Origin of the sequence: Curtobacterium sp. AG1037, from assembly GCF_003349855.1 — a bacterium.
GTDB classification, from domain to species: domain Bacteria; phylum Actinomycetota; class Actinomycetes; order Actinomycetales; family Microbacteriaceae; genus Curtobacterium; species Curtobacterium citreum.
Map to the genome: position 1 here is coordinate 57,672 of NZ_QQAO01000010.1, position 56,560 is coordinate 114,231.

57 protein-coding genes (2 of these 57 only partly in view) are annotated in these 56,560 nt (G+C 72.4%); 37 read left to right on the forward strand and 20 right to left on the reverse strand.

The features are described 5' to 3' along the window. The 21 genes from fliD to DEU32_RS13840 all read left to right on the forward strand — a co-directional run. On the forward strand, positions 1–959 hold the 3' portion of the coding sequence (gene fliD, locus DEU32_RS13745) for a flagellar filament capping protein FliD (RefSeq protein WP_114851051.1). The gene continues 445 nt to the left of window position 1, outside the view; the window shows 959 of its 1,404 coding nt (coding positions 446–1,404); the start codon falls outside the window, past its left edge; the stop codon is at positions 957–959. An 11-nt stretch (positions 960–970) separates the two neighbouring features. After that, positions 971–1,447 (forward strand): flagellar export chaperone FliS, encoded by a 477-nt coding sequence (gene fliS, locus DEU32_RS13750; RefSeq protein ID WP_083519831.1) that lies wholly within the window; start codon positions 971–973, stop codon positions 1,445–1,447. Beyond that, complete coding sequence (locus DEU32_RS13755) at positions 1,437–1,754, forward strand: hypothetical protein (protein ID WP_147281477.1); 318 nt, start codon at positions 1,437–1,439, stop codon at positions 1,752–1,754. Before fliS ends, DEU32_RS13755 begins: the two co-directional genes overlap by 11 nt. Positions 1,755–1,937: 183 nt before the next feature. Beyond that, complete coding sequence (locus tag DEU32_RS13760; protein WP_058741146.1) at positions 1,938–2,282, forward strand: flagellar basal body protein; 345 nt, start codon at positions 1,938–1,940, stop codon at positions 2,280–2,282. Beyond that, entirely contained in the window at positions 2,279–2,674 is a 396-nt protein-coding gene (locus DEU32_RS13765) for a flagellar basal body rod protein FlgC (RefSeq protein WP_058741145.1), read from the forward strand. Before DEU32_RS13760 ends, DEU32_RS13765 begins: the two co-directional genes overlap by 4 nt. Then, positions 2,674–3,021, forward strand: coding sequence for a flagellar hook-basal body complex protein FliE (gene fliE / locus DEU32_RS13770; RefSeq protein ID WP_180225233.1), 348 nt, complete (start codon positions 2,674–2,676; stop codon positions 3,019–3,021). The genes DEU32_RS13765 and fliE overlap by 1 nt, the downstream gene beginning before the upstream one ends. Then, positions 3,021–4,682 carry a flagellar basal-body MS-ring/collar protein FliF gene (fliF, locus tag DEU32_RS13775; protein ID WP_114851053.1) on the forward strand — a complete coding sequence of 554 codons (1,662 nt, stop codon included), beginning with the start codon at positions 3,021–3,023 and terminating at the stop codon, positions 4,680–4,682. Before fliE ends, fliF begins: the two co-directional genes overlap by 1 nt. Continuing rightward, positions 4,679–5,761 carry a flagellar motor switch protein FliG gene (gene fliG / locus DEU32_RS13780; RefSeq protein ID WP_257222115.1) on the forward strand — a complete coding sequence of 361 codons (1,083 nt, stop codon included), beginning with the start codon at positions 4,679–4,681 and terminating at the stop codon, positions 5,759–5,761. Before fliF ends, fliG begins: the two co-directional genes overlap by 4 nt. After that, complete coding sequence (locus DEU32_RS13785; protein ID WP_114851054.1) at positions 5,754–6,416, forward strand: hypothetical protein; 663 nt, start codon at positions 5,754–5,756, stop codon at positions 6,414–6,416. Before fliG ends, DEU32_RS13785 begins: the two co-directional genes overlap by 8 nt. Next, complete coding sequence (locus tag DEU32_RS13790; RefSeq protein WP_114851055.1) at positions 6,413–7,744, forward strand: FliI/YscN family ATPase; 1,332 nt, start codon at positions 6,413–6,415, stop codon at positions 7,742–7,744. Before DEU32_RS13785 ends, DEU32_RS13790 begins: the two co-directional genes overlap by 4 nt. Further along, a complete protein-coding gene (locus DEU32_RS13795) occupies positions 7,744–8,175 on the forward strand; it encodes a flagellar export protein FliJ (RefSeq protein ID WP_114851056.1) in 432 nt (143 codons plus the stop codon). The genes DEU32_RS13790 and DEU32_RS13795 overlap by 1 nt, the downstream gene beginning before the upstream one ends. Then, positions 8,172–8,891: a C40 family peptidase gene (locus DEU32_RS13800; RefSeq protein WP_114851057.1), complete on the forward strand. Its 720-nt coding sequence runs from the start codon at positions 8,172–8,174 to the stop codon at positions 8,889–8,891. Before DEU32_RS13795 ends, DEU32_RS13800 begins: the two co-directional genes overlap by 4 nt. Then, complete coding sequence (locus tag DEU32_RS13805; protein ID WP_114851058.1) at positions 8,888–10,303, forward strand: flagellar hook-length control protein FliK; 1,416 nt, start codon at positions 8,888–8,890, stop codon at positions 10,301–10,303. The genes DEU32_RS13800 and DEU32_RS13805 overlap by 4 nt, the downstream gene beginning before the upstream one ends. 12 nt (positions 10,304–10,315) lie before the next feature. Next, a complete protein-coding gene (locus tag DEU32_RS13810; protein ID WP_114851059.1) occupies positions 10,316–10,747 on the forward strand; it encodes a flagellar hook assembly protein FlgD in 432 nt (143 codons plus the stop codon). 62 nt (positions 10,748–10,809) lie between these two features. Further along, on the forward strand, positions 10,810–11,985 hold the full coding sequence (locus DEU32_RS13815) for a flagellar hook protein FlgE (protein WP_114851060.1): 1,176 nt from the start codon (positions 10,810–10,812) through the stop codon (positions 11,983–11,985). 472 nt (positions 11,986–12,457) lie between these two features. Next, positions 12,458–12,631 (forward strand): hypothetical protein, encoded by a 174-nt coding sequence (locus tag DEU32_RS17260; RefSeq protein WP_181819300.1) that lies wholly within the window; start codon positions 12,458–12,460, stop codon positions 12,629–12,631. A gap of 685 nt (positions 12,632–13,316) precedes the next feature. Continuing rightward, positions 13,317–14,003 (forward strand): GntR family transcriptional regulator, encoded by a 687-nt coding sequence (locus DEU32_RS13820; RefSeq protein ID WP_254631529.1) that lies wholly within the window; start codon positions 13,317–13,319, stop codon positions 14,001–14,003. Then, positions 14,000–15,025, forward strand: coding sequence for an ADP-ribosylglycohydrolase family protein (locus tag DEU32_RS13825; RefSeq protein ID WP_254631530.1), 1,026 nt, complete (start codon positions 14,000–14,002; stop codon positions 15,023–15,025). Before DEU32_RS13820 ends, DEU32_RS13825 begins: the two co-directional genes overlap by 4 nt. An 88-nt stretch (positions 15,026–15,113) precedes the next feature. Then, positions 15,114–16,586: a cytosine permease gene (locus tag DEU32_RS13830; protein WP_114851062.1), complete on the forward strand. Its 1,473-nt coding sequence runs from the start codon at positions 15,114–15,116 to the stop codon at positions 16,584–16,586. Continuing rightward, complete coding sequence (locus DEU32_RS13835; RefSeq protein ID WP_114851063.1) at positions 16,586–17,518, forward strand: PfkB family carbohydrate kinase; 933 nt, start codon at positions 16,586–16,588, stop codon at positions 17,516–17,518. The genes DEU32_RS13830 and DEU32_RS13835 overlap by 1 nt, the downstream gene beginning before the upstream one ends. Before the next feature lie 93 nt (positions 17,519–17,611). Continuing rightward, positions 17,612–17,965 carry a hypothetical protein gene (locus DEU32_RS13840; protein WP_147281478.1) on the forward strand — a complete coding sequence of 118 codons (354 nt, stop codon included), beginning with the start codon at positions 17,612–17,614 and terminating at the stop codon, positions 17,963–17,965. A gap of 57 nt (positions 17,966–18,022) precedes the next feature. On the opposite strand, the gene DEU32_RS13845 is transcribed toward DEU32_RS13840, so the two are convergent. Then, positions 18,023–18,568, reverse strand: coding sequence for a hypothetical protein (locus tag DEU32_RS13845; RefSeq protein WP_181819301.1), 546 nt, complete (start codon positions 18,566–18,568; stop codon positions 18,023–18,025). Here DEU32_RS13845 and DEU32_RS17265 point away from each other — a divergent pair. Beyond that, positions 18,567–19,145, forward strand: a complete 579-nt coding sequence (locus DEU32_RS17265; RefSeq protein ID WP_181819302.1) for an antitoxin VbhA family protein — start codon at positions 18,567–18,569, stop codon at positions 19,143–19,145. The two genes, DEU32_RS13845 and DEU32_RS17265, sit on opposite strands and share 2 nt — an antisense overlap. Positions 19,146–19,376: 231 nt before the next feature. Here DEU32_RS17265 and DEU32_RS13855 read toward each other — a convergent pair whose 3' ends face one another. The 4 genes from DEU32_RS13855 to DEU32_RS13870 form a co-directional block, all read right to left on the reverse strand. After that, positions 19,377–20,402: an LLM class flavin-dependent oxidoreductase gene (locus DEU32_RS13855; protein ID WP_114851066.1), complete on the reverse strand. Its 1,026-nt coding sequence runs from the start codon at positions 20,400–20,402 to the stop codon at positions 19,377–19,379. 127 nt (positions 20,403–20,529) lie between these two features. After that, positions 20,530–23,631, reverse strand: coding sequence for a glycoside hydrolase family 38 C-terminal domain-containing protein (locus DEU32_RS13860; protein WP_114851067.1), 3,102 nt, complete (start codon positions 23,629–23,631; stop codon positions 20,530–20,532). 60 nt (positions 23,632–23,691) lie between these two features. Next, positions 23,692–25,032 (reverse strand): 6-phospho-beta-glucosidase, encoded by a 1,341-nt coding sequence (locus DEU32_RS13865; protein WP_114851068.1) that lies wholly within the window; start codon positions 25,030–25,032, stop codon positions 23,692–23,694. Beyond that, on the reverse strand, positions 25,029–25,784 hold the full coding sequence (locus DEU32_RS13870; RefSeq protein ID WP_058741775.1) for a DeoR/GlpR family DNA-binding transcription regulator: 756 nt from the start codon (positions 25,782–25,784) through the stop codon (positions 25,029–25,031). Before DEU32_RS13870 ends, DEU32_RS13865 begins: the two co-directional genes overlap by 4 nt. Before the next feature lie 120 nt (positions 25,785–25,904). Between DEU32_RS13870 and DEU32_RS13875 the strand changes: the two genes are divergently transcribed. The 5 genes from DEU32_RS13875 (at position 25,905) to DEU32_RS13895 (ending at position 30,844) form a co-directional block, all read left to right on the forward strand. Continuing rightward, complete coding sequence (locus DEU32_RS13875; protein WP_114851069.1) at positions 25,905–26,909, forward strand: carbohydrate kinase family protein; 1,005 nt, start codon at positions 25,905–25,907, stop codon at positions 26,907–26,909. A 50-nt stretch (positions 26,910–26,959) separates the two neighbouring features. Next, positions 26,960–28,225 carry an ABC transporter substrate-binding protein gene (locus DEU32_RS13880; RefSeq protein ID WP_114851070.1) on the forward strand — a complete coding sequence of 422 codons (1,266 nt, stop codon included), beginning with the start codon at positions 26,960–26,962 and terminating at the stop codon, positions 28,223–28,225. After that, entirely contained in the window at positions 28,222–29,178 is a 957-nt protein-coding gene (locus DEU32_RS13885) for a carbohydrate ABC transporter permease (RefSeq protein ID WP_229666709.1), read from the forward strand. The genes DEU32_RS13880 and DEU32_RS13885 overlap by 4 nt, the downstream gene beginning before the upstream one ends. Next, positions 29,175–30,065 (forward strand): carbohydrate ABC transporter permease, encoded by an 891-nt coding sequence (locus DEU32_RS13890; protein WP_229666707.1) that lies wholly within the window; start codon positions 29,175–29,177, stop codon positions 30,063–30,065. The genes DEU32_RS13885 and DEU32_RS13890 overlap by 4 nt, the downstream gene beginning before the upstream one ends. Before the next feature lie 137 nt (positions 30,066–30,202). Then, complete coding sequence (locus tag DEU32_RS13895) at positions 30,203–30,844, forward strand: hypothetical protein (protein ID WP_114851071.1); 642 nt, start codon at positions 30,203–30,205, stop codon at positions 30,842–30,844. Positions 30,845–30,952: 108 nt separating this feature from the next. Here the strand turns inward: DEU32_RS13895 and DEU32_RS13900 are convergent, their stop codons facing one another. Then, positions 30,953–31,801, reverse strand: a complete 849-nt coding sequence (locus tag DEU32_RS13900) for a formate/nitrite transporter family protein (protein WP_114851072.1) — start codon at positions 31,799–31,801, stop codon at positions 30,953–30,955. A gap of 501 nt (positions 31,802–32,302) precedes the next feature. Between DEU32_RS13900 and DEU32_RS13905 the strand changes: the two genes are divergently transcribed. The 5 genes from DEU32_RS13905 (at position 32,303) to DEU32_RS13925 (ending at position 39,060) form a co-directional block, all read left to right on the forward strand. Further along, complete coding sequence (locus DEU32_RS13905; RefSeq protein ID WP_114851073.1) at positions 32,303–33,667, forward strand: glycosyltransferase; 1,365 nt, start codon at positions 32,303–32,305, stop codon at positions 33,665–33,667. A gap of 5 nt (positions 33,668–33,672) precedes the next feature. Then, positions 33,673–35,622, forward strand: a complete 1,950-nt coding sequence (locus DEU32_RS13910; RefSeq protein WP_147281479.1) for a right-handed parallel beta-helix repeat-containing protein — start codon at positions 33,673–33,675, stop codon at positions 35,620–35,622. 3 nt (positions 35,623–35,625) lie between these two features. Further along, positions 35,626–36,756 (forward strand): nitrous oxide reductase family maturation protein NosD, encoded by a 1,131-nt coding sequence (locus tag DEU32_RS13915; RefSeq protein WP_114851075.1) that lies wholly within the window; start codon positions 35,626–35,628, stop codon positions 36,754–36,756. Between the two features lie 134 nt (positions 36,757–36,890). Further along, complete coding sequence (locus DEU32_RS13920) at positions 36,891–38,321, forward strand: UDP-glucose/GDP-mannose dehydrogenase family protein (RefSeq protein ID WP_114851076.1); 1,431 nt, start codon at positions 36,891–36,893, stop codon at positions 38,319–38,321. A 286-nt stretch (positions 38,322–38,607) separates the two neighbouring features. Beyond that, the gene (locus DEU32_RS13925) at positions 38,608–39,060 is read left to right on the forward strand and encodes a hypothetical protein (RefSeq protein ID WP_147281480.1); all 453 of its coding nucleotides are present in this window, start codon (positions 38,608–38,610) and stop codon (positions 39,058–39,060) included. Between the two features lie 42 nt (positions 39,061–39,102). Here the strand turns inward: DEU32_RS13925 and DEU32_RS13930 are convergent, their stop codons facing one another. Both DEU32_RS13930 and DEU32_RS13935 read right to left on the reverse strand, forming a co-directional pair. Continuing rightward, complete coding sequence (locus DEU32_RS13930; protein WP_114851078.1) at positions 39,103–39,786, reverse strand: DUF1345 domain-containing protein; 684 nt, start codon at positions 39,784–39,786, stop codon at positions 39,103–39,105. A 90-nt stretch (positions 39,787–39,876) separates the two neighbouring features. Next, positions 39,877–40,566, reverse strand: coding sequence for a tetratricopeptide repeat protein (locus DEU32_RS13935; RefSeq protein WP_114851079.1), 690 nt, complete (start codon positions 40,564–40,566; stop codon positions 39,877–39,879). A gap of 131 nt (positions 40,567–40,697) precedes the next feature. On the opposite strand from DEU32_RS13935, the gene DEU32_RS13940 reads away from it, so the two are divergent. After that, positions 40,698–41,147 carry a hypothetical protein gene (locus DEU32_RS13940; RefSeq protein WP_114851080.1) on the forward strand — a complete coding sequence of 150 codons (450 nt, stop codon included), beginning with the start codon at positions 40,698–40,700 and terminating at the stop codon, positions 41,145–41,147. Between the two features lie 66 nt (positions 41,148–41,213). Here the strand turns inward: DEU32_RS13940 and DEU32_RS13945 are convergent, their stop codons facing one another. Then, positions 41,214–42,095 (reverse strand): NAD-dependent epimerase/dehydratase family protein, encoded by an 882-nt coding sequence (locus DEU32_RS13945; protein ID WP_114851081.1) that lies wholly within the window; start codon positions 42,093–42,095, stop codon positions 41,214–41,216. Positions 42,096–42,236: 141 nt separating this feature from the next. Between DEU32_RS13945 and DEU32_RS13950 the strand changes: the two genes are divergently transcribed. After that, the gene (locus DEU32_RS13950) at positions 42,237–42,815 is read left to right on the forward strand and encodes a TetR/AcrR family transcriptional regulator (protein WP_114851082.1); all 579 of its coding nucleotides are present in this window, start codon (positions 42,237–42,239) and stop codon (positions 42,813–42,815) included. 143 nt (positions 42,816–42,958) lie between these two features. On the opposite strand, the gene DEU32_RS13955 is transcribed toward DEU32_RS13950, so the two are convergent. After that, complete coding sequence (locus tag DEU32_RS13955; RefSeq protein WP_114851083.1) at positions 42,959–43,726, reverse strand: inositol monophosphatase family protein; 768 nt, start codon at positions 43,724–43,726, stop codon at positions 42,959–42,961. Continuing rightward, entirely contained in the window at positions 43,723–44,397 is a 675-nt protein-coding gene (locus DEU32_RS13960) for an NUDIX domain-containing protein (protein WP_058741997.1), read from the reverse strand. The genes DEU32_RS13955 and DEU32_RS13960 overlap by 4 nt, the downstream gene beginning before the upstream one ends. 97 nt (positions 44,398–44,494) lie before the next feature. Between DEU32_RS13960 and DEU32_RS13965 the strand changes: the two genes are divergently transcribed. Continuing rightward, on the forward strand, positions 44,495–45,052 hold the full coding sequence (locus tag DEU32_RS13965) for a DUF6611 family protein (protein WP_114851084.1): 558 nt from the start codon (positions 44,495–44,497) through the stop codon (positions 45,050–45,052). A 160-nt stretch (positions 45,053–45,212) separates the two neighbouring features. Here the strand turns inward: DEU32_RS13965 and DEU32_RS13970 are convergent, their stop codons facing one another. The 6 genes from DEU32_RS13970 to DEU32_RS13990 all read right to left on the reverse strand — a co-directional run bounded on the left by DEU32_RS13970 (position 45,213) and on the right by DEU32_RS13990 (position 50,374). Further along, the gene (locus DEU32_RS13970; RefSeq protein WP_181819303.1) at positions 45,213–45,842 is read right to left on the reverse strand and encodes a TetR family transcriptional regulator; all 630 of its coding nucleotides are present in this window, start codon (positions 45,840–45,842) and stop codon (positions 45,213–45,215) included. 99 nt (positions 45,843–45,941) lie between these two features. Beyond that, positions 45,942–46,538, reverse strand: a complete 597-nt coding sequence (gene aroQ, locus DEU32_RS17270; protein ID WP_175326510.1) for a gamma subclass chorismate mutase AroQ — start codon at positions 46,536–46,538, stop codon at positions 45,942–45,944. After that, positions 46,535–46,780 (reverse strand): hypothetical protein, encoded by a 246-nt coding sequence (locus tag DEU32_RS17275; protein ID WP_181819304.1) that lies wholly within the window; start codon positions 46,778–46,780, stop codon positions 46,535–46,537. Before DEU32_RS17275 ends, aroQ begins: the two co-directional genes overlap by 4 nt. Before the next feature lie 225 nt (positions 46,781–47,005). Continuing rightward, positions 47,006–47,953, reverse strand: a complete 948-nt coding sequence (locus DEU32_RS13980) for an acetamidase/formamidase family protein (RefSeq protein ID WP_114851087.1) — start codon at positions 47,951–47,953, stop codon at positions 47,006–47,008. Further along, positions 47,950–49,341: an APC family permease gene (locus tag DEU32_RS13985; protein WP_114851088.1), complete on the reverse strand. Its 1,392-nt coding sequence runs from the start codon at positions 49,339–49,341 to the stop codon at positions 47,950–47,952. The genes DEU32_RS13980 and DEU32_RS13985 overlap by 4 nt, the downstream gene beginning before the upstream one ends. A 100-nt stretch (positions 49,342–49,441) precedes the next feature. Then, a complete protein-coding gene (locus DEU32_RS13990; protein ID WP_254631532.1) occupies positions 49,442–50,374 on the reverse strand; it encodes a proline iminopeptidase-family hydrolase in 933 nt (310 codons plus the stop codon). Between the two features lie 86 nt (positions 50,375–50,460). On the opposite strand from DEU32_RS13990, the gene DEU32_RS13995 reads away from it, so the two are divergent. After that, positions 50,461–51,195 (forward strand): FadR/GntR family transcriptional regulator, encoded by a 735-nt coding sequence (locus tag DEU32_RS13995; protein WP_114851090.1) that lies wholly within the window; start codon positions 50,461–50,463, stop codon positions 51,193–51,195. Positions 51,196–51,205: 10 nt separating this feature from the next. Then, the gene (locus tag DEU32_RS14000) at positions 51,206–52,576 is read left to right on the forward strand and encodes a hypothetical protein (RefSeq protein WP_114851091.1); all 1,371 of its coding nucleotides are present in this window, start codon (positions 51,206–51,208) and stop codon (positions 52,574–52,576) included. A gap of 22 nt (positions 52,577–52,598) precedes the next feature. Here DEU32_RS14000 and DEU32_RS14005 read toward each other — a convergent pair whose 3' ends face one another. From DEU32_RS14005 to DEU32_RS14015, 3 genes are all read right to left on the reverse strand, one after another. Beyond that, a complete protein-coding gene (locus DEU32_RS14005) occupies positions 52,599–54,179 on the reverse strand; it encodes a Na+/H+ antiporter (RefSeq protein ID WP_114851092.1) in 1,581 nt (526 codons plus the stop codon). Between the two features lie 193 nt (positions 54,180–54,372). After that, positions 54,373–55,953 carry a UDP-N-acetylglucosamine 1-carboxyvinyltransferase gene (locus DEU32_RS14010; protein WP_258554881.1) on the reverse strand — a complete coding sequence of 527 codons (1,581 nt, stop codon included), beginning with the start codon at positions 55,951–55,953 and terminating at the stop codon, positions 54,373–54,375. A gap of 92 nt (positions 55,954–56,045) precedes the next feature. Then, a protein-coding gene (locus tag DEU32_RS14015; protein WP_114851093.1) for a hypothetical protein crosses the window boundary here: on the reverse strand, positions 56,046–56,560 show its end. Its footprint extends 565 nt past the window's final position; only the last 515 of its 1,080 coding nucleotides appear in the window; its start codon lies beyond the right edge, outside the window; its stop codon occupies positions 56,046–56,048.

The following is a 56,560-nucleotide window of genomic DNA, read 5'->3' on the forward strand; positions in this document are numbered from 1 at the left end:
ACGACGCCGTCACCGCGATCAACGGCGCCGCCGCGGGCGTCACCGCGACGAAGGTCGCCGCGGGGACCGCGACCGACGGCACGAAGCTGTTCCGCCTCCAGCTCACCGCGACGAAGACCGGGGCCGCCTCGGCGTTCCAGGTCTACCGGGGCACGGGAGACCAGGTCACCGCGGGGACCGCGACGAACGTCCTGACCCAGACCGGCGCCGCGGTGGTCACCGCCGCGAAGGACGCGAGCGTCACGCTGTGGGCCGGGACCGACGCCGCGCAGACCGTGACGAGCGCCACGAACACCTTCACCGACCTGCTCCCCGGCGTCGACGTCACGGTGTCGGCGCCCTCGAGCGACCCGGTCACCGTCACGATCGGCCAGGACACCTCGAAGGCCCAGGCCGTCGCGTCCGGACTGGTCGACGCGCTCAACGCGATCACCGCGTACTACGGCACGAACACCGCCGTCACGAGCACCACGAGCCCGACGACGGGTACGACGTCGACCACCGCCGGCGTGCTCACCGGCGACGCCACCACCCGCGACGTCGTGCAGCGGCTGACCTCGACGATGTCGACCCCCGTGAACGGGAAGTCGCCCTCGTCGATCGGCATCGTCATCACGAAGGACGGCGACTTCACCTTCGACGCCGCGGCGTTCCAGAAGGCCCTCGCCGACGACCCGGATGGCACGCAGGCCGTGCTGTCCGGCGTCGCCACGAACGTCGGTGCTGCCGCGACGGCCGCATCCGACAAGTACACCGGGTCGATCACGACGTCGATCACCGGGCAGCAGTCCGTCGCCACGGACCTCAGCGCCCAGATCGACAGCTGGACCGACCGCCTGACGCAGCGTCGGGCCACCCTGCAGGCGCAGTACGCGGCGCTCGAGACGAGCCTGAGCAACCTGCAGTCCCAGTCCTCCTTCATCGCCAGCCACCTCGCGACCCTGTCGTCGTCGAGCTGACGGGAGCCACCATGAACGCCTTCGACCTGCAGTCCGCCGCCTTCCGCCAGTCCGCGCAGCCGCGGACGGTCACCGACCAGCGCCGGGCCCAGTACACGAACGAGGCCGTCCTCTCCGCGACGCCGGCGCAGCTCGTCACGATGCTGTACGACCGGCTGATGCTCGACCTGCACCGCGCCGAGGCAGCGCAGACCGGTGCTGACTGGGACGCCGCCCGCGAGCAGCTCCTGCACGCGCAGGCGATCGTCGGCGAGCTGTCGTCGACGCTGCGCATCGACGTGTGGGACGGCGGCGAGGGCCTGCTCGCGATCTACAACTACGCGTCGACCTCGCTCATCACCGCGAACGTGCACCGCGACGTGCAGGCCACCCGCGACTGCATCCGGATCCTCGAGCCGCTCCGGCAGTCGTGGCACGAGGCCGCCGCCGCCCTGCCCGCGACCCGTCCGCTGCCGGGTGCGACCGGGGGAGCGCTCGGTGTCGCCTGAGCCGAGCGGCGAGGATGACCCCGACCTCGGGCCCGGCGCCGACCTCGCGGCGTGGGGTGCGGTGCTCGACGCGCTCGAACGCGACCTGACCGTGGCGGGCGGCCCCGCGTGGTCGGAGCCGACCGGGCTGGGACCGGTGCCGCGGGAGCTGGTGGGGCGTGCCTCCCGGCTGTTGGCGGCGCAGCGCGACCGGACGGCGACGCTCGAGGCGGAGCGGCGACAGGTGCTGGAGCACCTCGGAGCGCTCCGCGCGGTCTCGGCGACGCGGGAGCCGCGCGGGTCGGTGTACCTCGACGCGTCCGCCTGACGCGGGTCGGGCCGCCACCCACCCACGCCCGCCACCCCCGTTCGGGGCGACGACTAACGAGCCGGGGCTGCACGCCGACAGCGGTCGTCGAGCACGGATCGCTCACCAGTTCGGCCACGGATCGGCCACCCGCCAACCGGCGACGTCCCTCGGGACGCCGCTGCCGAAGGGGACGGTCGACCAGTGTTCGATTCCGTGACGAGCGCCGCGCTGCAGAGCGCGCTCGACGGCCTGTCGCTCCGACAGCGCACCATCGCGAACAACATCGCGAACATCAACACGCCGAACTACCACGCCGAGAAGGTGCAGTTCGAGGACGCGCTCGCGCAGTCGATCGTGCACGGCGACGGCCACACCGCGGCGACGACGGCGCGGAGCCTCGAGCCGACGAACACCAACGGCAACAACGTCAACCTCGACCAGGAGACGCTCTCCAACGTCGACACCGTGCTCCGGTACCAGTTCGCCACGCAGGCGATGAACAGCGAACTGACGAGCGTGCGCGCGGCGATGCGGACGAGCTCGTGACGACCTTCGACGCGATCGGCATCGCGAGCACCGGCCTCACCGTGCACCGGAAGTGGCTCGACGCGATCTCGGACAACATCGCCAACGTCAACACCGTCCGCTCGATGGACGACTCCGCCTTCCAGGCCCGGTACGTCGAGGTGCAGGAGGGTGCGGGGACCTCCGGCGCCTACGTCAAGGGCGCCGCGTTCGGCAGCGCCGCCGGCCGGGTCACCTACGACCCGGAGAACCCCCTCGCGAACGCGCAGGGCTACGTCCGGATGCCGGACATCGACCTCGGGACGCAGATGGCGGACCTCATCATGGCCCAGCGCGGCTACCAGGCGAACGCCGCGGTGGTCGACCGGGCGAAGACCGCCTACGAGGCGGCACTGCAGATCGGGAAGAACTGATGCCCATCGACGCCGTGAACGGTGTGACCACGAACGCGATGACCCGCGCGTTCCCGAGCACGTCCGACGTGACCGGGACCGGCGGCCTCGGCGGTGCCGACGCCACCACCGGGACGACCGGCGCCGGCGACGGCTTCGCCGGCAGCCTGACGAACGCCGTCGACGGTCTGCAGCAGCTGCAGAGCACCTCGAAGACGCTCGCGCTCAAGGCCGTCACGGGCAACCTCGACGACATCCACGACGCCACCATCGCCGCCACCCGTGCGCAGGTGACGCTCGAGCTCGTCGCCGCCGTGCGGAACAAGGGCGTCGACGCGTTCAACGAGATCATGCGGATGCAGGCCTGATGCCCGCCGCCGTCCAGGACACGTGGGCCCGGCTCGTCGCCTACGTCAAGGGGTTCTCCGCCGCGCAGCGGACCATCGCGATCATCGGCATCGCGGCGGTCGTGCTCGGTGGCATCGCGCTCGCGAGCTGGCTCGGGAAGGCGACCTACGCGCCGCTGTTCACCGGCCTCGCCGCGAAGGACGCGAGCTCGATCACCGACCAGCTGACCACCGACGGGGTGCCGTTCCAGCTCAGCGACGGTGGGGCGACGATCCTCGTGCCGCAGGCGCAGGTCTACTCGGAGCGGCTCAAGGCCGCGTCGAACGGGCTGCCGTCGTCGAACGAGGGCGGCTACTCGCTGCTCGACAAGATGGGCGTGACGAGCTCGGAGTTCCAGCAGGACGTCACCTACAAGCGCGCCATCGAGGGTGAGCTCGCGAAGACGATCTCGTCGATGGACGGCGTGCAGACCGCGACCGTGCAGCTCGCCATCCCGGAGAAGACCGTGTTCACCTCCGAAGAGAAGGACCCCACCGCGTCCGTCTTCGTCGCGACGGAGAACGGCAAGCAGCTCACCACCGAGCAGGTGCAGTCGATCGTGCACCTGACGAGCGCCGCCGTCGAGGGCATGCAGCCGACCGACGTCTCGGTCGTCGACTCGAAGGGCCAGACCCTGTCGGCCGTCGGCACCGGCACAACCGGCAGCGGGCAGGACCAGGCGGCGGACTACGACGCCACCACGAGCAAGAAGATCCAGGACCTGCTCGACACGACCCTCGGGGCCGGGAACGCGAGCGTCGTCGTCTCCGCGACGATGAACGAGCAGTCCGGCACCCGCACGTCCGAGAGCTTCGCCACCCCGACCTCCGGGCCGGTCGCGCTCAACGAGTCGAGCACCAAGGAGCAGTACGGCGCGGGCGCCGCCGGGGCAGCGGGGGCGACCGGCGTCCTCGGCCCGGACAACGTCGCCGTCCCGAACGGCGCCGCGTCGAACGGCACCGGTGGCTACACGAACGAGTCCGCGACGAAGAACAACGCCGTCGACCACACCACCGAGACGACCCAGATCCCGGCAGGGGGCGTGCAGCGGCAGACCATCTCCGTCGCGCTGAACGCCCGCGCCGACGCCGTGAAGAACGCGAACCTGCAGAGCGTCAACGACCTCGTCGCCGCGGCGGCCGGGGTGGACAACGTCCGCGGCGACCAGGTCCGCGTCGCGGTGATGGACTTCGACCGCTCCGCCGCCCAGGACGCGCAGAAGGCGCTCGAGGCGCAGCAGCAGGCCGACCAGCAGGCGTCGATGTGGTCCGCGATCCGCACCGCCGGCATCGTCGTCGCCGTGCTCGCCGCCGCGATCGTCCTGGCGATCGTCCTCGCCCGCCGCGGCCGTCGCCAGGAGCGCGAGGCGGTCGACGTCGGCGAGCTCGACGCCTTCGCCGGCGAGACGTTCGAGCTGCCGCTCGCGCTCGACGACGCCGAGCGGAGCGGCCTGGCCGCCGGGGACGCCCCGACGGTCGCGCTCCCGACCCTGCCGCACGACGACGCCCCGACCGAGGTCCTCACGACCGACGAGATCAGCGCCGAGCGCCGCCGCCAGGACATCTCCGCCCTGGCCGAGCGCGATCCGAAGCGCACCGCCGAGCTCCTCCGCGGGCTCCTGGACGACCGGTCCCCGGTGTGAGCGGCGTCGTGCCGGTCGCCGCTGGGAGTGCCGCCGCCGGGAACACCCCGGCGGGCGGCGGGACCGCCGCCGAGCGTCCCCTCACCGGCGCGCAGAAGGTCGCCCTCATCCTCATGCAGATGGAGACCGAGCGCGCCGCCGAGGTGATGAAGCAGTTCACCGAGCTCGAGGCCGAGGAGATCTCGGCCGAGATCGTCCGGATGCGCCGCGTCGACGACACCGTGGTCGACCGGACGATGAGCGAGTTCCACCGGATGACCCAGCGCGGCCACGTGCAGAAGCGCGGCGGCAAGGACGCGGCGCTCGGGCTGCTCGAGGCGTCCTTCGGCTCCGAGCGCGCCGCCGGCGTGATGGACCGCCTGGCGTCGAACCTGGCCGGGCAGTCGTTCGAGTTCCTCGACGACGCCGAGCCCGGGCAGGTCGTCAGCCTGCTCGAGGGCGAGCTCCCGCAGACGATCGCCCTCGTGCTCGCGCACCTCAAGCCCGCGCAGGCGAGTGCCGTCCTGGCCGGGGTCGACGAGCGCGTGCGGACCGACGTCGCCCAGGCCTTCGCCACGATGGGCAGCGCCACGCCCGAGGCGGTCGGCATCGTCGCCGGGGTGCTCCGGCAGCGCGCCGGTGCCGTCGTCTCCCCGCGCGAGAGCGTCGAGGTCGTCGGCGGCATCGCCCCGCTCGTCGACATCATCAACCGCTCGGACGTCGCCACCGAGAAGGCCGTGCTCGAGGGGCTCGAGGCGCGTGACCCGGAGCTCGCCGAGGACATCCGCTCCCGCATGCTGACCTTCACCGACATCGTGAAGCTCGAGTCCCGGGACATCCAGCAGGTGCTCCGCGGCATCGACTCGAAGCTCCTTGCGACCGCCATGAAGGGCGCTCCGGGCCCGGTCGTCGAGACCATCCGTGCGAACGTCTCCGAGCGCAACCGCCAGCTCCTCGACGACGAACTGCAGTCGATGGGGCCGGTCCGCGTGTCCCAGGTCGAGGAGGCGCGCGCCGAGGTCGTCCGCTCCGTGCGCGAGCTCGAGGCGCAGGGCGTCATCACCGTGCACCGCACCGAGGAGGACGAGCTCGTTGACTGACCCCGTCCTGCAGCGCGTCGCGTACCCGGTGCTCGACGGCACCGTCGCGCGGGACCGCGCCGCGGCCGCCGACGTCCGTGGGCACGCCGCCGGCTACGCGGCCGGGCTGCGCGCCGCCCAGGCGGAGACCGCGGCGCTGCACGCGCGCCTCGAGACCGAGCACGCCGCGCGCGTCGCGGCCCTGCAGGCGGAGACCGCCCGCCGGGTGCAGGTCCTCGACGCCGCCACGAACGCGCTCCTGGCACAGGTGGCGCCCGTCCTGGCGGACGCGGAGGACTCGCTCGTCGACGCGGCCCTGGACCTGGCGGAGGCCGTCGTCGGGTACGCGGTGCGCGCCTCCCGGCAGACGGTCGGTGACCACACGGCGGCGGACGCCGACGGGGCGGGAGCCGGCCTGGAGGACCGTGGCGCGGACGGTGCGGAGGCGACGGTCCGGCGGGCGCTCGCGCTGGTCGACCGCACGGTCGCCCTGGCGGTCCGGACCAGCCCCGCGGACGCGACGCGCGTCGCCGGACTCGACCTGCCGGTCCCGGTCGTCGCCGACCTGTCGCTCCGCGACGGGGACGCGGTCGTCGACCTGCCGGACGGCCTGCTCGACGCCCGCCTGGACGCCGCGCTCGGTCGTGCCCGCGAGGCCCTGGAGACGGCACGGTGACCGCGACGCTGCTCCGCCCCCGTGGCCTCGACGATGCCCGTGCGGCCGCGGGGCCGCAGCGCGTCGGCGTCGTGACGAGCGCCGTCGGACTCGGCCTGACCGTCGCGGGACTCGACGCGCGCATCGGCGACGTCGTGACCGTCGGCGCGGACGGCGGACCGCAGACCGCCGTCGAGGTCGTCGCGACCGACAACACCGGCGTGCGCTGCATGCCGCTCGGCCGGCTCACCGGCATCACCGCCGGCACCCCCGCACGGCCGACCGGCCGTCCGGTGCTCGTGCCGACGGGCGTCGGGCTGTTCGGCCGCGTGCTCGACGGGCTCGGCCGTCCGATCGACGGCCGCGGACGCCTGGACTCGGACGGCGCCGTCCCGATCGACCACCCGACGCCGGACGCCATGGCCCGCACGCGCATCGACGCGCCGATGCAGCTCGGCGTCCGCGTCCTGGACACCCTGACGACCGTCGGGCGCGGGCAGCGCATGGGCCTGTTCGCCGGGTCCGGTGTCGGCAAGTCGTCGCTGCTGTCGATGATCGCGCGCGGGAGCGACGCGGCCGTCAACGTCATCGCGCTCGTGGGGGAGCGCGGCCGCGAGGTGCGGGAGTTCCTCGAGGACGACCTCGGTCCGGAGGGCCTGGCGCGCTCGGTGGTCGTCGTGTCGACCTCGGACGAGCCGGCGCTCATGCGACTCCGTGCGGCCTTCGTCGCCACCCGGATCGCGGAGTCGTTCCGGGACGCCGGGGCCGACGTCGTGCTCATGATGGACTCGCTCACCCGCGTCGCGATGGCGCAGCGCGAGATCGGCCTGTCGGTCGGCGAACCCCCGGCCACCCGGGGCTACCCGCCGTCGACGTTCTCCGTGCTCGCCGGACTGCTCGAACGCGCCGGGACGGACCGCGTCGGCAGCATCACCGGGCTCTACACGGTCCTGGTCGACGGCGACGACCACAACGAGCCGATCGCGGACAGCGCGCGCAGCATCCTCGACGGGCACGTCGTGCTCGACCGGAAGCTCGCCGTGACCGGGCACTTCCCGTCCGTCGACGCGCTCGGCTCGGTGTCCCGCGTGGCCTCGAAGGTCACGACGCCCGAGCAGCGTGCCGCGGCGACCGTCCTCCGGAAGGTGATGGCCGCCCGGCAGGGGGCGCAGGACCTGCTCGACGTCGGCGCGTACCAGCGCGGGACGAACCCGCTCGTCGACGCCGCGGTCGACCACCGCGGCGCGATCGAGGCGTTCCTGCAGCAGGGCATGGACGAGCGCGCCGACGCCGCGTCCTCGTGGCACGCGCTCGAGACGCTCGTCGCACGGCTGGGGGTGACCGGCTGATGGCGAAGCGCTTCCCCCTCGCCGGGCTGCTCCGGCTCCGGCACGCGCAGCAGGACCGCGCCGCCGCCGTGCTCGCCGCCGCGAACGACCGGGTGCGCGACGCCGCGGACGCCCGGATCGCCGCCCGGCGGAACCTGGCCGACAGCGAGGCGTCCCAGCCGATCACGGACGCGGCGACCCTCAGCGCGGTCGCCGCCGCCCGGGCGTCGACGCGCGGGATGCTCGAGGAGCTCGAGGCCGTCGCACGGTCCCGCCGCGAGGACGCCGACGCCGCGCAGGCCGAGCACACCGCTGCACGCCGGGCCGCGCTCGGGCTCGAGAAGCTCGAGGCGCAGCACGCGCGCCAGCAGGCGGCCGAGGAACTCCGGGCGGAACAGCACGCCCTCGACGAGATCGCGGCTCGACGCCGCACGGAAGGTGGTGCCCGATGAGCGTGGACGCCGTGCTCTCCCGCATCGACGAGATCCGCACACGCATCGACGCCCTGCGCAGCGGGGTGACCGGCGGGACGACGACGACCACGACCGGGTCCTCCGGCGCCGCGTCCTCGACGACGTTCGCGGACGCGCTCTCCTCGGCGGCCGACGACCCGCTGTCCGCGTCGACCTCCGCGGCGAGCGCTGCCACCGCAGCGCCCGCGACCTCCGTCGACGCCGGCAAGGGCACGCTCGCCACCGGCAGCGGCGCGACCGGGGCGGACGTCGTCGCGGACGCGAAGAAGTACCTCGGTGTGCCGTACGTGTTCGGCGGCACCACCCGCTCCGGGATGGACTGCTCCGGTCTCGTGCAGACGGTGTTCAAGGACCTCGGCGTCACGATGCCCCGCGTCGTGCCGGACCAGGCGGACATGGGTGTGCCGGTCGCGTCCCTGGCCGACGCGAAGCCCGGGGACCTCATCGTGCCGAAGGGCGAGCAGCACATCGTCATCTACCTCGGCGACGGCAAGGTCCTGCACGCTCCGCGCCCGGGCAAGGACGTCCGCATCGTCGACAACTGGTACAAGGACTCCGACATCGCCACCATCCGCCGGATCGTCCCGTCCGAGACGCCCGCGACCCCGGTCGTGTCCGCGGGCGCTGCGGCGTCGAGCGCGACGGACCTGCAGACCGCGGCGCTCCTGTCGATGATGCGCGGGAGTGCCGCATGAGCCCGGTGTCCACCGTCCCCACGCCGGCCGTCCGGTCGGCGCCGACGCCACCCGCGTCCGCGCCGGGCCCGGGCCAGGCGTCGGGTTCGGCCGAGCCCTTCGGCGCCGCGATGGCCGCGGTCGCGGGCTCGGCGCACCAGGCCGCGCCCCGGGACGGTCGTGAGCCCGAGCACACCGCGACCGAGCACGCCGGAACCGACCACGACGGCGCCGGTACCACGACGACCGGCGAGCTGGTCGCTGCGAGCGACGCCGCCGCGGCGCTCCCGGTCGCACTCGTGGCCGCGCTCCCGGTGCCCGTGCCGTCGATCGCGCCCGCGGGACCCGCCACTACCACTGCCACGGCGCCGGGGACGCCGGCCTCGACCACTTCGGCGAACGAGACGGCGGCGGGGCCCGTGGCCGCGACCGCGACGCCCGTCGTCGCGGCGTCGACGATCGTGCCCACCGCGGCTCCGCTCACCACGGCCCCGACCACCCCGGCTCCGACCAGCGGTACACCGGCGCAGGCCCCGGTCCGCGACAACCCGGCGGTGTCGATCGACCCGGGCACGACGCCCACGCCCACGCCCACGCCTGCGACGGCAGCGGCACCGGTAGCAGCCCGGGCGCCGCTCGCGCACGGGGAGCCGGCGGCGACGAGCAGCCCGGCCACCACGGGCACCCCGTCAACCCCGTCCACCACGGCTGTGGCGCCCGCCGCGCCCGCAGTGCCGGTGACCCCCGTGACGGCGACGGCGACGGCGTCCGCGCCGGCGCCGGCGACCGCGGACACCGCGGCTGCGCTCGCGACCGCACCTGCCGTACCCGTGACCCGCCCCGCGCAGCCGTCCCGCGGGACCGGCCACGCACCGGAGGCGACGCGGACCGAGCAGGGTGATCCGATCCTCCAGGCCGTCTCCGCACCCCGCGGTGGTGAGCCGGCCGTCACCGTCCCGACCCCGCCGGCGGCCCCGACCGCCGGACCCACGCCGACCACGGGCGCCCCGGCCACGAGTGCCCCGCTCGCCCAGCAGCTCGCCCGCCCGGTGTTCGCGCTCGCGCACGTCGGCACCGGCGAGCACGTCGTCACCGTCCAGGTCGTGCCCGACACGCTCGGACCGGTCACGGTCCGCGCCCACGTCACGCCGCACGGCATGCACGTCGAGCTGTTCGCGGCGTCCGAGGCGGGCCGCGACGCGGTCCGCCAGGTCCTGCCGGACCTGCGCCGCGACGCCGCGGGCGCCGGCGTCGCGACGACGCTCGACCTGTCGTCGCAGAACCACCCCGGCGCGCAGCCCGGTCGCGACGACCGTCCGGCTCCGTCGCCGCTGCGGTCCGACCCCGGCCTGGAGGCGCGCCCCGCGCCCGCCCCGCAGCCCACCCCCCGTCCGTCCACCGTCCGCGCCGTCGGACTCGACGTCCTCGCCTGAAAGGCCACGACCATGCCCCTCTCCGGCATCACCGGTTCCGTCGACACCGCGGCGCAGGCCGCGGCCCTCGCGGCGAACAGCACCACGAAGAAGTCGCAGACCATGGACTCCGAGGTGTTCATGCAGCTCCTCGTGACGCAGCTGCGGAACCAGGACCCGTCGTCCCCGATGGACACGAACCAGATGATCAGCCAGCAGACGCAGCTCGCGATGATGGAGCAGGTCACCAACCAGACCACGACGGCGAACGAGAACTTCTCGCTGCAGATGCGCATCGCCGCCGCGAACCTCGTCGGGAAGCAGGTCAGCTACACCGACGCCGCCTCCGGGTCCGCCGTCACGGGGACCGCCACCGCCGTGTCGTACGCCTCGAGCGTGCTGACCGTGACCGTGAACGGGAAGGAGGTCGACCTCGACGTGATCTCCGGTATCACGACCGCCTGACGCGGTCCCTCTCTTCTCCTTCGTTCTTCGCTCTTCGCTCTTCGTTCTGAAAGGGACACCTCATGCTCCGCTCGCTCTACTCCGGGATCTCCGGCCTCCGCTCCCACCAGGAGATGCTCGACGTCACGGGCAACAACATCGCGAACGTCAACACCGTCGGCTTCAAGTCGTCGTCCACCGTCTTCCAGGACACCCTGTCGCAGATGACCCAGGGCGCCGGGGGACCGCAGACCGGCATCGGCGGGACGAACCCCGCGCAGATCGGTCTCGGCGTCCAGGTCGCCGGGGTCTCGACGAACTTCGCACAGGGCTCCGCGCAGGCCACCGGCAAGGCCACAGACCTGATGATCTCCGGCGACGGCTTCTTCGTCACGCGCCTCGGCAACGACACCGTGTACTCCCGCGCCGGCGCGTTCGACTTCGACGCCGACGGTCGCCTGGTGTCCGCCGACGGCAAGATCGTGCAGGGCTACCCCGCGACGAACGGCGTCGTGAACCAGGGCGGACAGCTCGGGGACATCGTCCTGCCGCTCGACGCCGCCGCACCGGCCACGCGCACCACGACCGCTTCCGTCACCGGCAACCTGCCGTCGGAGACCGCCGTGGGCGGGACGCGCGTACGCGAGTCGACGGTGTTCGACGCGTCCGGCACCAAGCAGACCCTCACCCTGACGTACACGCGGACCGCCACCGGGTGGTCCGTCGCCGGCACCGACGGCCAGGGCGGCACCGGGACCGGCACGCTGACCTTCGGTGCGGACGGCAAGCTCACCGCCGGTGGCTCGCTGACCGTCGGCGGGATCGCCGTGGACATGACGCAGCTCAGCGGCTTCGCGACGCTCGACACGTCCTCGATCGCGTCGCAGAACGGCAAGGCCGCCGGCACCCTGCAGGGCTACTCGATCGCGAAGGACGGCACCGTCGTCGGCACCTTCTCGAACGGCGCATCGCTGGCGATCGGCCGCATCGCGCTCGCGACCTTCGCGAACCCGGCCGGCCTCGAGAAGACCGGGGCGTCGGGCTACCGCGCCACCGCGAACTCGGGGCAGGCGACCGTCGGTGCGCCGGGCGACCCCGGGGTCGGGCAGCTGGCGTCGGGCACGCTCGAGATGTCGAACGTCGACCTGTCGCAGGAGTTCACGAACCTGATCGTCGCGCAGCGCGGGTTCCAGGCGAACGCGCGCATCATCACGACGAGCGACGAGGTGCTGCAGGAGCTGACGAACCTGAAGCGGTAGGGGCGGCGGCGGCGGCGGTCGGCGGGCGGCGGGCGGTCCGGCGGCCGCCGGGCGCCGTCAGGTGCGGGGCGCGGGGGATCATCCGGGATCGGGCCCAGGCGCTCCGCGATTCCGTACCGGCCGTGCGATCACGGCCGGTCGTCGTGCGGCGACTGCGGATCAGTACGCCGGTACGGACACGCTCACCGACCCGGTGACGCAGCTGCAGACCACGTTCTGTCACCCGCCGGGGGAGGAGGAGGACGAGTCCGTGGTGCACGAGCACCGGCGGGGCTCCGTGCCGATGCCGCTCGACGTCACCGCGACCGATGCCCTCGGCACCGGGCTGACCGCTCCCGGCCCACCAGGATGCGTTGCTGATCCGCTGGTGGCACGCGCTGCCCCGGTAGAACGGCTTCGAGTCATCGCGGCCGGACAACGGCTGTGCAACGGACGCCGTCCAGAGGTGCGACGAGCGAGAGCAGGCTTCCGCTTGGAGAGCCCCGTACTCCTGATCCGGTCGATCACGGCGTGCGTCCTCGGCGACGCGTGCCTGGTGCTCGGCGGCGGCGGCGGCTTCGCTGGTGCGTCCCTCGTCGTCTGCGTCGTGGTGATGCTGGTGGGTGTCGTGACGTTCGCGGACTGGTTGCGGAGAGGTCGCGCCTGAGTGGAAAGCCGGGGCTCCGTCAGCCGGCTCTCCGCGGCGGGACTCGACGTGGCGCTCGTGACCAGCTCGGTCTCGCGGTGACCTGCTTCCACCGGAACTGCGTCAACGGCCAGGCGTGGCGCCCGAGCGACACCTCGTCGGACCAGACGATCGGGTGACTGGAAGTACGCAAGCACCGGCGACAGCTCCGGCGGCGCACACACCGCCGTGCCGCGCCCGTCCTCCTCGAGCGAGCCGATCGAACGACGACGACCCATGACCGCGCCAGGAGGAAGCGGCTCCGACGTCCACATACCGAGCCCTCGGTGAGACCATCGCCGGACCAGCCATCTGAGACAGGAGCCGTCGTGGCGAGAAGAGGCGGGCAGGCGGTGCCCGCTGAAGGACCGGCTGTCGGACACCGGTACCGGCGCTCCTGTAGCCGCCGCCGACGCTACCCACTTCGCACTCGGAGCCGCTTCGGCCCTGTCTCGCAACCGACGAGCACGACGCGAGGGCTACCAAACTCCCGCGCGACGGCCAACGCCGACCTCACCCGCCGCCTCTCCGATCGTCCGCAACACCTGGCGGGTGGTGTGTTGACGAGTTGCGACCGCCATCGTCCGCGAGCATCAAATCGTAGTGGTTGTTGAACAGGTCTTGTACATGTACTCTTTCGGCCATGCCTGTCTCATCGAAGCGACGCTTGGTCGCTGACGCCCTCCGTGACGCGATCGCCACGGGACGGTACCGCGCCGGTGAACGTCTGCCGGGTGAGCACGACCTCGCTGCTCGCTATGAAGTGAGCCGCGGCACCGTTCGCGCCGCTCTCGCAGACCTGGCTGACGATGAGTACATCTCGACTCACGGGGGCGTCGGGTCGGTCGTGACATTCGACGGGGCGACGCTCGATCCACGCGGCGGATGGGCCCGCTCGATCGCTGCCTCGGGCACCGAGGTAACGACTCGTATCCTGCGGATCGCGCGCCTGGACAGTCCGGACCTGCAAGCTGAGCTCGACGCGGCCACTCCCGTGTTCGTCGCGGTGGACCGCATCCGTGCCGTCACCGGCGAGCGGCCCGTATCGCTCGAGCGGAGCATCCTGCCGCACGTGGGACGTCTTGCGTCCGCGATCATCGAAGGCCTCGTCGACGACTCGCTCACCGCCACCATCGCCGAAGCCGGCCTCATCCCTTCCAGCGCCGAGCAGTGGATCGACGTCGTGCCGCTCGACACGAACGATGCCCGCCTGCTCGAGCGCGCCGACGGCACACCCTTTCTTCGAAGCCGCCGCGTCTCGCGCACCGCCGAAGGCGTGTTCGTCGAGCGCGTCGACAGTCTGCTCGACCCAGATCGCTTCCGACTGCACATGCGTTTCGGAACAGCGCCGTGACCACACTCTCGACCCGACAGGACTCCGTGACTCACCAGACCGCTGCTCTTGCCGCGATGACCGGCCTCGCGATCGGCGACGCCCTCGGCATGCCGACCCAATCCATGTCACTCGCGCAGATCCGCGCTGACCACGGGAGGATCACCGGCTTCGTCGACGCCGGACCGCACCAGCGAATCGCTGCCGGCATGCCCGCGGGCACGATCACCGACGACACCGAACAGGCTGTGCTCGTCGCCGAGTTGCTCCTCGAAGGCAGAGGGCGACTCCACCCGACCCGCTTCGCCGAAGCACTCATCGCGTGGGAACGTGCGATGGAGGCAAAAGGCTCGCTCGATCTACTGGGGCCGAGTACCAAAACTGCCGTGCAGAGGATCCTCGACGGTGTCCCGGCGTCCGAAGCCGGATCGACCGGCACCACCAACGGCGCCGCGATGCGCATCACCCCGGTCGGGATCGCCGTGCCGTCAGTCGACCTCGTCCGCTTGGTCGACGCCGTGCAGAACGCCTCACGTGTGACCCACGACACTGGGCTCGGTATAGCGGGCGCAAGCGCGATCGCCGCCGGTGTGAGCGCCGGAATCGACGGCGCCACCCGAGCCGAAGCGCTCGACGCCGCGATCGCTGCCGCAACGATCGGCACCCATCGCGGCCACTGGATCGCTGGTGCCGACATCGCGGCCCGGACGACGTGGGCAATCGAGTATCTACCGACCGTGCCGCCGGCCGATCGCATCGAAGCCGTCTCACAACTCATCGGCACGAGTGTCGCCAGCCAGGAATCCGTCGTCGCAGCGCTCGCCCTCGTATCGCTCGACGAAGACCCCTGGGAGACGCTGTGCACGGCGGCATCGATCGGCGGCGACACCGACACGATCGCTGCGATGGCGGGTGCCGTCCTCGGAGCGGTACACGGACCTGACGCCTGGCCTTCCGATGCGGTGGACGCCGTCACCACCGTCAATCACCTGAGACTCGATCCGCTGGTCGACGGGCTTCTCGCGCTCCGTCAATCGGCCTGACCTGACCGGAGGGTGGCGGTTCTCCGTGGCCGCCGCCGTCCGATCATCCCTTTCGTGCAGCACCCTTCCAATGATGTAAGAGGACCCCATGGCCCAAGACACCACCACGCTCTCCAGTGGCACCCTGACCACGATCGAGCAACGCGGCATCGAACCCGTCCCCCACGATGAACGCAACGGCGCACCAGGCGCCCTCTTCTGGGTTTGGTTCGCGGCGAACATCTCGATCCTCGGCCTACCCCTCGGCGCGACCCTCGTAGCGTTCCAGCGCCTCAACATCTGGCAGGCGCTGCTCGTCGCGGTGATCGGCGCCGCCGGCTCCTTCGCGGTCGTTGGCGTCATCTCGATCGCCGGCCGCCGAGGTGGCGCGCCCGGGCTGACCCTGAGCAGGGCGGTGTTCGGTGTCCGCGGCAACATCGGACCGACCGCCGTGTCGCTGCTGTCCCGCCTCGGGTGGGAGACCGTGAACACCACCACAGCGGCCTTCGTGCTCCTGTCGCTCTTCACGATCCTGTTCGGTACCAACGGAGACGCCAAAGCGAACCCGGTGCTGACCATCGTCGCAATCCTCGTGTTCGTCGCCGCGACCGTGCTCGTCTCCGGCCTCGGGCACGCGTTCATCGTCGCCGTGCAGAAGTGGGCGACCTGGGTGTTCGGCGCCCTCAACGTCTTCGTCGCTGTCTTCCTGATCGTCCGCGTCAACTGGGACGTCGTCGGCTCCCAGCCCGCGGGCCCCGTCGCCGCGCTGGTGATCGGTGTCGGCACCATCGCCGCGGGCACCGGCATCGGATGGGCAACCGCAGGCGCGGACATCGCCCGCTACACCCGCACGTCGGTGAAGGCCGGCGCACTCATCAGCGCGAGCGCGGCCGGAGCCGGGATTCCACTGGTCGTTCTGGTCGGCCTCGGCGCCCTCGTCTCCGCAGGCGATCCGACCCTAGCGCAGGCCGGTGACCCGGTTGCAGCAATCCGTGATCTGCTGCCGAGCTGGATGGCGATTCCGTACCTCATCGCTGCGTTCGGCGGGCTGCTGCTGTCGAACCACCTCTCCGTCTACTCGGCGAGCCTCACGACGCTCACACTCGGCGTCAAGGTGCCCCGGGTCTGGGCCGTCGGAGTCGACGTGGTCGTCACAACGCTCGGAGCGATGTACTTCATGCTCGTCGCGGACGGCTTCTACGCGCCGTTCATCACGTTCATCTCCGTGCTCGCCGTCCCGATCACCGCCTGGCTCGGCGTGTTCACCGCCGACATGCTCCGCCGCCGCTGGTACGACCCGACGGCACTCCTCGACCTGCGCCCCGGCGGCCGCTACTGGTACCGCGGCGGCGTCGCGTGGGGAGCCCTCGGCGCCTGGGTCGTCGCGATCGTCGTCGGCTTCCTCTTCACCTCGATCCAGGTCGGCAGCGCGCACCCGATCTACGTCGGTGCGCTGTCAGACAGCTGGATCGGCGCGAACGGCCTCGGCTGGGTCGTCACCTTCGTCGTCGCGGCGGCAGCGTACCTGCTCACCGGCGGAGCACGCGGTCAGGTCGTCGCTCCGACGGAGGCCCGGTCCTGATGGGGCGGCTCGTCTCCGTCGGCAACGTCATAGTCGACATCGTCCTGCGCGTCGACGCCGTCCCGGAACCGGGAGGGGACGTCATCGCCTCGGCGTCGTCGATCACCGCCGGCGGTGGCCTCAACACCATGGTCGCCGCCGCCCGCGACGGTCTGTCGGTGGTCTTCGCGGGCCAGTACGGCACGGGACCGTTCGGCGACGTCGTCCGCGCAGCTCTCGAGGAGTCCGGCGTCGACGTCGTCCAGCCCGGGCTCGAGGACGTCGACAGCGGCTACTGCGTCGCACTGGTGGACGCATCGACCGAGCGCACGTTCGTCACGAGCGTCGGAGCAGAGGGTCGCCTCACCCGAGCGGACCTCGACCGGGTCGAGCTCCGCTCTGAAGACACGGTGTTCGTATCCGGCTACGGGCTCGCTCACACCACCAACGGTCCAGCCATCGCCGACTGGCTGAGCACCGTCCCCGACGACGTGCGCGTCGTTCTTGATCCCTCCCCGCTGGTCGACACGCTGTCGCACACGGTGCTGGACCCCGTGATGACGAGAGCCGACGTTGTCAGCGCCAACGCGCGCGAGGCACGGCTGATGGCGCCGACCAAGGCCGAGCTATCCGGGGCAGTCGCCGCGATCGCCGGGCGTGCACGCGGCGTCGCGCTGGCCCGAGACGGTGCAGCAGGTTGCTGGGTCGCCGAGCCCGGGCACAGCCCAGTCCTGGTTCCAGGCTTCACCGTCGATGCGGTGGACTCGAACGGTGCAGGTGACGCTCACGGCGGCGTGCTCATCGCAGCCCTGACTCGCGGGGATCCATTGACTGCTGCGGTTCGACGCGCCAACGCCGCCGCCGCCCTCGCAGTGACACAACACGGACCAGCAACAGCACCGACCAGCACCCAGATCGACGCATTGCTCGCGGCCCCGATCACAGTCCACTGAGCAAAGCGTCCGCGATCCGCAGCAACCGCATCCAGCAGGACGAAGCCCCCGGCCGGAGTGAGCAGTCGGGGGCTTCGTGGTCGGTACCGGTAGATGGTCGGCACCGACGATGCGGCCCACAGCGATCGTCATCGGCTACTGAGACGCCATGGGCAATCCCGGGACACTGAGCGGTTCGATCGAGACGCCTTGGACGAGTCAGCAGCCCACTTGCTCGTGGCGTCGCTGTTCTCTGCTGCGGCTGCGCTCACGCTGTTCCTCGGGATGAACTTCATGTCCGACCCGCAGACCGGCGCCGTTCACGGATTCTTCGCCGCGATGGCCGTCGCCTTCGCCAGCTACGTGCTGCTGCTCTTCCTGAGTGCCGGACCGCGCCTGGACACGGCCTACGTCACCCTCCACTCCGTCCGCAACGAGTTGAACGGGACCCACCGAAGCCGTCGCTGACGTCTCCGTCATCGATCGGCTACCGAGATGTGCAGGGTCCAGTCGCGAGTGATGACCTCAATCTGGCCAGAGCGCGGTGACCTGTTCAGCCGCTTGGAGCATGTCTGCCGCGGGGAGGGCGACGCGCTGTTCGGGGAGGCCGAGCGATGGCCACTGCACGACGAGCTCGAGCGGTCCTGTCGGTGGAAGGGGGTGCAGCCAGAGTTCGTCGGTGTACCGGTACGACGACGCGCCCCCACCGCCCCCGCCACCGTGCCGCATCAACACGGCTCCGGTGCCTTCACTGTCGCGGCCGAACGGGTAGCCGTCGGTGACGTGCTGCCCGTCAGCAAGGACCGCTCCGTACCGGAGTCGCGCTCGGCGGTCCTCGTCCGAGGCGTAGAAGTGGTCCTCGTGAACCAGCTGCTGGAACGCTCGCACGCTCAGATCACCGCGGCGGAGTTGCCGACCGACCTGGAACATGACCCCGTCGGAGAAGACACGAGCCGCTTCGACGACGACCATCGCGTTCGCACTCGATCCCCACCGCAGCCCGTACCCGAGCACACCCGGCAGCTCATCCTCCGATGGCCCGTGCCGTGGATCCCGAGGAGGCTCGTCCATGGGTGCAGCATCGAGCGGGTCCGGTTCGTCGGCGAAGAACATCACCCGCTCACCGCACCACGACGAACTGGAAACAACCAGTGACGACGGTCGCGGTGCCGCACCGTCGGCGCTCGGCGGCGGCCGCACGAGCGACGCTCGCTGCATCTTCTGGAGGGGTGCGATGAACGACGATCGACGGCCGCTGAGCCGTGACGCACTCGAGCAGGCCATGGCGATGATCGAGAAGGGTCAGCAGCTCGCCGGGCACTTCCCCGACGCCGAGGCGCTGGGGCGGGCGCGTGGCATCCTCGACGGCTCGCTGACGTACGAAGAAGCGGCGGCGCAGCTCGAAGCGAAGTACGGCTTCCCCGTGCTCCGACCGCGACGGTCTACGCGGCTGAGCCCCGATGAGCACGACCGGCGGCGACAGATCGTCGATGAAGCACGGGTGTCCACCGCTCTCGAAGGAGGTCGTGCGTCCGATGCGGTGCACGAGCTGCAGGACCGGTGGGCTGCCGGTGAGACCACGTGGGAGCAGATGCACGCCGAGGTGCGGCGGCTCCACCCGTCGACGGCGGACCCGCCTGAGACGTAGTCGGATTGCTCCGTCGGTCGGGTTGTGATGCCGCGTCCGGCAGGAGACGGGAGGCGCGGTGCGGGTGACCACCGCGCCTCCGGTACCGACGTGGTCGAGATCGGCCCGCTCTGTGGGCCATTGCGCCGACCGGCGGGGTCGCGTGGGAACCCGGTGCCGTGACACGTCCGGTGACCGTCGAACGCCGACGGTGACCCACCGGTCGGCGCGGGCAGGCCGGACCTCGGGGTGTCAGACGCGGGGCGTGGGGGACCAGCCGAGCTCGGGGCCCAGGCGCTCCGCGATGTCCGTCACGATCTGCGTGTAGTCGTCCGGTGCGAACGAGAACGGCAGGGCGAAGGCGACCTCCGTCGCGACCTGGTACCCGGCGTCCGCGCGCAGACGGTCCGCGATCTCGGTGGACGTCCCGACCAGGTCGGCGGCGAACAGCATGCCCGCCGGCCCCTGCGGGACGCCGACCCGGTCCGCGCGGGACGCGGCGTAGGCCCGGTACCGCGCGACCTGCTCGGGCGTCGCGGTGTCCGTCGGCACGACGACGAGTCCCTGCGAGACCCGCGCCTGCTCGGGCGCGGGATGTGCGTCGAGGTAGGCCTCGACCTGGGCGCGCTGGTTCGCGGCGAAGTCCGTGCCGACCTCGCTCCGGGTGACGCTCGACGTGAGCAGGTGGAACCCGTTCCGCGCGGCCCAGACCGCCGAGCGCGTGCTCCCGGTGCCGTACCAGAGCCGGTCGACCAGGCCCGGGCTGTGCGGTTGGACCGTGGAGGCGAACTCCTCGATGCCCCGGCGTCCGACGGGCCCGGTGACCGGGTCGCCCCGGACGAGGTCGCGGAAGCGCAGCAGCCGTCCTTCGCCGAGGTCCTCGTGCTCGGCGGTGTCGGGGTGGATCGCCTCGCGGTACAGGTCGTAGTGCATCGGCGTCCCGGACGAGAAGCCCGGCTGCAGCCGCCCGCCGAGCAGCACGTCGACCGTGGCCAGGTCCTCGGCCAGGCGGAACGGGTTCTCCGCACCGATCGGCGTGACCGCGGTGCCGAGTGCGATGCGGGAGGTCCGCTGCGACGCGGCCGCCATGACCGCGACCGGAGACGAGATGCCGTGCTGCAGGTGGCGGTGGCGGAGCCAGGCGCTGTCGAAGCCGAGCGCCTCGGCGCGCTCGATCGTGCGGAGGGTGTCCTCGTGTCCCGCTCCCGGTGCCGCGGGGTCGAAGGACCCGATGGTCAGGAAGCCGAGTCGTGCCAGGGGTCGTCCGTGGTCAGGCATGCTCCGATGGTGGCACGGCACGCGATCGGAGGCACGGTGCCGGTGAGCCGATCGGCCCACCCGCACCGTGCCTCCAGTCCGTCGACGCAGCCCCGCCGCGGCTCCCGCCGCCGCGGCTCCTCCAGCCTCAGGCGCCGCGCGGTCGGATGCGCAGGGTCATCACCTGGAACGGCCGCAGCCCGAGCGCGACCGTCCCACCCGACCACGCGAAGCGCCGCGCGGTCAGCGCGGGGTCCGCGAGCGGACGCTCGCGCAGGTCCACCTGCTCGACGGACACCGCGTCGACCCGCAGGTCGAGCTCCGTGTCGGAGCGGGCGCCGAGCGCCTCGTACAGCCGGACCACGACGTCGCCGGAGCGGTCGTCTGCGAGCTTCACCGACTCGACGCGGACCCCGGGCGACGACGACACGACCGGTGCCGCCACGGACGCGCCCGTGCCGTCGGCAGCGGTGTCGCCCGCCGCGGGGACCACCCGCAGCGGCAGGTTCTCGTCGTACCCGCTCGCGACGACCGCCGCGACGTCCGCGCCCGGGTGCACCGTGTAGGCGAACGTGTGGTGCCCGAGGTCCTGCTCGGGGTCGGGGGACTGCGCCCCGCGCACCAGGCTGAGACGGACCTCGGTCTCGACCTCGCCGTGTACGCCGACGCGCCGGGTGACGTCGTGGCCGTACGTGCCGGCGTTCGTGACGCCGATGCCGTAGCCGGGCTCCTCGACGTGCACCCAGCGGTGGGCCACCACCTCGAAGCGGGCGTCGTCCCACGAGGTGTTGGTGTGGGTCGGTCGGCGCAGGTGCCCGAACTGGATCTCGGCGCTGTGGTGCTGCGCGTGCACGACGAAGGGCAGCGACGCCTTGAGGAGCTTCTCGCGCTCCCGCCACTCCAGGTCGACCCCGAGGTGGACCCGGACGTCGTCGGCGTGCACGGCGATCGTCTGCACGAGTTCAGAGGACCCGAACACCCGGCGCACCCGGACGACGGCGCGCAGGTCGCCGTCGGTGGTGAGCTCGACGGACTCGGCGGCGCGCAGCTCCACGACGGAGCGCCGGTAGTGCGCGTCGACGTCCCACGCGTCCCACGCGTTCGGCAGGTCCTCGTGCAGGTGCAGCAGGTTCGCCGAGCGGTCGGCGGGCACGAGCTCCCGGTCGTGGGCGAGGTCGACGATCGAGTCGACGAGTCCGTCGCCGTCGACGTGCACGCGGACCAGGCCGTTGTCGAGGACGGTGCCGTCCGCGCCGTGTGTCGCCGTGACCGCGTGCTCCGGCGTGACGACGGTCAGCGGGGAGAGCGCGTGCGCTCGGGCCTCGACCACGCCGACGGGGGTGCCGGCCGCGTCGAGGACGAGCTCGCGGCGGTCGTGGTCCGCGGCGTTCGCGACGACCCCGGCGGCGCCGAGGTGGGCGAGGGCCCGCGCGGTGAGCTGCTCGATCTCGGCGTGGTTGCGCCGGTAGCTCTCCTCGTTCTCCTCGTGCACCCAGCGGATCGACGAGCCGGGCAGGATGTCGTGGAACTGCTGCAGGAGCGTGGCCTGCCAGAGCTCGTCCAGGCACTCGTACGGGTACGGCGCCCCCTGCAGTGCGGCGGCGGTCGACCAGAGCTCGGCCTCGCGCAGCAGGTGCTCGGCCCGGCGGTTGCCGCGCTTCTCGCGGGCGTGCGAGGTGAACGTGCCGCGGTGCAGCTCGAGGTAGAGCTCGCCGACCCAGACGGGGGCGTCCGGGTACTCCTCGCGGGCCCGGGCGAAGAAGTCGTCCGGGTGCTCGACCTCCACCCGGGGCGATCCCTCGAGCGACTCGACGCGGCGCTGGCGCTCCATCATCTCGCGGATCGGGCCGCCGCCGCCGTCGCCGTAGCCGAACGGCACGAGGGACGTCGTCGCGGCGCCCTTCTCGCGGAACTGGCGGACGGCGTGGTGGAGCTCCTCGCCCTCGAGCGTCGCGTTGTAGGTGTCGATCGGCGGGAAGTGCGTGAAGATCCGGGAGCCGTCGATGCCCTCCCACCAGAAGGTGTGGTGCGGGAACGTGTTCGTCTGGTTCCAGGACAGCTTCTGCGTGAGGAACCACTCCAGCCCGGCGAGCTTCGCGATCTGCGGGAAGGCCGCGGTGTACCCGAAGGAGTCCGGTAGCCAGATGCCGTGCGTCTCGACGTCGAGCTCGTCGGCGAAGAAGCGCAGCCCCTGCGTGACCTGGCGCACCATGGCCTCGCCGCCGGGCAGGTTGCCGTCCGGCTCGATCCACTGCGAGCCGACGACGATCCACTGGCCGCGGGCGATCGCCGCCCTGATGCCCGCGAACACCGTGGGGTAGCGCTCCTTGACCCAGGCGTACTGCTGGGCACTCGAGGCCGCGAACTTGAAGTCGGGGTACTGCTCGGCCAGCGCGAGCACGTTCGAGAACGTCCGGCCGGTCTTCCGCTTGGTCTCGCGGATCGGCCAGAGCCAGGCGGTGTCGATGTGCGCGTGGCCGATGCCGCTCAGGCGGTGCGCGGACGGGTTCGCGGGGCTGGCCAGGGCCCCGGCGAGCTCGGCCCGGGCGGCCGCCGCCGTGCCGACGATGTCGTCGAGCGCCAGGACGTCCATCGCGCGCTCCAGGTCGCGGAGCACCTCGTGGCGGCGCGGGTCGGCTTCCGGGAGCTCCTTCACCATCTGGAACAGCACCTCGACGTCGAAGCGCAGTGCCCAGACCTCGGGCTCGAACACGGCGAGCTCGGCGGTGCGGAAGGTGTAGATCGGGGTCTCGGGCGCGGTCCGCTTCGAGCCGAACTCCGTCGGGACGAACTCGTTCACCAGGATGTCCGGGTTCGCCGCCATCTCCAGGTACAGGTGCACCTGCTCGCCGCCGACGGCCTGGTCCGCGATGCGCAGGTGGTGGTTCCGCGGGTGGATGCCCTTCACCGGGGTGCCGTCCGGCGTGTGCAGGAGCCCCTCGGCCTGGTTGCCGGGCCAGTCGCCCTGGAAGCCCGGGTCGACGAGCAGCTCGACGGTGCGTCCGGCCCACTCCGCCGGGACGGCCCCGGTCACCTCGAACCACCACGTCGACCACGCCCGCCCCCAGGACTCGCCGACCGCGAACGGTCGGTACTCGGCGGCGAGCGCCTCGGCCGCCGGGACGGGTTCGTCCGGCACCTGCCATGCGGCGAGGGTCACGGGCGTGCGGGCCTGGTGGACGGCGGGGACGATCCGCTCGTTCAGGACGCGCTCGATGCGCGCCTCGACGAGCTGCTGGTTCTGGTGCATGGCGGGCTTCCTGGGAGGGGCGGACCGGGCGGTGGGCTGGGGACGGCCGGGAGGAGCGGGTCAGGTCAGGTAGGACAGGTGCGGGAACGTGGACCGCGCGTCCTCGAGCAGGGCGCGCGCGACGCGCACCGAGTCGACGAGCGGGTGGTGCGCGAGGGCGCGGAGGGCGGCGGCGCGGGAGCCGTGCAGTGCCGCCTCGATGGTCTGCCGTTCGACGTACTTCACGGCGGTCACGGTGCCGAGCCCGAAGTCGGGCACGCGGGCGCCGGGGACCGGGTGGGCACCGGTCGCGTCGACCGTGCAGGGGACCTCGACGACGGCGTCGTCGTCGAGTCCGGCGAGGGCGCCGCCGTTCCGGACGTTCAGGATGAGCCGGGCGCGCTGGTCGTACGCGATGCCGCGCATGAGCGCGAGTGCGACGTCCTCGTAGCCGCCCGAGGTCATGTCCTCGAGGTCGCGGTCGCCCATCCCGGCGGAGTCGCGGTTCGTCGCCATGTAGGTGGCCTCGCGCTCGTTCCGGCTGTCCTGCCAGGCGTGGAACGGGTGGTCGCACGACGCCGCGGCGGCCCAGAACCGGTCCTGCTGCTCGACGAGGTACCGCGCCCGGGTGTGCGGGGCGTACTGGTCGGCCTGCAGGACGTCGCGGCGGTAGGCGTAGTAGTGCAGGTACTCGTTCGGCAGCGCGCCGAGGGCCTGGATCCACTCGGCACCGAAGAGCTTGCCCTCCTCGAAGGACTCGATCCGCCCGGCGTCGGCGAGGACCTCGGGCAGCCGGTCGACGCCGTCGACGCGGATCGCGGTGAGCCAGCCGAGGTGGTTCAGGCCCGCGTACTCGAGTTCGACGTCGGGCCCGTGCTGCACGCCGATCGTGCCGAGTGCTCGACGGGCGAGCCCGATGGGGGAGTCGCAGATGCCGATCACCCGGTGCCCGAGGACCGTGGACATCGCCTCGGTGACGACGCCGGCGGGGTTCGTGAAGTTGATCACCCAGGCATCAGGCGCCAGGCGCTGGATGGTCCGGGCGAGCGCCATCACCGTGGGGAGCGTGCGGAGGGCGTACGAGATGCCCCCGAAGCCCACCGTCTCCTGGCCGATCACGCCGTGCGACTGCCCGATGCGCTCGTCCGCCGCACGGCCCTCCATGCCGGCGACGCGGATCGCCGAGAAGACGAAGTCGGCGCCGGGCAGCGCTTCCTCGACGTCGGTGTGCACGGAGACGGTCGGCGCGTCCGCGACGCCGTCGGCCTGGTCGGCGAGGATCCGGGCCATCGTGGTGAGGCGGGCCGCGTCGACGTCGACGAGGGCGACCTCGGTGACCCGCCCGGGGGCGCGGTCGCGGAGCAGGGCGGAGTACACGAGCGGTGTGCGGAACCCGCCACCGCCGATCATGACGAGCTTCACGTGACGATGACCTCCACGCCGTGCGCGGCGAACGCGGCGGCGACCGGGACCGGCGGTTCGTCGTCGGTGACGACCCGCACGATCGAGCTGGGCAGGTCGATGCGTGCCGCCCCGGTGCCGGGGAACTTGCTGCTGTCGGCGAGGACGGTGACCTCGTCGCACGCGTCGGCGATCGCCTGCTTGACGGGGACCTGCGCGATCGTGGTGTCGCGCAGGTCGCCGCTCGCCGAGATCCCGCTGACGCCGAGGAAGGCGTGGTCGGCGCGGATCAGGCGGAGCGAGTCGGTGGTCAGGTGCCCCGAGACGCAGTGGTACACGGGGTCGTAGTCGCCCGGCAGGAGCACGAGGTGCGTCGCGGGGGCGTCCTTGAGGGCCTCGAACACCGCCATGTTCGCGGTGATGACGGTGATCGGCCGCCCGCGCAGCAGGAGCGCGAGCTGGAGCACGGTCGTGCCGATGTCGAGCACGACGGTGTGCCCGTCCTCGACCAGCTCGGCCGCGGCCCGGGCGATCCTGGCCTTCGCGTCACGGTTCACGGTCTCGACCTCCGGGAAGGGGGCGTCGCCCTCGTGCGGGTCCGCCAGGACGGCGCCGCCCCGGGTCCGACGGAGCAGTCCGGCCTCGTCGAGCCGCTGCAGGTCGCGGCGGATCGTGGCGATGCTCGACCCCGTCGCCTCGGCGAGGTCGGTCACCGACGCCGCCCGTGCCGCCCGCAGGTGGTCGAGGATCGCGATGTCCCGGATGTCCTTCATGCCGAGCAGCATACCGATCAACTTCGCTCAGAACGCAAGCATGAACGAACAAAAAGTTGCTTGCTCTTGATCGATCGGTGTTGTAGCTTCCACAACACCACCAGAGCCGACGGAGATCCGATGCACGATCGAACGCACCGCAGCACCGACGCCGGCGTGCTCGTCGCGGGCCAGCTGTTCTTCGACGCCGTCTTCGCCGACCTGCCCCAGGCCCCCGTGCCCGGGCAGGAGGTCTGGACACCGCACTTCGGCTGGACCCCCGGCGGCATCGCCAACTTCGCGATCGCCGCAGCCCGGCTCGGCGCGTCCACGGACGTCTGCGCCGCGGTCGGCGACGACGACCTGTCGGGGCTCTGCCGCGCGGCCCTCGTCCGCGAGGGGATCGGCACGGCGCTCCTCCGGGAGGTCGCCGGGTGGGCGCTCCCGGTCAGCGCGTGCATCGACCACGACGGCGACCGCGCGATCGTCACCGGCGGGACCCCCGCACCGCTCGCGCTGCCCGACCTGCTCCCGCCGACGGGCGGTCGCGTCGCGGCCCTGCACGTCGACGCGTCCACCGCCGAGTGGGTCCGCGGGAGTGCCGACCGCGGCCTGCGGGTCTTCGCGGACGTCGGATGGGACCCGACCGGCGCCTGGGACCCCGCGCTCCTCGACGCGATCGACGGTGCGTACGCCTTCACCCCGAACGCGCACGAGGCCCTCGCCTACACGCGCACCGACGACCCGGTCCGTGCCGCGCGCCTGCTCGCCGAGCGGGTGCCCCTCGCCGTCGTGACGCTCGGCGCCGACGGCGTGGTCGCGGTCGACTCGTCCACCGGGGAGCAGGTCGTCGTGCCGCCGGTCCGGGTCCGCGCCGTGGACAGCACCGGCGCCGGTGACGTGTTCTGCGCGGCCCTCGCCGTCGGGACGCTCGCCGAGCTGCCGCTCCGCGAGCGCATCGACCTCGCCGCGCTCGTCGCGGCGATCACCGTCTCGCGACCGGGCGGCGCCGCAGGCGCGCCCCGACGCGCCGAACTCGCCCCGTGGCTGGCCGCCAACCCGGCCGCCGCGGACCCGGACCGGTACGGCTTCGTCACCACGAGCCTCCCGTCGGTCCTCGCCGGACCGGCGATCCGGACCCCCTGACCCACCCGCACCACCGCACCCGCTCCCTTCCCCCGACCCCAGGAGACCCCATGCGCACCACCACGAAGCGTCGCCGCACCGCCGCGGTCCTCGCCACCGCGGTCGCGGCCGCCCTCGTCCTCACCGGCTGCACGGCCGGATCATCGGCCTCGACCGGCAAGCTCACCGCCTGGCTCTGGCCCGGCGCCGTCGGCGACTCGGTCGTGTCGAACGCCAAGAAGGAGTTCGCGTCCGACAAGCTCCAGGTCAACGTGATCGGCGGCGACTTCAAGCAGAAGCTCGTCACGACCTTCACCGGCAAGACGAACATCCCGTCGGTCACCGGCGTCAAGGGCGAGGACATGCCCTACTTCCTGCAGCAGTCGAGCCTGTTCACCGACCTGAAGGACCTCGTCCCCGCGTCGTACCTGGCGCAGTTCCCGAAGTGGAAGCTGGCCGAGGCCACGACCGCCGACGGCAAGCTCATCGGCATCCCGACCGACATCGGCCCGTCCGCGCTGTTCTACCGCGAGGACGTGCTGGCGAAGGCCGGACTCCCGAGCGACCCGGCCGCCGTCGCCGACGCGACGAGCACCTGGGACAAGTACTTCGCCTTCGGCAAGGAGCTCAAGGCCAAGACGGGCGCCTCGCTCGAGGTGTCCATGGGCGACGTGTTCTCGTGGTCGATGGCGCAGGCCGACAGCGGCTTCGTGAGCAAGTCGGGGAAGTTCACCGGCGACGACGCGACCGTGAAGGAAGCGTGGGACCGTGCGGTCACCGCGAAGCAGGACGGTGTCGTCGCGGGCATCGAGGACGGCAGCCCGGACTGGGCGTCGGCGGTGAACCAGGGCAAGCTCCCGACCGTGATCGGGGCCGCCTGGCACGCCGGTGACATCAAGAGTGCCGCACCGGACACCTCGGGCAAGTGGCGGGTCACGGCCACCCCCGGCGGCCCGGGCAACGCCGGCGGCTCGTTCCTCACCATCCCGGCGTCGACCGCCGACAAGAAGACCGCGCTCAAGGTCATCGAGGCCATGGTCGCCCCGTCCGCCCAGGCGACGACCTACAGCCAGGTCGGCAACTTCCCGTCCTCGTCGAAGGCGCTCACCGAGTCGGCCCTCACGAGCGGGGACACGTTCTTCGGCGGGCAGGACACGGTCTCGGTGTTCCAGGAGTCGATCGCGTCGATGCCGACGAAGTACACCAGCCCGTACGACGCGCAGGTCGGCGCGCCGTACCTGACCGAGCTGACGAACGTCCAGGGCGGCAAGGACCCCGACCAGGCGTGGAACGACGCCGTCAAGGCCGCGAAGGCCGCGCTGGAGTCAGCGAAGTGACGACGACCGTCGCGCCGTCGCTCGCGGGGCCGGGCCAGCAGACCCGGCCCCGCCGGCGGGGCCTCCGCCGCACCTGGCCGATGTACCTGGCGGTCGCGCCGTTCTTCGTCCTGTTCATCGCGTTCGGCCTGTACCCGACGCTCTACTCGCTCGTGCTGTCGTTCCAGGACTGGAACGGGCTGGGGGACCCGACGTGGGTCGGGCTCGAGAACTTCCAGAAGCTGTTCGCCGACCCGACCTTCTACCTGTCGATCCGGAACACCTTCGTCATCTTCGCCCTGTCGACCTTCCCGATGCTCGTCATCGCGATCGCCGTCGCCGCCATGCTCAACAACGCCGTCCGCTTCAGCACGGCGTTCCGGATCGCCTACTTCGTGCCGAACATCACCTCGGTCGTCGCGATGGCGGTGCTGTTCGGGTCGATCTTCGGCCAGAACTTCGGGCTCGCGAACACGCTGCTGCAGGGGATCGGGCTGCCCGCCGTGCCGTGGCTGTCGACCCCGCTCGGGATCCAGGTCACGGTGTCGCTGCTCATCACGTACCAGTGGACCGGGTACAACGCGATCATCTTCCTCGCGGGCATGCAGTCGATCGGCGCCGAGGTCTACGAGGCCGCGAAGATCGACGGTGCCGGTGCCTTCCGGAGCTTCTTCTCGATCACGCTGCCGCTCCTGCGCCCGACCGTCATCTTCGTGCTCGTCGTGAGCACCATCACGGGCCTGCAGAGCTTCACCGAGGCGCAGGTCCTCACCACGACGGCCGGCTCGACGAACAGCGGTGGTGCGGGGCAGGGCGGCCTGACGATGGTCCTGTACTTCTACCAGCAGGCCTTCGGCTTCAACCGCTTCGGCTACGGCGCCGCCATCGCGTGGGGCGTGTTCCTCATCGTCGTCGTGTTCACGATCATCAGCTGGCGCTTCACCGCCGGCCGCAAGGAAGAGGCGCGCTCGTGACCGTCCTGACCCGCCCGGACACCGCCGCCCCGGCGACCCGGACCACCGTCACCCGCCGCCGCCGTCGCGGCCCGGGAGCGTCCCGCGTCGTGCTCTACACGCTGCTCACCATCGGCGCCGTGGTCTCGGTCTTCCCGCTGTACTGGCTGTTCGTGATGGCGAGCAACACCACGAGCGACATCTACAAGTCGCCGCCCGTGTTCGTCCCCGGACCCTGGCTGTTCCAGAACATCGGCGAGGTGTTCCAGAAGATCGACTTCGGTGGGGCGCTCCTCAACACGGTGATCGTCTCGGTCAGCGTCACGGTGCTCGTGCTGTTCTTCGACTCGCTCGCCGCGTTCACCTTCGCGAAGTTCGACTTCCCGTTCCGGAAGACCCTGTTCACGATCGTCCTGGTGACGTTCATGCTGCCGATGCAGCTGTCGATCATCCCGCAGTTCATCACCATGACGAACCTCGGCTGGGTGGGGCACCTGCAGGCGCTCATCGTCCCGGCCGCGGCGAACGCCTTCGGCATCTTCTGGCTCCGGCAGTACATCCTGTCGAGCATCCCCGACGAGCTCCTCGACGCCGCGGTCATCGACGGCGCCGGGTTCTTCCGGCAGTGGTGGACCGTCTGCATCCCGCTCATCCGGCCGGGTCTGGGCTTCCTCGGGATCTTCACGTTCATCGGCTCGTGGAACGACTACCTCTGGCCGCTCATCGTGCTGAACGACCCGAACCACCTGACCCTCCAGGTCGCCATGGCACAGCTGAACACGACGTTCGCGAACAACTACAGCATGGTGATGGCCGGCGCACTGCTCTCCGTGCTGCCCCTGCTCGTGGTGTTCCTGATCGGTGCGCGGCAGTTCATCGGCGACATCGCGAAGGGCGCGATCAAGTGACCGCCTGCGCGGCCGGGCACTGACCACCTGACCGCCCGGGCCGTTCCTGGCCGGGACCGCACCCGGTCGCCCGTCGGTACCGTGGTGGACGGACCTGCCGGTGCACGGGGCGCTCGGCAGCGGCAAGGGGGATCCACATGTCCGTCACGACCACACTCACCCGGACGGCCGCCGCGCTCGTCGTCGCCGTCGCACTCACCGGGTGCGCCGGTCCGGCACCCGCGGGGCAGCGCTCTGCGGCCGTCCGGCCGACCGCCAGCGCGACGCCCACCACGGCGCCGAGCCCGAGCACGCCGACCGCCGTCGCGTCGCGCGACCTCCGGTTCGAGGACGGCGACGCGCTGTCCGCGAGCGCGCTGCCCGCGTTCGCGCTCGAGGTCTCCGCGCTCGACGGCTGGACGCAGACCGGCGAGGACCCGAGCGCCGGGTCCCGCGAGTACACGAACGCGGCCGGCTCGGTCGCGACCATCACCCAGCAGCGGGTCACCGACCTCGACCCCACGGCGGGGGACCGCGCCGCCACGGAGCGGATGTTCACGGCGTCGGGTGCGCCGGTCGAGCGGCTCGAGGAGCAGCTCCTGCCCACCGCGACCGGCGGCACGGCGCAGTTCCTGTCCGTCGCGTCGCAGGACTCCGACGGGTCGTGGTCGGCGACGGTGGCGCGGGCGTTCGCGAAGCCGGGCATCGTGCTCGTCGTCCGGGTGCGCACCACCTCGCAGGAGGCGCTCCGCCCCGACCTGCACGACGTGCTCGTCGCGGCGAAGGTCGTCGTGGCGTAGCCGCACCGACATCCGTTGCGCCGGTCGCGTGGCCGGCGCCACACCGGACGGGAGGATCGTGGCGGACCCGCCACGATCCTCCCGTCCGGTTCCGGGTCGCGCCCGACGTCAGCCGTCGTCGCGCTCGCGCGCGGACCGCGCCGGGTCGGACGGGGCGTCCCGACGCCGCGAACGGAGGAGGTCGGCGGACCGCACGAGCCGCAGCGCCGTGACGAGGACGAGGCCGCCGAGGACGTTGAACAGCAGCGTCCAGCCGAACCACGCGGCCCACTGCCCGTAGGACAGCTCCGCTCCCGCCTGGATCGCCCCGAACACCAGGAGCGAGTCGAGGATCGAGTGGAAGAGCTGCAGGCCGGACAGCAGGAAGCCACCGACGACGGCGGCGACGATCTTCGCCGGGTCCGAGTCGGTGCCCTGCTGCATTCTCGTGACGAGCGTGATCGTGCTGCCGCCGAGCACGGCGAGGACGGCGGTCTGCAGGCCGAAGGGCGCCTCGACGTAGTGCCGACCGGCCTCGACGAGCTCGCCGTGCCACTGCGGGAACGCCTGCACGACGAGCCACATCACGACCCACCCGCCGGCGAGGTTGGCGAGCAGGGTGCCGACCCACAGCCGGAGCAGCTGACCGACCGTGCCCTCGCGGGCGATGAGGGCCGTGATGGGGACGAGGAAGTTCTCGGTGAAGAGCTCGCTGTGCGCGAGGTAGAGCGCGATGAGCCCGATGCTGAACGCCAGACCCGCGAGGAGGTGGCTGTCGGTCTCGTGCAGGACGGCGAGGTACCCCATCACCCCGAGCCCGATCTCCAGTCCACCAGCGAAGCCGGTCGTCAGCACGACCCGGGTCGTGCGCTGCAGGCGTTCGGCGCCCTCCTCGACGATCGCGTCGAAGGACTCGTGGATCTCGTCCTCCACCGGGGCGTCGCTGCTGCCGACCTCGCGGCGTCTGTCGTCGGTCACCGGTCCGACGCTAGCCCCGTCGACCCCGCTCCGGCGACGGTGCGCGCAGCGGCGGGGGACGCGGACCTGTCGGACGCGCGGCACGACCGACCGGTCTGAGCCGAGCGCTCGGCTCAGCAGGGACGAGGCGGACGCGCCACGATCCTCCCGTCCGGTGTGAGCTGGGTGTCCACCGGACGTGACCGGTCGGCACCGATCCGCGTCCTGACGGGGTTGCGCGATCCCGCAATGCGGATTCCCCGCGCTTGTGGGGTACGCGGACCCGAGAGTACGTTCAGCGTGACGAGATCACTCAGGGGCGAGTGGTCACCCGTTCCCTCCTGGTCGGTCGTCGTCACCTGTTCCCTCGGTCACGACCGCTGCCGACCCAGCCTCGTCGAGCTCTGCGTCCTCCCGATCGCCGTGCGTCCCGTGCTGCCCGCACGCGGCGCTGCGCCGTGCTGCCCACCCAGCGGCCGACCCGTACCCGACCCGAACACCCGCACGAAGGACCCGAACCTCATGCAACCGCTCGTCCTCCTCGCGTCGCAGACATCGACCCAGGTCGTGCTCGACGACCTCGCAGCCTTCGGGCACGAAGCCCTGAAGTACTTCCCGATCGGCATCGCCGGCATCATCGTCTGGTCGCTCTGGCTGTACCGCGTGGTGCTCTCCGCCCGCGCGAAGCCGGTCGAGAACGGGTTCCGCACGTCCACCTCGGTCGTCGTGCCGTCCTTCCACGAGGACCCCGACATCCTGCTGCGGTGCCTGGAGAGCTGGCGGGAGCAGCACCCGGACGAGATCATCATCGTGCTCGACGTCGCGGACACCGACGCCTACCGGCGGATCGTCGCGATCGGTGACCCGACCGTGAAGCCCGTCCTGTTCCACCACGTCGGCAAGCGCAGCGCGCTCGGTGAGGGGATCCGGCGGGCGAGGTACGACGTGCTCGTGCTCGTCGACTCCGACACCTCGTGGGAGCCGGGGCTGCTCGAGTCCGTGCAGATGCCGTTCGTCGACGAGCGGGTCGGCGGGGTCGGGACGCAGCAGAACGTCTACCAGCGCAACTCGAGCATCTGGCGGATCATCGCCGACTGGCTCGTCAACCTGCGCTACTTCAACTACGTCCCGGCGATGGGTGCCGCTGGAGCCGTCCCGATCCTGTCCGGCCGGACCGCGGCGTACCGCCGGTCTGCCGTGATGCCGGTGCTCGACAACCTCGAGAACGAGTTCTTCCTCGGCCGCCGCTGCATCGCGGGCGACGACGGACGGCTGACCTGGCTGGTCATCGCGTCCGGCTTCAAGACCGTGCACCAGTCGTCGGCCAAGGCGCTGTCCATGTTCCCGGCGAGCGGCAAGGCGTTCTTCAAGCAGCGCATCCGCTGGAGCCGCAACTCCTACCGCACCTACCTCACCGCCATCGCGAAGGGCTGGGTCTGGCGGGTGCCCTTCGTCACGAAGATCACCGTGCTGCAGATCATCCTGACTCCCGTCACCATGGGCATCACGATGTGGTACCTGCTCTTCAGCCGCCTCGAGCTGAGCGCGGTGGGTGTCCTCTTCACCCTCGGCTGGCTGCTCTTCGGCCGTGCCGTCCGCGGGGCCTCGAACCTCAAGCGGCACCCCCTCGACCTCCTCGTGCTCCCGTTGCTCGCCCTCGTGGTGATCGCGGTGGCCCTCCCCATCAAGGTGTACGCGTTCGTGACGATGAACAAGCAGGGCTGGCTCACCCGCCACGCCGACCAGATCGGCGGCGACGGGCAGCAGGCCCGCACGCTCCAGCCGGAGCCCGTCGCCGAGACCCGGCGGCCGACGCCCGGTGTCGTCGTCCAGCCCGGTGCGGTCGCGGCCTCCGCTTCCTCCGACGACCAGGCGGTGGCAGCATGAGCGGGGTGCGCTCCACCATCCTGCGCGGCACGACCGCGCTGGCGATCGGCGCGGGACTCGTCCTGGCCGGCGTGGCCGCCACGCCCGCCGCCACGGCGGCGACCGGCGGGTCCGGCTCGGCGACCGGCGGGTCCGGCTCGGCGGCCACGGCCGCCGGGTCCGCGGCGGTCGGGCGTCCGTACAAGGGCGACCCGGACAAGGAGGCGCGGCTCGTCTCCGCCGAGGACGACCGGATCTACAACGTGCGGGCACTTGCATCGGCGGCCCGCTGGAGCGGGCTCGCGGTCTCGCAGCCGTACCGGCTCGCGACCGGGTCGTCGTACACGCTCGTGCTCGTGGCGCGTGGCGCCCCGTACACGATCGACGACCTCACGCAGCTCGCGCCGTCCACCTTTGTGAAGCAGCCGGACGGCTCGTGGCTCCTCAGCGAGAACATCGTCGTCGAGAACGGCGCGACCCTCCGGCTCGCGAGCCCGGACGGCCTCCGCATCCACATGAAGAGCAACCACGACGGCTTCGTCTCGATCGTGACGCAGGCCGGTGGCCTGCAGGTCGTCGGGTCGGCGAAGTCCCCCGTCGCGATCGACGCGTGGGACCCGCAGGCCGGTGCCGTCGACACGCAGACGTCCGACGGACGGGCGTACGTCCGGGTCCAGGGCGGCACCGCGACGCTGAAGTACGCGTCGTTCTCGCACCTCGGGTTCTGGAGCGGTACGACCGGCGGCGTCTCGCTGACCGGCACCGACCTCACCACGCTCGACCAGGCGTCCGGCGACCAGCAGGGCAAGACGAAGCGGACGACGCAGGACGTCTTCGGCAACGCGATCCTGCCGACCGGGGCGCTGCCGAGCACCGGCGGGAGCTCGGCCAGTGCCGGTGCCTACAGCTACGTCTCGGCGCTCGTGCAGCACGTCGCGTTCGACGGCAACGCCTACGGGCTGTTCCTCACGAGCGCGGACGGCGTCACGATGTCGAACGCCACCGTCGAGCACTCGCTGATCGACGGCCTGGTGCTGCACCGGTACGTGACGAACTCGACCTTCACGTCGGTGCAGTCCACCGACAACGCCATGGACGGCGTGAAGATGACCCGCGCGTCCACGGGCATCGTGTTCAGCCAGGTCAAGGCCACGGACAACGGGCGGAACGGCATCACCCTGAACGGCAGCGGCCTCGCCGACGGTCCGAACTCCGCCGGCATGCCGACCACCACGTACGGCAACAACGCCCTCACCGACAGCACGAGCGCCGACAACGGCCGCTACGGCGTCGAGGTGATCGGCGGGAAGAACGTCCGCATCAGCGGTTCGACCGCCACCGGCAACCAGATGGGCATCGTCGTCCGGCACGACGCCGACGACGTGGTCATCCGGAACAACGTGGTGAAGGACTCGGCGCAGAACGGCATCGCCGTGGTCGACGGTCCGAGCGCGACCGAGGTCTCCGAGAACTCGATCAGCGGCGCCGACATCGGGGTGTACCTGCGCGGTGCCACCACGTCGTCCGTGACGAACAACACCGTCACCGACGCGCGGATGCACGGCGTCACGACGGTCGGCGCCGCCGACGGCACGCAGATCGAGAACAACACCGTCCGCGGATCCGGGCCGAGCGCCATCGACCTGGCCCGCTCCGACGGTGCCGCCCAGCAGGGCAACACCACGGTGGAGTGGCACTCGACCAAGCCCTTCCTGGTGACCCTGCGCGCGATCTTCCAGCCGCTCACCGTGCTCTGGACGGTGCTCCTGCTCGTCGTGCTCATCGCGGCGATCGGCGGGATCCGTCGACGCCGCCGGGCCGGTCGCCGCGAGCACCCGTACGCCAAGCTCGCGCCGTTGTCGAGCTTCACCCGCGGCGCGGTCGACCCGGTCTCGCTCGGTCTGCCCCCGGCGCCGACGGCCCGGGGCTCGCACGCCGCCGACCCGGGCGGCGCGGCGCCGCAGACGGCGAGCTGACCGATGACGACACCCCTGCGGAGGTTCCGGTCCCACCTGGTCGTGGGTGCCGTCGGTCTGGTCGTCGGCGCGGTCGTGGTCGGCGGGATCTGGGTCGCGGCGAGCACGCCCGACGCGCCGCGTGCCGCCACCACGACCCGCCCGTCGGAGCGGAGCACTGCTCCGACGCCGGCACCCTCCCGGTCGGCACCGTCGACTGCCCCGACCACGGCGCCGGACGCCGAGCAGACGGAACTGTCCTGCTCGGCCGACGCGACGACGAGGGTCTCGTCCACGAAGGCGCTCGAGGCGGCGCTGTCGAAGGCGACCGCCGGCCAGGTCATCGCGATGTCACCGGGCACGTACACGGGCAACTTCACCGGCAGTGCCGCGGGGACCGCCGCGCAGCCGATCACCCTGTGCGGCCCGACCGACGCCGTGCTCGACGGTGGCAGCACCGACAAGGGCTACGTCCTGCACCTCGACGGGGCGTCGTACTGGCGGCTCGCCGGCTTCACGGTGCAGAACGGGCAGAAGGGCGTCATGTTCGACGACGTCCAGCACACCACCGTCGACGGGATCACCGTGACCGACATCGGCGACGAGGGCATCCACCTGCGCGCCGGCAGCAGTGACAACACGGTGAGCGGCAGCTCGGTCACGAAGACCGGACTCCGGAAGCCGCAGTTCGGCGAGGGCATCTACGTCGGGTCCTCGAAGAGCAACTGGTGCAAGGTCTCGGACTGCCAGGAGGACCGGAGCGACCGCAACGTCGTCACCGGGAACACGATCTCCGACACCGCCGCCGAGAACGTCGACATCAAGGAGGGCACCACCGGCGGGACGCTGTCCGACAACTCCTTCGACGGCGTCGGCATGCAGGGCGAGAACCACGCCGACTCGTGGGTCGACGTCAAGGGCAACGGTTGGACCGTGACGGGCAACCGTGGCGTCGACTCGCCCCTCGACGGGTTCCAGACGCACGAGCTGCTGGCCGGCTGGGGGACCGACAACACCTTCACCGACAACACCGTCGACCTCGGCAACAGCTCCGGGGTGGCGTTCGCCCTCCGGCCCGTCGAGGGCAACACCGTCTCCTGCGACAACACCGTCGTGGGGTCGAACGAGCTGAGCACCACGCGCTGCACGGGCTGACCCGCCCACCCAGCGCCCTGCGCCCCGGCACGCACCGTGCCCCGTCGCGCCCTCCGTCGCGCCTCCGGGCGGTCCCCAGCGGCCGTCCGCCCCACCGAACCGTCCCCGCTCCCGCCCCCGAAAGCGAGTCCACCATGTCCGTCCCCGTGACCCCGTTCCCGACGCGGGACCTCCCGCCCGTCGCCCAGCAGCCGCGCCTCACCGTCATCGGCACCGGCTACCTCGGCGCCACCCACGCCGTCTCGATGGCCGTCCTCGGCTACGAGGTGCTCGGCGTCGACGTCGACCCGGCGAAGGTCGACGCACTCGTCGCTGGCCGGGTCCCGTTCCACGAGCCGGGTCTGCCCGAGAAGCTCGCCGAGGCGCTCGCGTCCGGGCGGCTCCGGTTCTCCTCCTCGATGCAGGAGGCCGCCGAGTTCGGCGACGTGCACTTCGTCTGCGTCGGGACCCCGCAGCAGCGCGGCTCGAACGCCGCGGACCTGACCTACGTCGACGGCGCGTTCCGCGAGCTCGCGAGCCACATCACCCGCCGGGCACTCGTCGTCGGCAAGTCGACCGTGCCCGTCGGCACCGCCGCCCGGCTCGCCGCCCTCGTCCGCGAGGTCGCCCCCGCCGGCGCCGACGTCGAGGTCGCGTGGAACCCCGAGTTCCTCCGCGAGGGCTACGCCGTCCAGGACACGCTGCACCCGGACCGCCTGGTGTTCGGCGTGGAGTCGCCGTGGGCCGAGGCGCAGCTCCGCGCCGCCTTCCGCCCGGTGCTCGACGAGGGCACGCCACTCGTCGTCGCAGACCTGCCGACGTCCGAGCTCGTCAAGGTCGCGGCGAACTCGTTCCTCGCCACGAAGATCTCGTTCATCAACGCGATGGCCGAGATCTGCGAGGCGACCGGCGCCGACGTCAGCCTGCTCGCGAGCGCGCTGTCGCACGACACCCGGATCGGCGGCCGGTTCCTCAAGCCGGGCCTCGGGTTCGGCGGCGGCTGCCTGCCGAAGGACATCCGGGCGTTCTCGGCCCGCGCGGACGAGCTCGGCGTCGGCCAGGCCGTGCGCTTCCTCGACGAGGTCGACGCGATCAACCTCCGTCGCCGGCAACGCACCGTGGACCTCGTGGCGGAGCTCGTCGACGGCGACCTGGCCGGCAAGAAGATCGCGGCGCTCGGTGCGGCGTTCAAGCCGAACTCGGACGACATCCGGGACGCCCCGGCGCTCGACGTCGCCCGGATGCTCCGCGATGCGGGGGCGATCGTCACGGTGTACGACCCCGAGGCGATGGCGAACGCCGCCCGGGTCCGCCCCGAGCTCCGGTACGCGCCGTCGCTGACCGCCGCCGTCGTCGACGCGGACGTCGTCGTGCTGCTCACCGAGTGGCAGCAGTTCCGCGACGCCGATCCCGAGGGCCTCGGGGCTCTCGTGCGAACCCGGCGGATCGTCGACGGCCGGCACGCGCTCGACGCCGATCGGTACCGCGCCGCGGGCTGGGAGTACCGGGCGCTCGGCCGCCCGGTCGCGTCACGCACGGTCGAGATCTCCGTCGACGAGCAGGACGAGCTCCAGCGCTCCGCCTGACGGACGCCCGCCGAGGACGGCGCCGACCGGTCCGACACCGGATCCGAGCGGCGCCGGACCGGGGGCGAGAGGACTCCCCGGTGGGGGTACCACCGGGGAGCGGGCACCCGTCCGCGCGACGGGGGCGTCCACGGGGACGACGGCATCGGGTTCGCCGTTCGTCCCCGTGCGGCCCGCCCGACCGCCCGCGCCGGTGCTCGTGATCGCCCGCCCGCCCGCGACGCACGCGCGCGCCGCCCCCGCGCGTCGCGACCGGGCCAGTGCCCCGGACCCGTCAGCATGGACCGTGCCCACACCGCAGCAGATCCGCCGGGGGACCCTCCTCGGCGCGGCCGCCATCGCCGTCGTCGGGGTCGTCGCAGCGACCGCCCCGTCCTGGTCGACCACCTCCGTCGCGGTCCCGCCGCGCTCCGCGTCCGCCCGCACCGTCGCGGAGACGTTCTGGCGAGCGGCCGAGCACCGCGACTGCGCCACCATGCGAGCACTGTCCGACCCGGACGACACGACCTGGTGCGTCTCCTGGTGGGACACGCTCACCGGCCAGGACCCGCACCTGCTCGGGCACGGCCGGTTCAGCGAACCGACCACCCAGCCCGACGACGGGACGGGGGAGACGTCCGTCCGGTTCACCGTCGACGTGCGGAACGTCGCCGGGATGCCCGACGGGGCGAACGAGTGGGGGTTGTTCCTCCGCCAGACCGCGGACGGGTGGCGGGTCAGCGAGGAAGGCGTCGTCTGAGCAACGGCAACGCCCCTCGACACGCCGCCGCGCCCGTGCCCGTCAGCTCCCGAGCCCGGCGACCAGGTTGACGACGCTCGCGATCACCACCGTGCCGAAGAAGAACGACAGCAGCGCGTGCCGCAGCGTCGTCACGCGGACCGCGCTCGAGGTGATCGACGTGTCGGACACCTGGTACGTCATCCCCACCGTGACCGCGAAGTACGCGAAGTCCGAGTACCGCGGCGGCTCGTCCTGGTTGAACGAGATCCCGCCAGGCGTGCCGCTGTAGTACAGCTCGGCGTACCGGAGGGTGAAGAGCGTCTGCACGAGCAGCCACGACAGGAAGACGCTCACGACGCCGAGCGCGGCCGCGAGGTCCTGCGCCGTCCCGTGCAGCCCCCGCGCCGTGCTCAGCACGACGAGCAGTGCGACGACGCTCGCCGCCGAGGCACCGACGAGCAGCAGGTCCGACACCGTCCGGCGCGGGTCCTCGCGGTCGGCCAGCCGCGCGGTGCGCTCCGCGTCGGCCCGCAGGAGCGGGAAGGCGGTCACCACGTACGACGCGCACGCCGCCGCCCACCCGACCGAGGCGGCCCACCGCGGCCCGACCGTCAGCCCGGTCACCACCGCCACGACGACCCCGACGACCACCATGAGCACGAGCCGGTTCCGGTAGCGACGGGACCGCCCGACTCGCGGGACGGGGGTCGGCTGCGGTGCCGACGGAGCGGCGGGCGTGGTCATCCGCCCAGGTTCCCGGTCGCCGCCGTCAGTGCGCCGGGACCGGGCCGCCGCGCCGCTGAGGGAGCGCGCAGGTGCGCGTCGTCGGAGCGGTCACGATACCGCGGAGTGGACCGCCGCCACGCCGGAGATGACCGCCGCCACGACCAGGACGAACGCGACCGCGCCCCACAGCACGGCTCGGCGCAGGTGACCGCCACCCGCGGCGACCAGGCCCTTCGCCGTGGCGGACACGACACCCGCGAGCGCGGTGGCCACAGCGGTCCAGCGCGCAGCAGCCACCGCCGGCCCGTCGACCAGTGCGGTGACCCACGAGACCCCCGCGCCCACGACCAGGACGACGACCGTGGTCGCCACCAGCGCTTCCGCGATGTCCTCGGCACGGTCGGCCTCCTGGGCTGACTCGAGGTGGCGCCGGAACGCCGCCTCGAACCTGCTCCGGTACCGCTCGATGTCCGGGAAGAGCTCGATGACCTCGTCGGGCCACTCGCCTTCGGGCAGGACGAGGAACCGTGCGAGGTCGTCCTCGTGGACGCGGGCGCCGGCGATCAGGCGCGCTGCCCGGTCCCGCTCCACGGCGGTCGTCCACGCGGGCAGCGCCAGCCCCCACCGCCCTGCCTGGTCCGGCGCCGCGATCGACCGGTAGTACTCGGCGAGCTGCAGCCGGACGCGTCGGTCTGTCGGCTCGGCGCGCATGTGGGCGCGGAGGAGCGCGAGCGCCTCGGCCCGGTTCCCCCGAGACCAGAGCGCGTCCGCGCGCGCAGCGACCGTCGTGCTGTCCACGGAACCATCCTGGCGGACGGGATCCGCGGCCTGGTCCGCAGCGGTGCCTCCCGACCGGGGGTGGCCGCGGCCGCTGCCGGACGGGAGGGCAGCGACGCTAGCATCGTGACCACCACCGGGAAGGAGCGGCGATGCGGGCGAGGCGGATCCGGTCGAAGGCGGCACTGGTGGGGGGCGGCGTGGTGCTCTACTTGGTGCTCGGCGCAGGTCTGCACCTGCTGCGTGTTCCCCTCGTGGCGGTGGTCGTCATCCGGAACGTCGTCGTGCTCGTGATGCTCACCGCCGGAGGGAGGATCTTCCGGGGCGCGCGCGAGGGCGTCGGCCCGCGCCCGTGGTGGAAGATGACCGCCGGACCTGCATGGAGCGGAGCGCTCTTCGTCACCTTCGCGCTGTTCGCCGTCATCTGTCTCGGTTCGTTCCTCCGTGTCTGGGCGGGGTCGTCGCGAGTGGATCGGTTCCTGGTCGGGAGCGCGGCGGAGGAGACGGCTGCCGTCGCTGTGCTGTACGGCGTGAGCTTCTTCGCGTTCCTCTGGACGCGACGTCGACGTCAGGTGGGGGAGCCGGACCGCAGGACTGCGTGAGTCGTCGGAGCGGTCACCGGACCGGACGGGAGGCACGTGGCGGCGCCGCCACGTGCCTCCCGTCCGTCACGGGGTGACGTTCTCGAGGTCCGCCAGCAGGCTCGGGTGGGTGGGCTGCCAACCGAGCGCACGCTGGGTCGCCGCCCCGGAGGCGGGCTGGTCCGTCGCGAAGATCGGAGCGAACGGGCCGAAGGTGTCGTCCGGGACGGCGGCGACCGGCAGGCCGAGGCGGCGGCCGATGACCTCGGCGAGGTCGCGGACGCGGTCGCTCTCGTCGGCGACGGCGTGCCAGGTGGAGCCGGCCGGCGCGTCCTCGAGCGCGAGGCGGAGCAGCGCGGCGGCGTCGCGGGCGTGCACCGCCGGCCAGCGCTGGTCGCCGGTGCCGGGGTAGCCGGCGGTGCCCGATGCCCGCGCGGTCTCGGTGAGGATGCCCGCGAAGCCGCCCGCGCCGTCGGCGTGCACGGTGCGGGGGAGTCGCACCGCCGAGACCCGGACCCCGCGGTCGGCCAGGTCCAGGGCGGCGAGGACCGTTCGGGCCCGCCCAGCGACCGGGCCGTCGAGGGGGAGCGGGTCGGTCTCGAGCGCGAGCCGGCCCGGGACCCACGGCGTCCCCGAGACGACGACGAGCGGCTTGCCGGTGTCGACGAGTGCCTCGCCGAGGGTGCGGACCGCGGCGGACTCCTCCGCGATGGCCTGCTCGAGGCCCTCCGCCGTGCCGAAGTCGTTCGCGAACGCCAGGCTGACGACCCCGTCGGCGGCGTCGGCAGCGGCCCGGAGGACGTCGAGGTCGGCGATGCTCCCGCGCACCGTCTCGGCGCCCTGGGCGGCCAGCGCCTCGGCGGAGCGGTCGGAGCGGGCGAGGGCGGTGACGGTGTGGCCCGCCGAGCGGAGTTCGGCGATCACGGCGGTGCCGATCGTGCCGGTGCCGCCGGTGACGAAGACGTGCATGGTGTGCTCCTGTCTGGTCCGCCGAGTGACGGGACCGTGGTGCCATCACGCTAGGACCGTGACGGGACCGTTGTCCCGTCGATGCGCGAATCGGATGGGACAAGAGTCCCGTCAGTGGTCGTCGGGCCGTAGGATCGGCGCATGGCGAGGTGGGAACCCGGTGCACGGGAGCGGTTGGTGCTGGCCGCGGTCGACCTGTTCTCCGAGCAGGGGTACGACGACACGACCGTGACCGAGATCGCCGAGCGCGCCGGGGTGACGAAGAGCACCTTCTTCCGGCACTTCCCGGACAAGCGGGAGCTGCTCGTCGCCGGGCAGGAGACGCTCAGCCGACTGCTCGCAGAAGGGATCGCGGACGCGCCGGACGGGGCGACACCGCTCGAGGCCGTCGCGAACGGGGTGGAGCGGGCCTCGGCCGAGATGGGCCCGGTGAACCGGGAGCTCGGGCCCAGGCTCCGTGCGGCGGTGGCCGCGAGTGCGGAGCTGCGCGAGCGGGACGCCCTGAAGAGCGTCGGCCTGGCCGCGGCGATGACCGACGCGCTGCTCGCGCGCGGGGTCGACGCGGTACGGGCGCGGCTCGCGAGCGAGATGGGCGTGCTCGCCTTCACACAGGGGTTCGAGCGGTGGTCGGGGCGGGGCGTCGCGGACGACGAGCCGCTCGCGGTGCAGACCCTGGCGGTCCTGCGCGAGCTGCGGGAGGCGGCGGCGGCGCTGCGCTGAGCCGTGCGGTGCGGTGTTGTGTTGTGCGGGGCGGTGTGGTGGTCTCCGCACAACCGGAAGCACGCCGCGCCCGGGACTTCCGTGGCGCGGCGCGCTTCTGGTTGTTCGGCAGCAGAGCGCGCCGCCGCGCGCCGCCGACCCCGCTAGGCGCTGCCCGCGCGCAGCAGCGCGGCGGCCTCGCGCACCGCGGTCGGAGCCCCCGCCAGGTGCCAGTCTTGCCCGTGCGCCCGCACGACCTCGGCCGCGCCGCCAGCACCCTCGACGAGCGCCCGGCCCGGCAGCCAGTCCCAGTCGGCGCAGTCCGTCTGCACCCAGAGCGCCGTTCGCCCGGCGGCGACGTCCGCCAGGTCGCACGACCCCGAGCCGCTGATCCGGATCGTCGCGGCGGCGCCGAGCAGGGCGAAGAGCGGCGCGGTCGCACGCTCCCGCAGGTGCGAGGCGTTGAGGAACGTCGCGACGGCCCCGGACCCGAGCGGGACGTCGGGGATCGCCGGTACGGGGACGCCGTCGCACGTGGTCATGCCCGCGCTGGCGACCCACGTCTCGTCGGGCAGGAGTCGTCGCACGGCACCGAGCACGAGTTCGCCGTCCACCTCGAGCGACACCGCGCTGCACCAGGCAGGCAGCCCGGCGACGTAGTTGTACGTGCCGTCGATCGGGTCGACGGTCCAGCGGCGGCCGTTCGCCGGGTCGTCGTGGGCACCCTCCTCGCCGGTGACGCCGTCCCCTGGACGCTGCTCGGCGAGCATGCCGTGCACGAGGTCCTCGGCGGCGCGGTCGGCCGCGGTCACCAGGTCGGCGGCCGAGGTCTTCCGCTCGGCCCGGGTGCCCGACGCCCGCATCTCCGCGGCGAGCGCGGCGGCCCGCGACACGAGGGCGACGGCGAGGTCGCGGTCCTGGTCCGGGTTCATCGACCCGCTCCGGTCCCGACCAGCCCGTGGAGTGCCGCCCACTGCAGCAGCAGGATCGTCTTGCCGTCGACGATGCGACCGTCGTCGAGCATCGCGAGCGCCTCGTCGCCGGGGACCTCGAGCACCTCGATCTCCTCGCCCTCGTCGGCGACCCCGCCGCCGGCGTCGACCCGGTCCGCCGCGGAGTACGGCGCCGCGTAGCAGTGCACCCGCTCGGTGACGGAGCCCGGGCTCATGTACGCGTCGACGACGTGGGTCAACGAGCCGAGCCGGACGCCGAGCTCCTCGTGCGCCTCGCGACGGACCGCGGTCTCGGGGTCGTCGGCGTCGAGCAGGCCGGCGGCGACCTCGACGAGCATGCCGTCCGGGTGCTCGTTGACGTAGGCGGGCCAGCGGAACTGCCGGGTCAGCAGGACGGTGCCGCGCTCCGGGTCGTACGGGAGCACCGCCGCACCGTTGCCGCGGTCGTAGGTCTCGCGCTGCTGCGTCGTCCACGAGCCGTCCCGCCCGCGGACGTCGAACGTCGTCCGGCGGAGCACGTGCCAGCCGTCCGAGGTCACCTCGACGTCCCGGACGACCACGTCCGGGTTGCGGTCGAGGTCTCGGCCGACCCGGTCGAGACCGGTCCTGCCCCTGCTGTCCGGTTCGGTGGCCCCACGCGTCGTCGTCACGCCACGACGCTAGCGGACCGCACGGACCCGATCCCGCCGCGTGAGGGATCCGTCAGTACTCGGCCCACCGCACGTCCCCGGGGCGAGGCTCCTGGACGTGGACAGCAACACCGACCGACCGGCGACCGGCAGCCGCCGCCACGCCCCGGGCCGCCGCGCGCGGAGCCTGCAGGGCGAGCACCTCTGGGGCCGCTACACCGTGCAGCCCGTCACCCGGGCCCTGTGGAGTGCCCGCACCCTCGAGGTCTACCCGCCCGGCACGAACGCGACCGAGCTCCTGTTCCTCCGCGCCTGGCACGCCTGGCGCCTCGGTGGTCCGCTCGCCGCTGCCGTGCTGCTCCTGGTGCTGCACGACCGTCCGTTCGTCGCCGTCGGGCTCGCCGTGACGCTGAACGTCGTCGGGTTCCTCGTCCTCGCCCGGGCCACCCGTCGCACCCGCCCGGCCGTCCGGACCCTGACCGTCACGACCTTCCACGGCAACGGCCGCCCCGAGGAGCACGGTGACCGCCGGCTCTTCGACGGGTCGCTCGACGCGCTCACCGTGCTCGAGCGGGCGCACCGGCAGGACCGCGTCGGACGGGTCGAGTTCGAGCTCGTCTGGGGTGACGTCTGGGACGCGATCCCCGCGACCCCGGGGCGCGGGGTGCGGTCGTGACCACCGTCCTGACGCGACCGACCCTCCCGACCGCACCGGAGCAGGAGGACGACGGCACCGTGGTCCTCGGCTACGACTGATCGACCGTCGGTCCCGGGACCCACCGGACGGGAGGCACGGTGCCGGCCCGCCCCGCGCCTCCCGTCCGACGGTGGTGCCGTCAGGCGGGGCCGCGTGTGGTCGCGTCGGCGACGGAGGCGACCCGTACGTCGGCGTCGGCGATGCCGAAGGAGACGAGCAGGGGGACCCAGAGCGCGCGGAGGCGGGCGACGAGGTCGTCCGGCGTCGTCGTCGCGGCCGACGTGACGAGCCCGAAGGTCGCCTCGAGGAGCAGGTCCTCGGCGCGGTCGGGCAGCGCCGGGGCGTCCGCGGGCCGGGCGGCGTCGAGCTGCTCGCGGATGAAGTCGGCCCAGACGAAGCCGCGGGGGACCTCGACGTCGGTGTGGAGGAGCTCGCGGAGCAGGCGGACGGCACCGCCCGCCGCGGGGCGTTCGCGGGTCTCGAGCGCGGTGTCGAGCAGCACGCAGGTCAGCCGCTCGACCCCGGCCGGCTCGTCGGCGGCGGCAGCGGCCGTCTCGACCCAGCGGACCTGCTGTTCCTCGATCACGGCGACCGCGAGTGCGTGCTTCGACGGGAACAGGTGGTACCCGATCGCGGACTTGGGGCGTCCCATGGCCTCGGCGATGCGGGCGAAGCTCGTGGCCTCGTAGCCGTAGCGGGCGAACTGGGCCCCCGCCGCGGCGACGATCGCTCCACGTGACGCCGCCATCGCTGCCTGTCGTCGGTTCACGGTCCTCCTGGTCGGTGCCGGGCCGTCGGGTCGACCCGGCACCACTCTAGGAGCCATGTCCGCGGCGGGGCGGCACCGGCGTCGCCGTCGGCCCTGGCGTCAGTCGTCGCAGAAGCTCGACCACGCGACGTGCAGGCCCTTGCGCTGCAGCGAGTCGAGGCCGGATTCGACCCGGTGTCGCTCGGCGTCGACGGCGTGGGCGCAGCGCGGCGCCGCGGCGATCGGCGCGACCGCCGCGAGTCGGTCGACCAGGTCGTCGTCGATCTGCGTGATCTGCGTGCGGACGGCGGTCAGGTCGGGCGCGGTCGTCGGGGCGGACCACGGCTCGTGGGTCCACCGTGTGAAGAGTCCGCGCTGCACGAGCTTGCTCGCCGCGATCTGGTCGCGGAGCACCCGGGTCACGAGGTCCGGGTCGACGCCCTCGGCTCGGGCCCGGGCGACGCCCGCGTCGACGACGGCCTGCTCGCGGGCCGGGTCCGCGATCGGCTTCCCGCTCAGCCACTTGCTCTCCGCGACGGGCTCGGCCAGGGCGAGTCGGCTGACGACGAGGTCACCGACGCCCGAGAGCCGCCCGGCATCGGTGCCGGCGGTGGTGGTCGTGTCGGCCGCAGCCGGTGCGGCGATCGCGGGCTGCGCTGCGACGAGGCCGGAGCCGACGACCGTGGCGATCAGGCTCAGCAGCACGGCGGTCGTCATCGCGGTCCGTCGTCCAGCGGTGCGGGTGTGGCGTTCCATGGGTGTTCCGTCTCCTCGTCGTCCAGGAAGCGGATCGTCACGTCCTCCGTCCGACGGTGGATCGCCCGGCGCAGGGGCTCCACCACGAGTTCGCTCCACGTCGGGTAGACCTCGACGTGGTCGACGTCGGACGCGCACGAGCACGGTTCGACCACGGGCACGTCGAGTCCGGGGTAGACCGTGGTGACCTGGTGCAGCACCATGCCGCCGCTCCTTCCTTTCGCCAGACGATCGTCTGACGACAGGAAGGTACCGCCGTGGTCGGCCCCGGCGCGATGAGGGTGCGCTCAGCCCGCGGTCCAGTGCGCCGGGCGGAGCGTGGTGCGGCGTGCCGCCGCACAACGCGGAGCACTCCGCGCCACGGCGAACCATGGCGCGGAGTGCTTCCCGTTGTGCGGAGCGCAGTCGGCCGGGCCGCCCGCCGCGGCTCAGCCCGCGACGACGCCGCCCAGCACCGCCTTCGGCACCCGGTGCAGCGTCACGGCACCCGCCGCGGCGAACGGGTGCAGCGGGTCCGGGTCGCCGGACCCCGTCGGCCCGCCGAGCTTCGAGTCGCCCACGGCGCTGAGCACCGCGTACGCGTCCTCGGCGCTCCACCCGTGCTCGTCGACCAGGAACGCGAACGCGTCCTCGTACCCGCGACGGACGCTCTCCTGCACCGGGTCGCCGAGCCCGACGAACAGCCACTCCTCGGGCGTCTCGATGCGCGGTGCCCGGAGCACGGGGCCGCCCTGCAGCAGGTCGACGGAGACGATCGCGGTGCCCTGGGCCTCGATCGCGACGAAGGACGACTCGCCCTCCGCCATGATCGCGTGCACGTCCCCGATCGACAGGAGCGCGCCGGGCACCCGCACGGGCAGGTACACGGTGGAGCCGGGGCGGGCCTCGGTCACGTCCATGTTTCCGCCCTCGGCGTACGCGGGCATGATCGTCGAGTTCGTGCCCTCGGCCGGGGCCACCCCGATGCAGCCGATCATCGGCCGGACCGGGAACGCGTGTCGGTCCGTCACGCGCACGACGCCGTCCTCGATCGGGCAGCGGCGCGCGAAGACGCCCTCGGGCATGACGTGCTGGAGCGCCCCGGACCCGGGGAGCGAGACCGACCAGCCGTGCGTCGTCAGCTCGATGTCGCGGATGTGCACGGCCAGGGTGTCGCCCGGCATCGCGCCCTCGACGTACACCGGGCCGGTCACCGGGTTGATCGGTGCCTGCAGCTGGGCCAGGTCGTGGTGCCGGTCGAGTTCGGCGTACACGGCGTCGGTCGTCTCGAAGCCGATCGTCTCGCCGGTGCCCGGGGTGATGCGGAGCACGGGCTCGCGTGCCGGGTCGAACCCGGGGACGCCGAGGGTGTTCGGCAGGTGGTGGTCGGGGGTCATGCGTGGTCTCCTTCCGAGCCGACCTCGGTCGACCGTCCCGTCGCACGGTAGTAGAGGAACACGATTGCACCGACGACCAGCCACACGATGCCGCCGACCTTGGCCTCGACCGCGGCGTTGAGCAGCACGTACCCGATGATCAGGAAGCCGATGAGCGGCACGACCAGGTGCAGCAGCCAGTTGCGCGACTTCCCCTTCACGACGTGGTGCACGAACACCGACACGTGCAGGAGCATGAAGCCGAACAGGGCACCGAAGTTGACCAGGGACGAGATCGTGTCGATCTGCCCGACGAAGAACAGCACGAGGATCGCGGACAGCACCGAGACGACGATGATCGCGTTCTGTGGGACCTGTCGGCCGTTCAGCTTGTGCAGGAACGCGGGGAGCTGCCGGTCGCGGCTCATCGAGAAGAGCAGGCGGCTCGTGGCGGCCTGCGCGGCCATGGCGTTGGCGATGCCGACGGCCAGGACGTTCACCGCGAAGAACGCCGTCGCCCACCCGCTCGACGAGGCCTGTTCGACGATCGAGAAGAAGGCGTTGCCGACCTCGCTGTCCGGGAACGCGTCCCGGCCGGCGGCCAGCGCGGAGGCGAGCCAGGTCTGCAGGACGAACAGGAACGCGACGATCACGAGCGCCAGGATCATCGCGAGGCCGGCGCCCCCGCGGCGGCCGGTGGACTCCTCGGACAGGGTCGAGATGCCGTCGAAGCCGAGGAAGCTCAGCACCGCGATGGACAGGGCGCTCGCGATGAGCGGCGCGGAGACCTTCGCCGGGTCCCACACCTGGTCGGTCGAGAACGAGGCTCCGGGCACGGTGCCGCCGGTGAGGGCGACGATCGCGATGACGACGAAGATCGCGACGAACACGAGCTCGATGAGCAGGAAGATGCGGTTCGCGAGCTTGAGCGACGAGACGCCGAGCAGGTTGATGACGGTGTTGATCGCGACGAAGAGCAGCGCCCACAGCCAGCGGGGCGTGCCCGGGAAGATCCCGACCATGCTCTCCGCGGCGAACACGTAGAGCAGCGTCGGGACGAGTAGGTAGTCGAGCAGGATCGCCCAGCCGGCGAAGAACCCGGCGGTGGGGTGGATGCCGCGGCCGACGTACGAGAACACGCTGCCCGCGAGCGGGATGGACTTCGCCATCTGCGCGTACGCGAGCGCCGTGAAGATCATCGCCACGAGGCCGACGAGGTAGACGAGCGGCACCATGCCGCTCGACGCGTTGTAGACGGTGCCGAAGATCGCCCACGGGGCGATCGGCACCATGAAGACGAGCCCGTAGACGAGCAGGTCGGTGGTGGACACGGAGCGCTTGAGCTCCTGCTTGTAGCCGTAGGCCTCGAGCTGCTGCTGTGGGGAGAGCTCGCTGTGCTGCTGCGACATGACGGTTCCGTTCGGGGAGACGGTGCGTGGGTGGGGGGAGCCGGACGGGAGGATCGTGGCGGGGTGGTGCCGCGCCTCCCGTCCGGTGTGGGGTCGCGACCTAGGAGGTGGGCCGGTCCGCGACGGTGGGGTGGTCGTCGTGCGTCGCCGCGAACGCGGCGACGACGCGGCGGAACTCCTCCGGCTGCTCCAGGTGCGTGCAGTGGCTGGCGCCGGGGAAGACGTGCTGGCGGACGTCGGCGATGCGCTCGGCGAAGGGCTGCCAGGTGGCGGGGGTGGCCTCGTCGTGCTCGCCGGCGACGACCAGGGTGGGGACGGCGACCCGGTCGAGCCGGTCGACGATCGTCCAGTCGCGCATGGTGCCGATGACGTGGAACTCGTTCGGGCCGTTCATCGTGTGGTAGACCGTCGGCTCCTGTTCCATCTGGGTCTCGGAGTCGACGAAGTCCTGCGGCATGGGGACGACGCGGCAGACGTGGCGCTCGTAGAAGACCTGCGTCGCGGCGAGGTACTCGGGGTCGTCGACCGTGCCGGCCTGCTCGTGCCGGGTCAGGGCGTCCTGGACGTCGTCGGGCAGCTGCGCGCGGAGCTCGGCGGCGCCGTCGACCCAGAGCTGCATCGACGCGGGTGAGTTGCAGATCATCAGGCTGCGCAGGTGTGCCGGCCGCCGGACGGCGATCTCGGCGCCGAGCATCCCGCCCCACGACTGCCCGAGCACGTGGTGGTCGCCGAGGTCCAGGTGCTCGACGAGCGCGGCGTACTCGTCGACGAAGAGCTGCGGGACCCAGGTGTCGACGGGGGCGTCGGGGCGGTGGGAGCTCCGCCCGCAGCCGAACTGGTCGTGGTGGACGACGGTCCGACCGGTCTCGTCGGCCAGCGCCGCGAGGTTCCTGAGGTAGTCGTGGGCCATGCCAGGGCCGCCGTGCAGCACGACGAGCGGCAGCGCACCGGGGGTCGGGGAGTCGGGTTCGCTGACGCGGTACCAGGTGTGGCCGTCGCGGAACGGCATCGTGCCTTCGGTGATGCGGGACATGCCGCTCAGCATGGCTCCCGTAAAGGTCTGCTGCAAGACCTTTTCCGGTCCTTTAACGTGGACGAAACAGGACAGGAGGGGCCGACGTGGCGGAACGCGCGCCGGAGAGCCGGGTCGACGAGGTCGAGGACCGGCTCGTCACCGCGGTCGCCGTCGGGGAGTACCTGCCCGGGTCCCGGCTGCCGCCGGAGCGCGAGCTGACCGGCCTGCTCGGGGTCGGGCGGGTCACCGTCCGGGCCGCCCTCGCGCGCCTGGTGGACCGGGGGCTCCTCGAGACCCGGCGCGGTCGGGGCGGCGGGACGTTCGTCCGCACGCAGTGGCCGGACTCGTCGTCCGAGGCGGTCGGGCGGACGATGACCGCGCGGTGGGCCGGCATCCGTGAGACCGCCGACGCGATCGCACTGCTGCACGGGGCCCTCGCCACGGCGGCCGCCGAGCGGATCGCCGACGACGAGCGCGGGGCGCTCCGCGCTCGGCTCGAGGACTTCCGGGTCGCGGAGTCCGGGCTCGCGAAGCAGCAGGCGGACGCCGTGCTGCACCGGACGATCATCGACGCGGCACGGAACGACGTGCTCGCTGCGACCCTGGCCGGGCTCGAGTCGCAGGTGTCGATCGCGGCGCCCGCGCACCTCTGGGGGACCGCGGAGGGCATGGCCGAGATGGAGGCCCGGGCGCTCCGGGAGCACGAGGCGCTCGTCGACGCCGTGTGCGACGGGGCGACGGTGACGGCCGGGCAGATCGCGCGGCGGCACGTCGGGATCGACCTGGAGCTGCTCGAGCGGGCGGTGCTGCGGGCGGGGCAGGTGCCGACGGCCGACTAGCGTCGGCTGCATGCGACAGCGCGACCACGTGCACACCGGAGCCGACCCGCTCGTTCCGCTCGACGTCGTCACGGTCGGCGAGCACTCGATCGTGCCGGACGTGTCCCGGCCCGTGGCAGCGGTCGTCCGCCGGCGCGGTGGGCGCGGTGCCGTCCGCTGGCTGACCTGGCCGGACGCGCTGCTGCCGGAGCGGGCGATCGAGGAAGCCACCGCCTGGCCGACCTCGACGGGTGTCTGGGTCGTGTACCGTTCGGACGGCATCGACGACGAGACCCGCACCGCGGTGTTCGTGGGCCCGGGCGGCGTCGGGACATCGGTCGATCTCGGACACCGTTCGCCGATCGGTGCGGACGCGACCGGACTGTGGGTGGGCGATCCGCGGGACGCCTCGGACTGGACACACGCGTTCGGAGGGGACGGGACGGCCGGGGTGCCCGATGTCGACGACGTGTCCCTGGACTGGGCCGACACAGGTCCCTTCTGGCCCGACCCGGCGACGTGGACCCAGCCCGGGCCCGGCGAGGACGAGGACGGCTCCGGCGGTCCGTTCACCATCTCGGGCGTCGCGGACGAGGAGTGGACCATCGGGATCGACGACGTTCCGGACCCGGAGGCGTCGCAGTGCGACGGCGACCCGCGGTCCCTCCCGCCGGTTCGGACGGGACCCACCGACGTCGAACGGATCGGGCCGGACGGGACGCGTCACGCGGTCCACGTCGACCACTTTGTGGACCGGGTGGTGCTCGACGGGGACGACCTGACCCTGCGGTTCCACCGGACCGGCCCGCGCAGTGACCCGGACGCGGGGCCGTTCTCCAGCCCCGTGTACGAACCGGAGACCGTGACCGTCGACGTCTCGTCCGGCCTGCCCGACACCGTCCGGACGGAGGAGCTCCAGGCGCTCCCGGCGACACCGGAGGACGACGACGAGTGGGAGCGGGAAGTCGTGGCCCGGGAACGGCGCCGTGCGCGGTGGACGGACCGTCTCGACCTCGCGGGTGTCCCGGGCGCCGACTGGTCCCGCACCGACCCGGGAGGGACCGTCGTCGAGCGGCAGGTCGCTCGGCTCCGCGCGCAGTTCACGGGTCTCGACCGCCCGGTGCTGTCCTGGTCGCGGGACACCGACGGGCCGATGCGTCGGCGGAGCGACTACCGGGACGTCGAGGTCACGGTCGAGGGGGACTGGCCGGAGACGGTGGTCGTCGTGGCGTTCGAGCACACGTCGGTGCCGTTCCTCCGGCTCCGTCGTCGGTACCGGGTCCACGACGACACCGGGCGTCCGCGCGACTGGGGGTACGCGACGGTGCACCTCGACGAGGACATCGGCAGCGGGCACATCCCGCCGCGGAGCGCCGCCGTCGACGGGGTGCTCGACATCTGACCCGCGCCGGGGCCGACGCGGGTCAGGGTGGGGTCGAGCCCTCGAGCCGCGCCTCCTCGGCGTCGTAGCCCGCGCGGACCTGGCGGAGCACCAGGTCGTCGATCTCGTCGGCGTCGCGGAGCCGGAGGAGGGTCGCCGCCTTGTGCCGCACGAGGGCGAGCTCGAGCGCGACGGCGGAGTCGTGGCGCTGCAGGGCCGGGTGGTCCTCGTCCTCCTCGGCGCGGGCCTCGATGACGTCCAGGTGTGCCTCGTAGTCCTTCCGGATCCGCGCCACCGTCGCACGGTCGGCGCCGGCGGACCGCGCGAGCCGGGGGAGTGCGTCGAGCGCCTCCTCGATCGCCGTGCGCTCGGCGTGCCGACGCTCCTCGCCGACCGACTCGTCCTCCGGCAGGGCCGCCCGACGGAGCACCGCCGGCAGGACGAGCGCCTGGCCGACGATCGTCAGGACGACCACGCCCGCCGTGACGAACACGATGAGGTCCCGCTCTGGGAACGCGGCCCCGGACTCGAGCGTGCGGGGGACGGCGACCGCCATCGCGAGCGACACCGCGCCCCGGAACCCGGCGAAGCCGCTCACGAGCCGGTCGCGGCGGTCCTCGCGGGGCTCCCCGCCGAAGCGCCGGGTGACGAGCCAGACCGTTCCACCGATCGTGCCCTCGAACGCGAAGCGCACGAGGACCAGCACGACCGAGACCGCGACCACGAGCCCGACGCCGCTCCAGAGTTCACGGGCGTCGAGCTCCCGCGCGGCCACCATGGCCTCGATGCCGACGAGCACGAACAGGGCGCCGTTCAGCAGGTACGTCAGGAAGGACCAGAACGCGCGGACCTGCTGCCGGGTCTCGGCGCGGTCGAGCTTCGGGGCGACCTGGCTCACCACGATGCCGGCCGCGACGACCGCGAGCACGCCCGAGGCGCCGATCGCCTCGGCACCGAGGAACGCCGCGAACGGGACGAGCAGCGTGACGAGGTTCTCGAGCACCACGGTGTCCACCCGACGCAGCACGAGCGAACCGAGCCACGCCGCGAGGAGCCCGGCCGCGACGCCGCCGACGGAGGAGAGCACGAGCATCCACGAGACGCTCCAGAACGTCAGCTGCTGGGTGCCCACGGTCACGGCGACCGCGATGCCGTAGACCACCAGGGTCGTGCCGTCGTTGACCAGGCTCTCGGCGCGGAGCACCGTGACGTTCCGGCGGGGAAGCATCTTGGTCAGGACGCCCACCGCCGTGGCGTCGGTCGGGGCGACCGCCGCGCCGAGGACCCACGCCGGCCCCCACGGCATGCCGAGCAGGTGCAGGAGCGTGGCGACGACCCCGGCCGTCACGACGACGAGCACGGTGCCCATCAGGACGATCCCGCGGAGGTTCTTCCGGATCTCCCGGAGCGAGGTCGTCAGGCTCTCCCAGTACAGCAGCGCCGGCAGGAACAGCAGGAGCACGGCGTCCGCGGGGAGCTCCACCGTCCCGAAGGTCGGCACGAACGCGAGCAGGGCACCGATCACGAGCAGGAGCACCGGCGGCGCGACGCGGATGCGGTCGGCGACGGCAGCCGTCACGGCGATGGCGAGGCCGAGGGCGACCACCAGTTCAGGACCGAGCACGTGTCTCCTCGAGGTTCGTCCGACCTGTCAGTCAACGCCCGAGGTGCTGCGGGTCCTTCCCGATCCGCGTTCCGGGCGCACGACGGCCTCGCCGAGCAGGTCGCTCTCGCAAGACGCAACGTGGGCGGTTCCTCGCAGCGGAGTACCGCCGTGAGGAACCGCCCACGTTGCGTCCCGCGAAGAGGGAGGAGGGTCAGTCGTGGAACGTCTCGATGGACGCGCCGAGCGAGTTGAGGCGCTCCTGCAGCTGCTCGTACCCGCGGGCGATGATGCCCACGTTGCGGAGGACGCTCTCGCCCTTCGCCGCGAGCATCGCCAGCAGGATCACCACCGCGGGACGGAGGGCCGGTGGGCAGCTGACCTCGGCACCGGAGAAGTGCGTCGGGCCGGTGACGTCGAGCCGGTGTGGGTCGCGCAGGGTCACGCTGGCGCCGAGCCGGGTGAGGTCGAGCAGGTGGATCGCCCGGCCCTCGTAGACCCAGTCGTGCACGAGGGTCGTGCCCTCAGCCATCGCCGCGATCACGACGAAGAACGGCAGGTTGTCGATGTTCAGGCCGGGGAACGGCATCGCGTGGATCTTGTCGATCGGCGCGCGCAGCTCCGAGGGGTGGACCGTGATGTCGACGAGGCGGGTCCGACCGTTCGCGGCCGAGTACTCCTCGCTGACGTCGAAGCGCAGGCCCATCTCGGCCAGGGTCGCGAGCTCGATCTCCAGGAACTCGATCGGCGCGCGCGTCACGGTCAGGGTCGAGGACGTGACGATGCCGGCGGTCAACAGGCTCATCGCCTCGACCGGGTCCTCGCTGGGCCAGTAGTCCACGACCTCGTCGATCCGGCTCTTGCCCGTGATCCTGAGCGTCGTCGTGCCGATGCCCTCGACCTGCACCCCGAGGAGCTCGAGGAAGAAGCAGAGGTCCTGCACCATGTAGTTCGGGCTGGCGTTCCGGATCGTCGTGACGCCGTCGCGGGCGGCAGCGGCGAGGATCGCGTTCTCGGTCACGGTGTCGCCGCGTTCGGTCAGGACGACGGAGTGCGCGGGGACGTCCTGGTTCGCGACGCCGACCTCGTACCAGCCGGACGTCGCCTCGACGTCGACGCCGAAGGGGCGCAGCGCGATGAGGTGCGGCTCGACGGTCCGAGTGCCGAGGTCGCAGCCGCCGGCGTAGGGGAGTCGGAACGACCCGTACCGACCGCTCAGCGGGCCGAGGAACATCAGCACGCTGCGGGTGCGGCGCGCGGCGTCCGCGTCGATCGCGTCGAGGTGCAGGTCCGACGGCGCGACGATCTCCAGGATCTCGCCGTCGGGCGACCAGGTGACGGTCGCGCCGAGGCTGCGGAGCACGTCGATGATGCGATCGACCTCGACGATGCGCGCGACCCGGTGCAGCCGCGTCACGCCACGGTTCAGCAGCGAAGCGCAGAGCAGCGCGACGGCCGCGTTCTTGCTCGAGTTCACCGCGATCGAGCCGCTGAGCTTCCGTCCGCCCTGCACCCGCAGGTGCGAGCGCTGCGGTGCGCCGCCGATCGAGACGATCTGCTGGTCGAGCGCCTCGCTGATGCGCGTGAGCATCTCGAGGGACAGGTTCTGGCCACCCTGCTCGATCCGGTTGATCGCGCTCTGGCTGGTCCCGACGCGCTCGGCGAGCTGCGACTGGGTCATGCTGCGTCCCTTGCGGGCGCCGCGGATGAGCGCACCCACCTCGCGCAGGGGCGCGGTGGCCGCTGCGGGAGCGGCCGGGTCGGCGGGCGTGACGACGGTGGTGGTGTCGGACATGGGCGCCACGCTAACACGGTCATGAGATAAAACAGGGGACATCACGAGGCTGATTCGCAGGAACCGATCGGGAATAACTCGTCCATGAGAACTCAGGCGGTGACCCAGCCGTCGTGCTCGCGGTCGAACTCCCACCGGCTCGCCGGTCCGGGCATCGGTTGGGGGTCGCGCAGCCACACCGCCTGGTCCGGTGTCCACCCGGCGATGACGCTCGCGGTCCGGTCGTCGACCTGGACGGCCACACCCGAGGCGCGCAACCAGCCGCGCAGCGTCAGGTGCACGGCGTCGAAGTGGTCCGCCACCGCGTTCCAGTCCGGGACGACCCAGGCACCCTGGCGCCCCGTGGCGCGCCCCCAGTCGTGCTGCCGGGTCGTGCCGGTGACGTCGATCGGGAACCGACGGCAGAGCACTGCCCAGTCGTCCGCGTCGTCGACCTCGAAGACACGCGCGGCCGGGTCGACCTCGACGGCGGCGACGTCCGCGCGTTCCCAGCCCGTGTGGTCCTCGACCGCCCAGAGCGCCAGGGGACCGCGGTCGCCGACCCGGTGCGTCGTCGTCCGGAGCGCGGACGGCGGAGTGGTCCACCACTCTCCGGAATCCGCCGAGC

Bases quoted from the DNA above. Each gene is read 5' to 3' on its own strand.
- fliS (WP_083519831.1), top strand. From the start codon at position 971: ATGAACGCCTTCGACCTGCAGTCCGCCGCCTTCCGCCAGTCCGCGCAG.
- fliE (WP_180225233.1), top strand. From the start codon at position 2,674: ATGCCCATCGACGCCGTGAACGGTGTGACCACGAACGCGATGACCCGC.
- fliF (WP_114851053.1), top strand. From the start codon at position 3,021: ATGCCCGCCGCCGTCCAGGACACGTGGGCCCGGCTCGTCGCCTACGTC.
- DEU32_RS13795 (WP_114851056.1), top strand. From the start codon at position 7,744: ATGGCGAAGCGCTTCCCCCTCGCCGGGCTGCTCCGGCTCCGGCACGCG.
- DEU32_RS13800 (WP_114851057.1), top strand. From the start codon at position 8,172: ATGAGCGTGGACGCCGTGCTCTCCCGCATCGACGAGATCCGCACACGC.
- DEU32_RS13805 (WP_114851058.1), top strand. From the start codon at position 8,888: ATGAGCCCGGTGTCCACCGTCCCCACGCCGGCCGTCCGGTCGGCGCCG.
- DEU32_RS13810 (WP_114851059.1), top strand. From the start codon at position 10,316: ATGCCCCTCTCCGGCATCACCGGTTCCGTCGACACCGCGGCGCAGGCC.
- DEU32_RS13815 (WP_114851060.1), top strand. From the start codon at position 10,810: ATGCTCCGCTCGCTCTACTCCGGGATCTCCGGCCTCCGCTCCCACCAG.
- DEU32_RS13830 (WP_114851062.1), top strand. From the start codon at position 15,114: ATGGCCCAAGACACCACCACGCTCTCCAGTGGCACCCTGACCACGATC.
- DEU32_RS13835 (WP_114851063.1), top strand. From the start codon at position 16,586: ATGGGGCGGCTCGTCTCCGTCGGCAACGTCATAGTCGACATCGTCCTG.
- DEU32_RS13840 (WP_147281478.1), top strand. From the start codon at position 17,612: ATGGTCGGCACCGACGATGCGGCCCACAGCGATCGTCATCGGCTACTG.
- DEU32_RS17265 (WP_181819302.1), top strand. From the start codon at position 18,567: ATGGGTGCAGCATCGAGCGGGTCCGGTTCGTCGGCGAAGAACATCACC.
- DEU32_RS13845 (WP_181819301.1), bottom strand. From the start codon at position 18,568: ATGGACGAGCCTCCTCGGGATCCACGGCACGGGCCATCGGAGGATGAG.
- DEU32_RS13855 (WP_114851066.1), bottom strand. From the start codon at position 20,402: ATGCCTGACCACGGACGACCCCTGGCACGACTCGGCTTCCTGACCATC.
- DEU32_RS13860 (WP_114851067.1), bottom strand. From the start codon at position 23,631: ATGCACCAGAACCAGCAGCTCGTCGAGGCGCGCATCGAGCGCGTCCTG.
- DEU32_RS13870 (WP_058741775.1), bottom strand. From the start codon at position 25,784: ATGAAGGACATCCGGGACATCGCGATCCTCGACCACCTGCGGGCGGCA.
- DEU32_RS13875 (WP_114851069.1), top strand. From the start codon at position 25,905: ATGCACGATCGAACGCACCGCAGCACCGACGCCGGCGTGCTCGTCGCG.
- DEU32_RS13880 (WP_114851070.1), top strand. From the start codon at position 26,960: ATGCGCACCACCACGAAGCGTCGCCGCACCGCCGCGGTCCTCGCCACC.
- DEU32_RS13895 (WP_114851071.1), top strand. From the start codon at position 30,203: ATGTCCGTCACGACCACACTCACCCGGACGGCCGCCGCGCTCGTCGTC.
- DEU32_RS13905 (WP_114851073.1), top strand. From the start codon at position 32,303: ATGCAACCGCTCGTCCTCCTCGCGTCGCAGACATCGACCCAGGTCGTG.
- DEU32_RS13915 (WP_114851075.1), top strand. From the start codon at position 35,626: ATGACGACACCCCTGCGGAGGTTCCGGTCCCACCTGGTCGTGGGTGCC.
- DEU32_RS13920 (WP_114851076.1), top strand. From the start codon at position 36,891: ATGTCCGTCCCCGTGACCCCGTTCCCGACGCGGGACCTCCCGCCCGTC.
- DEU32_RS13930 (WP_114851078.1), bottom strand. From the start codon at position 39,786: ATGACCACGCCCGCCGCTCCGTCGGCACCGCAGCCGACCCCCGTCCCG.
- DEU32_RS13940 (WP_114851080.1), top strand. From the start codon at position 40,698: ATGCGGGCGAGGCGGATCCGGTCGAAGGCGGCACTGGTGGGGGGCGGC.
- DEU32_RS13945 (WP_114851081.1), bottom strand. From the start codon at position 42,095: ATGCACGTCTTCGTCACCGGCGGCACCGGCACGATCGGCACCGCCGTG.
- DEU32_RS13950 (WP_114851082.1), top strand. From the start codon at position 42,237: ATGGCGAGGTGGGAACCCGGTGCACGGGAGCGGTTGGTGCTGGCCGCG.
- DEU32_RS13955 (WP_114851083.1), bottom strand. From the start codon at position 43,726: ATGAACCCGGACCAGGACCGCGACCTCGCCGTCGCCCTCGTGTCGCGG.
- aroQ (WP_175326510.1), bottom strand. From the start codon at position 46,538: ATGACGACCGCCGTGCTGCTGAGCCTGATCGCCACGGTCGTCGGCTCC.
- DEU32_RS17275 (WP_181819304.1), bottom strand. From the start codon at position 46,780: ATGGTGCTGCACCAGGTCACCACGGTCTACCCCGGACTCGACGTGCCC.
- DEU32_RS13980 (WP_114851087.1), bottom strand. From the start codon at position 47,953: ATGACCCCCGACCACCACCTGCCGAACACCCTCGGCGTCCCCGGGTTC.
- DEU32_RS13985 (WP_114851088.1), bottom strand. From the start codon at position 49,341: ATGTCGCAGCAGCACAGCGAGCTCTCCCCACAGCAGCAGCTCGAGGCC.
- DEU32_RS13990 (WP_254631532.1), bottom strand. From the start codon at position 50,374: ATGTCCCGCATCACCGAAGGCACGATGCCGTTCCGCGACGGCCACACC.
- DEU32_RS14000 (WP_114851091.1), top strand. From the start codon at position 51,206: ATGCGACAGCGCGACCACGTGCACACCGGAGCCGACCCGCTCGTTCCG.
- DEU32_RS14010 (WP_258554881.1), bottom strand. From the start codon at position 55,953: ATGTCCGACACCACCACCGTCGTCACGCCCGCCGACCCGGCCGCTCCC.